Genomic DNA, 56,893 nt, shown 5'->3' with positions numbered 1-56,893 from the left:
CCACCTCGCGGCGTCCGGCTGGACATGCCTCGGTTGGCCCACGCGGTATGGGGGCCGTGGCGCGACACTCGAGCAGCGAATCATCTTCCATCAGGAGTATGCGCGCGCGAACGCGCCTGCGAGGGTGAATCACCTCGGTGAGGAACTGCTCGGCCCGACGCTGATCGAGTTCGGTACGGAAGAGCAGAAGCAGCGCTTCCTTCCCGGCATCGTCGACGTCACCGAGCTGTGGGCCCAGGGCTATTCCGAACCCGGGGCGGGCTCCGATCTCGCGGGCGTCTCCACGACGGCCCGACTTTCCGACGACGGCGCGCGCTGGCATGTCAACGGACAGAAGATCTGGACGTCGCTCGCGCACGTGGCGCAATGGGTGTTCGTGCTGGCGCGTACCGAAGTGGGCTCGTCGCGCCACAAGGGACTCGGCTTCCTGTTGGTCCCGATCGACCAGCCCGGCGTCACGGTGCGGCCGATCCAGCAACTGACCGGAACATCGGAATTCAACGAGGTCTTCTTCGACGACGCGACCACCGACGCCGGCCTCATCGTCGGAGAGTCCGGCGACGGTTGGCGGGTCGCGATGGGGCTGCTGCAGTTTGAGCGAGGTGTCTCGACGCTGGGGCAGCAGGTGGGATTCGCGCGGGAACTCGACGCGATCACCGAGATGGCAAGAGCCAACGGAGCTCTCGAGAATCCGGAGATAGCCGCACGCCTCGTTCGCGCCCGCATCCGGCTGAGCGCGATGCGTGCCAATGCGCAACGGACACTCGACGACGACGCGACAGTTTCCGGGGGGACCTGGGGTGCGGCCGCCGCTGCGGGGACAGCCTCGGTGGCAAAGCTGTTGTGGGCCAACTGGCATCGAGACCTCGGCGAGCTCGCAATGGCGGTGGCGGGCCCGGCGTCGTTGATCGGGCCCAGCGAGACCGTCGAGGGCCACCTCAACGACATTCACGACCCGGAGAATGTCGAACTCGACGAGTGGCAACGCCTGTTCCTCTTCACCCGCGCCGACACCATCTACGGCGGCTCGAACGAGGTGCAGCGCAACATCATTGCCGAGCGCGTACTCGGCCTACCCCGCGAGGCACGAGCTTGAAGAGGTACAGCGAGGCACGAGCATGACTCAAACAAAGCCAGGCACAACCGCGGAACCACTACGAGAGGTGTGGACACGATGACGCAAACGACGTCGAGTCAGGTCGATGGTGAGAGGTCGCCGTTGGCAACGCCTCCGGAGGAGACGCCGGGCCACGGATTGTTGTTGGGACGCAAGGTGGTCGTGACCGCGGCGGCAGGTACGGGTATCGGATTCGCGACGGCGCGGCGTGCGCTGCTAGAGGGCGCCGACGTCGTGCTCAGTGACTGGCATGAGCGACGACTGGGCGAGGCTGCCGACCAACTCGCTGCCGAGTTCGACGGTCAGACTGTCGGCAAGGTGGTGTGCAATGTGCAGTCCACTGCCGATGTGGATGCGCTGATCGCACGTGCCGCAGACTCACTTGGCCGCATCGACGTGTTGGTGAACAACGCCGGCCTCGGTGGCGAGACACCCGTCGCCGATATGTCGGACGAGGAGTGGGACCGCGTCGTCGACATCACGCTCACCGGGACGTTCCGGGCCACGCGGGCCGCGCTCCGCTACTTCCGTGCCGTCGAGCATGGTGGCGTAATCGTCAACAACGCATCGGTCCTCGGGTGGAGAGCTCAACGCGGACAGGCACATTACGCCGCCGCCAAGGCGGGAGTGATGGCACTGACGCGCTGTTCAGCCGTCGAGGCTGCCGATTTCGGGGTGCGTATCAACGCTGTTGCTCCGTCGATTGCCAAGCATCCCTTCCTTGCGAAGGTGACCAGCGACGAACTGCTCGACGACCTTGCGCTGCGCGAGGCCTATGGCCGCGCGGCCGAGGTATGGGAGGTCGCGGCCACCATCGCGATGCTCGCCAGCGACTACACCACCTATCTCACTGGCGAAGTGGTGTCCATCTCCAGTCAGCGCGCCTGAGCGTGAAGACCGTTATCTATCAGGAGTTCTCATGAGCACACCACAGGCGTACATCGTCGACGCCATTCGCACGCCCGTCGGTAAGCGCAACGGCTCGCTTGCCAAGACGCATCCGGCCGACATGGGTGCGCATGTCATCTCTGCACTCGTCAGTCGGACGGGGATCGACCCGGCGGTCGTCGACGACGTCGTTTTCGGGTGTGTCGACGCGATCGGTCCGCAGGCGGGCAATATTGCCCGAACCGCTTGGCTGGCTGCCGGAATGCCGCTGGAGGTACCCGGGACCACCGTCGACCGTCAATGCGGTTCGAGCCAACAGGCCATCCACTTTGCAGCGCAGGGTGTGATGAGTGGGACGCAGGACGTCGTGGTGGTCGGTGGTGTGCAGAACATGAGCGCAATCCCCATCTCGCAAGCCATGATTGCCGGCCAGGAGTTCGGATTCACCACGCCGACAGCCGAATCCGTCGGCTGGCGCGAACGATTCGGCGACGCCGAGATCTCGCAGTTCGTCGGCGCCGACCTGATGGCGCAAAAGTGGGACATCAGCCGCGAGGATATGGAGGCATGGGCGCTGCAGTCGCATCAGCGAGCCAAAGCCGCGATTGCACAGGGACGGTTCGACGGCGAGACCGTCGCACTGGCCGACTGCGTCGTCGACGAATGTCCGCGTGACACGTCGTTGGAGAAGATGGCAGGGCTGGCTCCCCTCGCCGACGGTTCGCGGCTGACGGCGGCGGTGGCGTCGCAGATCTCCGACGGGGCGTCGGCCGCGCTGGTGGTCAGCGAGAAGGCGCTCGCCGAGTACGGCCTGACCCCGCGTGCCCGCATCCATCACATCTCGGTCCGCGGCGACGACCCCGTGATGATGCTGTCCGCGCCCATCCCCGCGACGAAGTACGCGCTGGCCAAGTCGGGGCTGAGCATCGACGACATCGACGTCGTCGAGATCAACGAAGCGTTTGCCTCAGTAGTCCTCGCCTGGTTGAAGGAGACCGGCGCCGACCCGGCGCGCGTCAACCCGAACGGCGGGGCAATCGCGCTCGGGCATCCTCTCGGAGCCACGGGGTCCAAGCTCTTCGCGACGATGTTGGCCGAACTTGAGCGCACCGGCGGCCGCTACGGCCTACAGACCATGTGCGAGGGCGGCGGCACGGCCAACGTCACGATCATCGAGCGCCTCGGCTGACCCAGTCGATCGTCGAGAGCGCCCAGTCGGCGTTCTCGTGCGCCCAGTCGGCAGTACGGAGCGCCCAGTCGGCGTTCTCGGGCGCCCAGTCGGCAGCTTTAAGCGCCCAGTCGACGGTCTCGAGCGCCCAGTCGACGGCTCGCCCGGGTCGACTGTGCGCTTCCTCGCGCCGACTGTGCGTTGGCGGGGTGTGCGCCGTCGACCCGCGCTCGCATTCGTGTGATCTACGGCATAGCATGTGATACACAATCGGGGCGGCGTCTCACCGGACGGTGCCTCTGAGTACCCGCAAATCCTCAAGGAGCCACCATGACCAAGCCTGCGGACGTGACGACCGGAGCGGGTCGCCGCATCGAGAAGGGGGTCTCGTCGGAGGCTCACTCGATGGCCGAACTGCTCGAGATCCAGCAGGCCGCGTTCCTGCGTGACGGCATCCCGGATGCCAACACGCGCATCGACCGCATCACGCGGCTCGGGTCGCTCCTGCTCGACAACTCCGACGAGATCTGCGCGGCATTGACCGCCGACTTCGGCACGCGCCCAGCCGAATTGAGCATCACGGCCGACGTCGCCGGCTGCCTCATCGATATCACCCACCAGCGCCGTGGTGTCAAGGAATGGATGAAGGAGACCCCGTCGGCGCGCGTGCAGGGGTTGATCGGGTTCAAGCAGCGGGTGCGGCACGATCCGCTCGGCGTGGTCGGGATCATGGGGCCGTGGAACTTCCCGCTGCAGTTGACGTTCGTACCCGCGGCCTCGGCGTTCGCGGCCGGTAACCGGGTGCTGATGCGGCCGTCGTCGATCACCGCCCGCACCACCGAGGTCATCGCGCGGCACGCACCGGACTACTTCTCCGTCGAAGAACTCGCGGTCATCACGCCCAAGCACGGTTCGGGCTCCGACTTCGCGAAGCTCGCCGTTGATCATCTGTTCTTCACCGGTTCGCCCGAGGTGGGGTCGTCGGTGGCGCAGGAGGCGGCCAAGAACCTCGTGCCGGTGACGCTCGAGTTGGGTGGCAAGAACCCGGCCGTCGTCGACGTCTCCGCAGACATCGGCAAGGCCGCGAAGATGCTGGCCGAAGCCCGCATGGCCAACGGTGGCCAGGTGTGTCTGTGCCCCGACTACGTGTTCGTTCCCGAGGCAAAGCTCGGTGAGTTCACCGACAAGGTCATCGCCCACTGGACCAAGAGCTTCCCGACGATCTACGACAACTCCGACTACACGTCGACGATCAACCAGAAGAACTACGACCGCATCGTCGGACTGATCGACGACGCCGTCGAACTCGGTGCTACCAAGCGGCAGGTGATCCCCGGCGGCGAGCAGCTTCCGTCAGCCGAGCGCCGCAAGATCCCGCCGACGCTGCTCACCGGCGTCAAGGCGGGCATGAAGATCGCCGACGACGAGGTGTTCGGCCCGGTCCTGAGTGTCTACCCGTACCGCGATCTGACCGAGGCGATCACCCACATCGCAGCGAATCCCCATCCGCTGACCATGTACTGGTGCGGCGACGACAACGCCAATTTCAAGCGGCTTGCCGACAACACGCGCAGTGGATCGATCAACGGCAACGACTTCGCACTGCACATGTTCGGTGCGGAACTGCCCTTCGGCGGCATCGGCCGCAGCGGCATGGGCGCCTACCACGGCAAGACCGGCTTCGAGACGTTCAGCCATGCACGCGCAGTGGCATTTTCGACGATGCCGTTCACCGTCGCCGAGATGATCGCGCCGCCGTTCACCAAGCGCGACACGCGAATGGCCAACGGGCAGATCAAGTTCTGGAGCAAGCTCAACAAGCGCGCCGCGAAGAAGGCGCGTAAGCGCTGAGTCACTAAGGCTCAGCGACGTCACACCCCGTCATGGGTGGGTAGATCCTTCAGGGGCTTTACCCACCCATGAACCATCTGTGCCCCTCTTGTGACTGGTGTGGCCAGTGGCTCTGCTGTTAAGTGGACGGCGTGGACCGTCGCCATTTCCTCGCAGCACTGGCGGCAGGCACCGTCGTTGCGATATCCGGTTTGTCTGATTCGAAAGCAGCTGCGGCGCCGGGACTTCCACCGAACCTCCGCTTGCCGGGCTTGCCCGAGCAGTTGCTCACGCCGCCCCTCGTTGCACCCCCACCCGTTGTTCCCAGCAAGGCGCCGCTTCCCAAGGGGCCGATCACCGCGCTACCCGGGCACGGCAACTATCTCGCGCTGACCATCGACGACGGGGTGCGGTCGGACGTCGTCGGCGCGTACATCAAGTTCGCGCAGGACACCGGTGCGCGCTTCACGTTCTTTGTGACCGGCGTCTACAAGAGTTGGACCGACCATCGGAGTTCGCTTGCGCCGCTGGTGGAATCGGGTCAGATCCAGTTGGGCAACCACACCTGGACGCATCCCTCGTTGACCTCATTGTCGGAGAGTGCGATCGCCGACCAGCTCAACCGCAACAAGCGCTTCTTGCAGAACACCTTTGGAGTCGACGGCACCCCGTTTTATCGTCCGCCCTACGGACACCGCAATGCGGCGGTCGACCGCGTCGCCGCCGACCAGGGCTACACGGCGTCGACCATGTGGTACGGGACGTTGGGGGACGAGCGGGTACTGCGCGAGCAAGACATCATCGCCAACGCGCGCACCTACTTCCGCCAGCAGGCCGTGGTGATCGGGCACGCCAATCACCCTGCGGTGACGCACATTTACCCGCAACTGGCGGAGATCATCAGAGAACGAAAGCTGACCATGGTCACCCTCGACGACTACTTCGTCACCGGATGAGTCCGCGCTCGAACGCAACTCGCACGGCCGCGGCACGGTCGGCGACACCGAGCTTCGGGTAGAGCCGCAGGAGGTGCGTCTTCACCGTCGCCTCGCTGATCATCAGTTCGGCGGCGACCTGACGGTTGGTGCCGCCACCGGCGATGGCGTGCAACACTTCTCGCTCTCGTTCGGTGAGGGTGTCGGCTCGGTTGCGGCTCATCAGGCTTCCCGCCACGCTCGGGTCGAGAACGCTGTGGCCGGCTGCCGCACGGCGCACCGCTGAGATCAGATCCTCACGCGGGGTTGCCTTGAGAAGGTAGCCGTCGGCTCCCGCGTCGACGGCCGCGTGAATGTCGGTGTCGGTGTCGTACGTCGTCAGCACCAGGATGCGCGGCCAGTCGCGGTCGGCTGCGCGCAGAGCGCGAATCGCCCCGACACCATCGGATCCCGGCATGCGCAGATCCATCAACACGACGTCGGGTGTCAGCGCGGCCACCTGGGTGAGCGCCTCGTCGCCACTGGTCGCCTCGCCGACGACGGTGAGGTCTGCTTCGCGCTCGAGCATCCCGCGAATCCCGTCGCGCACCACCGGATGATCGTCGACGACGAGGATACTGATCTGGTCCGGCCGCGAGCTCATTGCGGTACTCCTTTCGGCACATCGCTTCGCTCGGTGGGAACCGACCGCTCGGTGGGAATCGACCGCTCGGTGGGAATCGACCGCTCGGTGGGAATCGACACGGAGACAACGCAACCCGCACCGGGATCGGATTCGACGACGACGGTGCCGCTGAGCAACTGCGCGCGCTCGGCCATGCCGGTCAGCCCGAAGCCGCTGTGAGCGGATCGTCGTACCGCGTCGACGTCGAAACCGTCTCCGTCATCACGGATGTCGAGCAGCAGTTCGTCGTCGAGGTAGGTCAGCGTCACCACGACCTGCTGCGCACCCGCGTGTTTGGCGATGTTCGCCAGTGATTCCTGCAGGATGCGCAGTACGGTGTCGTCGCTGCCGCCGAGGTCGTGGGCGTCGCCGTCGACCCGCAGTACCGCGGTGATGTGATTGCGCTTGGAAAAGGCGGTGAGCTGATCCTGTACAGCGGTGGGTAGCGGTTGTGCGTCCAGTGTGAGCGGTCGGAGTGCGTTCACCGCGCGTCGCGCTTCGCCGAGTCCTTCGCGCGCAAGCATTTTCGCGTTGTCCACACGGTCGCGGGTGGCGTCGGACAGTTCAGCCTCGTCGACGGATTCCAACTGCGTGACCACCGCGACGAATCCCTGTGCGACGGTGTCGTGCAATTCGCGGGCGAGGCGGGAACGCTCGTCGCGGATGCCTACGAGTCGTGCTTGCTCGAGGAGTTCGGACTGCAGTCGGGCGGTGCGGGAACGTTCTGCGAGGAGGTCTTCGGTGAGCTGGTTGCGCCGTATCACGGATGTCTCGCGTGCGTCGGTCACGACTACGACGGCGACGCCGATCACGAAGTTCAGAATCCACGCGAGTACCGACGCCCACCAGGGATTGGCGAGGTTCTCCCAGCCATAGCGTTGCGTCGCCGTCATCAGCACGCACGACACACTGATGGTCAGCACCATCGGGAGCCCGGTGAACAATGACGCGTAGAGCATGTAACCCGCCCACGACGCGATGCCTGCGATCGGTGTCGCGGCGATCGCGACGGCGATCAGCGTGGTGGTGACAGCGAAGATCCCCACACGCCGCCACATGGGCCCGATGTTGACGCGAGTCCAGATCTCGGTGAAGACCATCAGCGCGATCAACGCCGAGGCACTCACCAGATGCTGCGTCGACGACGCGGGCACGAGTTGGGCGACGACAAGCGCGACGAGATAGAGAACCCGAAGCGTCCACACCTCGGCACTGGGGGGCACGATGATGTCCGGCCAGGTCAGCTCGTGCCGACAGTCGCGCCAGCGTCCCTGCGGTTCACGCTCGAGGTTGCGTCGGAACAGGCCGTGCGCCAGCGCAGTGGTGGTGAATGGGCTGTTCACTCCCACTTGAAGGTCCGGACCGCGATCGCGGTGGTCACTGCGCCCCACACCAGTAGTGTGCCGAAGTACCCGATCGCTGGCCAGCCCGTCGTCGCGGTATCTACGAGCGTTTGTGTGCCCGCTCCCGACGGAGTGAGGTTCGACGTGACGTGCAACCACCCGGGCATCGTCGCCCGGGGTACCCACAATCCGGCGAAGAACATCAACACGAAGAACACCAGTGAGCCGAATCCCGCAGCGACCTTCGCGTTCCGGAAAAGCGACGCGATCACCATGCCCAGGCCGAGAAAAGCCCAACCCGTCAGCACATAACTGACGATGAACCCCACGGGATGTTGCGGCCACTGCCCCGAGATGATCCCCGGTACGACGACGATCAGCGCGAGACACATGATCGAGACGGCGGAGGTCAACACGAACTGCGCGATCAGCAGGAGACTCGGAGATGCCGGAGTAGTGCGTAATCGCTTGAGAATTCCCATCTCTCGGTATCTCGTGAGTACGTCCGGTAGCGCCTGGACGGCGAGCAACGCCACGACGAACAGCACCAGAATCGGCTGGTACACCTGAAACACGCTCAGGCCGCCGAATTCGTCGAGCGGTTGGCGCGCGGCGGGGATCGACGCGATGATGATCGACGCCGCGACGGGCAGGATCACCGTCCAGATCACAACCCCCGGGTTACGGGCCAACAGCTTCGCTTCGGAACCGATCATCGCGGTGGTGGCGCTCATCGTCGTACTCCTTCGGAATCGTTTTCGGTTGTGGCGGCAACATGAAGGTCTGGCGCGTGCGTCAGCGCGAGAAACGCGTCGTCGAGGCTCGGTTGGTCGACGCGGAGCTTGCCGCACGCGATGCCGTGCTCGTGCAGCGCGATGATGACGGCGGACGCCACGTTGTCGGTTCCGGTGACGAGAACCCGCTCTCCTGTGCGCTCGACGCGGTGAACGTCGGGAAGCGCTGCGAGCGCGTGGAGGTCGACGGCGGCCGTCGGGATGAACGACATCCGTTGGTCGGCCTGCACCGCGGTCGCGAGATCTGCCGGGGTGTCGAGGGCGACGACGCGCCCGTCGTCGATGACGGCGACGCGGTCGCACAGACGTTCAGCTTCCTCCATGAAGTGGCTGACCAGCAGGAGCGTGACGCCGGTGTCCTTGAGGTCTTCGAGCAGACCCCACACCTCGCGGCGCGCGCTCGGATCGAGTCCGGTGGTCAACTCATCGAGAATGGCCACCTTCGGATTGCCGATGAGTGCCAAAGCCACCGACAGACGCTGCTTCTGCCCGCCCGAGAGCTTGCCGAAGTAGGTCGCTTCGTGGCCGCTCATACCGAGTCGGTCGAGTAGTTCACGCCAGTCACGCGGTGCCGAGTAGAAGCTGGAGTACAGCCGCATCGCCTCGCCGACGGTCTGCTTCTCGGGCAGGCGTGACTCCTGCAGTTGGATGCCGAGGGCCTCGCGGAGTCCACGTCCCTCGTCGGCCGGATCGAACCCGGCGACACGCACACGGCCGCCGTCGCGTCGGCGAAGTCCACCGATGCACTCGACGGTCGTCGTCTTACCTGCCCCGTTGGGGCCGAGGATGCCGAAGATCTCGCCTTCGGCGATCTCGAGGTCGACGCCACGGACCACCTGCTTGTCGCCGTAGCTCTTGGTCAGTCCTGCCACTTCGATCATTGCCATGCGTACAACGATCCGCCGCGCGTGCCGCATGCGGATCCACCGCTCGACTACATTCGACTCAGCCGATCGGTGGACCCACGTCGACGCCCAAGCAGTTGCTAGGGTTGGCGAGTGGCGACGCGCAACGGGTCAACCAGGCGAGACGAACTGCTGGCGACGGCAGGTCGGATGTTCGCCGAGCAGGGACTACGGTCGACGACGGTGCGCGACATCGCCGATTCCGCCGGCATCCTTTCGGGAAGCCTGTACCACCATTTCGATTCCAAGGAGTCGATGGTCGACGAGATCCTGCGGAGCTTCCTCGACTCCCTCTTCGCGCGATACCAGGAGATCGCCGCCGCAGATCTCTCCGCGACGGAGACGCTGCGCGAGTTGGTCGTCGCCTCGTTCGAATCGATAGGCGCACAACGCCATGCGGTCGCCATCTACCAGGACGAAGCCAAACGCCTTGCGGGACAAGAGCGTTTCGCGTACATCAACGAGCGCAACGTCGAGTTCCGTGAACTGTGGCACTCGGTGCTCGCGCGTGGCGTCGCCGACGGTGAGTTCCGTGCCGACCTCGACATCGAGTTGGCGTACCGCTTCCTACGCGACACCGTCTGGGTCGCGGTCCGCTGGTACCGGCCGGGCGGCTCGCTGTCGGTCGACGACATCGCCAAGCAGTACCTGTCCATCGTGCTCGACGGGATACTGCCGCGCTGAATCCTCCCCGCTCAGTCCTCTGGCTGACCTCAAGCTGCCGATTCGCGTCCATATACTTGGATGACCTAGTAATTTGGGTGTCGTTCGGCAGGGACGAAGGAGCGCGCGGTGAGTACAGGTAACGGTGAGTCGACCTTGAAGGAATCGATCTCGAGGGAATCGGCCTTCACTGAATCAACACAGGCGGCGGTGGCGACGGCACGCGGCAACACGATCAGCGACATGTTGCACCGCACGGCTGCGCGCACGCCCGACAAAGTGGCGATCATCGACGGCGATGTGCGCCTCACCTACGCCGAGTTCGACGCCGCGGTCAACCGCTGCGCCAACGCGCTCACCGCGCGCGGACTCGATCGTGGCGACCGGTTGGCGCTGATCAGTCACAACTCGTGGCAATTCGCCGTGCTGAACTTCGCCTGCGCGCGGATCGGCGCAATCCTCGTACCGATCAACTTCGGACTCGGCGTCTCCGAGATCGCCTTCATCCTCGACCACAGCCAGGCGTCGGGCGTCGTCGTCGAAGATGCGCTCGGGCCGACAGTCATCGAGGCGATCGCGACCGCGGGTACGCCCATCGATATCCGCGGGTGGATTCCCTTGGCGGGAGTACAGGCACCGCAGGGGTTCGAGCCGGTTGCCGAATGGATGACGACCGGCGACGCGTCTGCCCCCGGCATTGTCATCGACGACGACGAGCCGGTCCGCATGATGTACACATCGGGCACCGAGTCACGGCCGAAAGGCGTTCTGCTGTCGAGCAAATCGCTGATGACGCAGTACGTCTCCTGCATCGTCGACGGTGGGATGGAGGGCTCCGACGTCGAGATCCATGCACTCCCGATGTACCACTGCGCCCAGTTGGACTGCTTCTTCTCGGTCGACGTCTACCTCGGTGCGACCAGCATCATCCTGCACGCGCCGGACGCCGCAACGATGTTGGCCACCATCGAGGCCGAGCGCGTTACCAAGCTGTTCTGCCCACCCACCGTGTGGATTTCGCTGCTGCGCCACCCCGACTTCGACACCCGCGACCTCTCGTCGTTGCGCAAGGGCTACTACGGCGCCGCGGCGATGCCCGTCGAGGTCCTACGTGAGCTGGCACGTCGGCTTCCCGACGTTCGCCTTTGGAACTTCTACGGACAGACCGAGATGTCGCCGCTGGCAACCATTCTGCAGCCGCACGAGCAACTCGACCGGGCGGGATCGGCGGGGCGCGCGGCACTCAACGTCGAGACCCGCGTCGTCGACGACGAGGACAATCCGGTGCCCGTCGGCGAGGTCGGGGAGATCGTGCACCGCAGTCCGCATGCGGCACTGGGCTATTACGCCGACGAGGACAAGACCGCCGAGGCTTTCCGCAACGGCTGGTTCCACTCTGGCGACCTGGGTGTAATCGACAAGGACGGGTACCTGTCGGTCGTCGACCGCAAGAAGGACATGATCAAGACCGGCGGTGAGAACGTCGCGTCCCGCGAGGTCGAGGAGGCGATCTACCTTCACGACGGCGTCGCGGAGGTGGCCGTCTTCGGTGTGCCGCACCCGAAGTGGATCGAGGCCGTCACGGCTGTCGTCGTGGCCAAGGACGGTGTGGTCCTGTCAGAAGACGAAGTGATGGAACATCTTTCGTCGATCCTCGCTCCGTACAAGCGGCCCAAGTTCGTCCTGTTCGCCGAGGCGTTGCCGAAGAACCCGTCGGGCAAGATCCTCAAGAAGAACCTGCGCGTCGAGCACGCCGAGATCGCGGGATCGAGCTAGTTCACTTCAGCACGAACGGATTCCCGGAGGGTGCGCCGGTGTTGATCCACACGCTCTTGGTCTCCAGGTAGTCGTCCACCGCCGAGATGCCGTTCTCGCGACCCAGGCCGGACTCCTTGACGCCGCCGAACGGCATCATGTAGCTCACGGCACGATAGGTGTTGACCCACACCGTGCCCGACTCGATCGCCGCAGTCATCCGGAATGCTCGCGCCATGTCGGAGGTCCAGACGCCTGCGCCGAGACCATATCGGGAGTCGTTGGCGATGGCGATCGCCTCGGCCTCGTCGTCGAATCGGATCACCGAGAGCACAGGACCGAAGACCTCCTCCTGCGCGATGCGCGAGGAGTTGTCGACGCCGGTGAAAATCGTGGGTTCGACGAACCAGCCGTCACCACACTCGGGTCGGGTTGCGGCCGATCCGCCCAGACTCAATTGTGCGCCTTCTGATCTCGCGATCTCGATGTAGGAGAGGACCTTCTCGTACTGGTCGCGTGTTGTCACCGGTCCCACCTGTGTGTCCGGATCGGCCGGATCTCCCATGCGCGCGGTCTTCGACAGTTCGACGACGCGTCTGACCACCTCGTCGTGGACAGACGACTGCACCAGCAGTCGTGATCCGGCGATACAGGTCTGACCGGTTGCGGCGAAGATCCCCGACACCGCCCCGTTGACCGCGGCATCGAGGTCGGCGTCGTCGAAGATGATGTTGGGCGATTTGCCACCCAGTTCGAGGCCGACATGTTTGATGCCGCCCGCGGCCTGCGCGCCGATCCTGCTGCCGGTCGCGTCCGAGCCGGTGAAACTGACCCTGCGCACCAGCGGGTGATCGACCAGGGGGCTGCCGACTTCCTGTCCGAACCCGGTGACCACATTGACCACGCCGGCCGGTAGGCCCGCTTCCTCGAGCAGCGCAACGAATTCCAGGGTCGAGGCGCTCGTATGCTCGGAAGGTTTGATGACGACGGTGCAGCCCGCAGCGAGAGCTGCCGCCAGCTTCCAGGTGAGCAGCAGCAGCGGTGAGTTCCACGGCGTGATGATGCCGACGACCCCGACCGGAGCCGACGTCGTGTAGGCGAAGTATCCCTTCTTGTCCAGTGGCACAACCGATCCCTCGATCTTGTCTGCCAGACCGCCGTAGTAGTAGAACCACTCCGGAATGTAGGCGGTCTGTGCAGACATCTCGGCGAACAGTTTTCCGTTGTCGCGCACCTCGGTTCGGGCGAGCTCGGCACTGTTGGCGGCGATTGCGTCGCCGAGTCGATGCAAGAGCTTGCCCCGTGCGCTCGCCGTCATCTCCGACCAGGCACTGTTGGTGAGAGCGTCGTGCGCCGCGTGGACGGCATCGTCGACGTCGGCGGCACTGCCGCGGGCCACGCTGGCCCACGGTTTCCCGGTGAAAGGGTCGAACGAGTCGAAGAACTCACCGGTGCTGCTGTCGCGACAGCGGCCGTCGATCCGGAGCTGATAGGTCTGCATGGTGCCGTCCTTCCTCAGAATGTGGTCAGGCCGAGTGCTGCGCGAAACTTGTTCTTCACCGCGACTCCGTCGCGTGGCGGAAGAGCGCGCGGCGGCTCGCCGGTGTCGATGTGCACCTGCACGAACGAGAGTCCGTTGCGCGCGTTGATGTTCGACGCGACGTCGGCTACCTGGCCGAGCGAATCGACCTCGCGGCAGTGACGGATCCCGAAGCCGTGCGCGACGTCGAGAAGGCGTGTGCAAAGCCCGGAGTGGCTGCGCTGCATCCCCGTTTCGCCGAAGTGTCCGTTGTCGAGCACGACGACCGTCAGATTGTCGGGCGCGCGCACCGCGGCGGAGCCGAGCGATCCGATGCCCATCAGCATCTCACCGTCGCCGGTCACGACGACGACGGATCTGTCGGGCTGCGCCAGTGCCAGCCCGAGGCCGACGGGAACAGCGCCGCCCATCGCGCCCCAGAGGTAGAAGTTCTCGTCGCGCTCACCGTGGGCGAAGACGTCGTACGACGCCGAGCCGAGCCCGGTGACTATGAGAGCGTCGGGAACACGATCGATCAATGCAGACACGAACTCGCGGCGGTCGATCGGAGTGGTCTCTTGTACGGCGGTGAAATCAGTTGCGGTCATGTCAGTTTCGCTCCCACTTCTTGCGGCCGATGAGGCTTTGTCCGAGTAGTACCGCGGTGCGCTCGCCCGCGAGGAAGGTCGATTCCAGGGCTGCCTGCGCGACCTCACGAACCTCGTCGGGTTTGTCGGCACGCAGCACGGTGATGCCGCCGAGTTCGAGTGCGCGCTGGGTGGTCGAACCCATCGGTATCTGCCATGGATTGAATTCCGCATACTCGCCGCGCATTGTCACGAGGGTCAGGAACGGAAATCGGCACATCTCCAGCAACGAAAACATATTCACGCAGTTGCCGACGCCGCTGCTCTGCATCAGCAACGCTGAGCGCACACCACCGAGCCAGGCTCCGGCCGTGACTCCGACGCCTTCCTCCTCCGTCGTCAGCACGACGTCGGTGATGTCGGGGTCGGCGATCGCTGCACGAATCGCGTAGGAGTGACCGGCGTCGGGGACGTAGGCGATCTGCGACACCCCGCCTTGCTTGAGCACCTCGAAGACATCGCGTTGCCAGCCGGGGCCGACAATCTCGACCGGTGCCCCGTCGGTTGATGCCCCGTCGTTGGTTAATTCGCCGTGGTTGGTCAATTCACCGTCGGTAAGCGCGCTGGTCATGGGCAGAACCTTTCGTTGTTGAGCTGCCAACGATTCTCTATCGTTATGGGAATGAGTGGGTAATAGAATTTCGGCATGGTTCCGCATTCCGTGCCGGAATGCCGGCGGACAGCGGACCGACAATCGACGACCTCGTGCAACGGCGGGGCGAGTGGAGATGACGTGGAGATCAGACAACTACGGGCGTTGCTGGCAGTGGCCGATACCGGAAGCGTGACCGCGGCCGCGAAGACACTGCACGTGGTGCAGCCGGCTGTCACGAAGCAGATCCACGCGTTGGAATCGGAACTGGGCGTCGAGTTGTTCGAACGAAGCCGGTCGGGGATGTCGTTGAACGCCAGCGGCAAACTGGTACTCGAACGTGCTCGACGGGCGCTGGAGGAACTCGACCGGGCACGGGCGGAAGTGCTCTCGGGTACCGGTGAGGACGTCCGCGGTCGGGTCAGCATCGGGCTGTTGCCCTCGACCGTCGGGCTACTCGCTGCCGAACTCATCTCGGTTGTGTCGCAACGGTATCCAGGCATCGCGTTGCGTGTCGACGTCGGATACGCGGGGCACCTGGCACAGTGGCTCGAACTCGGCGACGTCGACGTCGCGCTGCTCTTCGAGCAGCCGAGTACCTCGGCGTTTCGCATCCGTCCACTGCTGCGCGAAGACCTGTGGGCGGTGGCGCCGAGTTCGGCTGGTCTACACGCCGACGAACCTGTCGCGCTGGAGGAGTTGCTGCAGCATCCCCTCGTGCTGCCCGCCCCTCCGCACGGGTTGCGCAGCATCGTCGACGCCGCGTCCGCGGGTGTCGACATCTCCGTCGCGGTGGAGACCAACGATGCCGGCGTACAACGTCGGCTCGTCGCCGATGGTCACGGGTGGACGGTGCTTCCGGCCGCGATGGCGATCGACGCGGCGGAGGCGGTCAGCTGTGCGCCGATCGTCGGCGCGGCTCTGTCACGGACGATCGGCACTGCCGTAGCGCGCAACCGGGCGCAGTCGACGGCTTGTGACCTCGTCGTCGAGTTGCTCGGAGAGGTCGTCGCCACCTCTGTCGCGAGTGGACGGTGGCCGTCGGCCCGGCTGGTCTGACCGCGCTTTCGGTAGGGGGCATCGGCAAACGGCACGAGCTTTCCAAAGGGACTGTTAGGAAACGCCGCGAGGCATTGGCTGCGCTTGTGACCGCTGCCACAGTGATGGGGAAAGCAAGTCCCACCTCACAAAAGTCCCATTTCACAAAGGAGCGTGTGATGACTCAACAGTCCTCCACATCCAACCGGCGCGTCGTCGCCAACGTCTTCCGAGGGTGCATCGGCAACCTGATCGAGTGGTACGACTGGTTCGTCTACGCAGCGTTCAGCGTGTTCTTCGCCCCGGTGTTCTTCCCCAGCGAAAGCCAAACGGCCCAATTGCTCTCCGCGGCAGTCGTGTTCGCCGTCGGCTTCCTGATGCGACCGCTCGGCGGCTACGTCCTCGGTCGATTCGCCGACCGATACGGACGGCGTAACGCACTGACCCTATCGGTGTTGCTGATGGCGGCCGGATCGCTACTCATCGCGGTCACGCCGGGCTTCGCCACCATCGGAATTCTCGCTCCGGTGATCCTGGTGCTCGCCCGGCTCCTGCAGGGCCTTTCGGTTGGAGGTGAATTCGGTTCGAGCGCAACCTATCTCTCGGAGGTCGCGACGCCGGGCCGACGTGGCTTCTTCTCCAGCTTCCAGTACGTGTCGATCGTGCTCGGCCAACTCTGCGCACTCGGCATCCAGATCATCCTGCTGCAGATCCTCACACCGGCGCAGATGGATTCGTGGGGCTGGCGTGTGCCGTTCGTGATCGGTGCGGTCGCAGCGGTGACAGTGATGATCATCCGGCGCGGAATGGATGAGTCACCGCAGTACCTCGCGGAGAAGCAGCGGGTCGCCGCACTGGGTGCGGGTGCCGCCAAGCAGGAGGGAACACTCCGCACCCTCATGCAGTACCGCAAGTCGTTCGCGCTGGTCTTCGCACTGGCCATCGGTGGAACCGTTTGCTACTACACGTACACCACCTACCTGCAGAAATACATGATCAACACCGCGGGAATGGATAAGGAGACCGTCGCCTGGATCAGCTTCTGCGCGCTGTTCGTCTACATGTGCATGCAGCCGTTGGCCGGCGCTTTGTCGGACAAGATCGGACGCCGCAAGGTGATGCTCTTCTTCGGTGCGGGTGCCACGCTGCTCACGGTCCCGATCATGACAACCCTCGGCCACGTGTCCAACGCGTTCGTCGCCTTCTGCCTGATGATGGTGGGACTGACCATCGTCACCGCATACTCGGCATTGAGCCCCATCGTGAAGGCGGAGCTCTTCCCGACCAAGGTGCGCGCGCTCGGCGTCGGACTGCCTCACGCCCTGGTCACCGCCGTATTCGGTGGAACGGCTGAGCCGATTGCGTTGGGACTCAAGCAGGCCGGTCACGAGGGAGCCTTCTTCTACTACGTCTCCGCCTGCGCCCTGCTGACCTGGATCGCCGCGTACTTCATGAAGGAAACGCGGGGCGACTCGATGCTCGACCCCGCCGACGCCGGCGCGAAGGAGTCGACTTCCGCGCAGGCTGTCTCGCAGGACTCGCTGGTCGATTCGTCGAACCCATCGACCGTCGACTTTCCCTCGGCGACAGTGCAGTACGCCGAAACAGGAACGAAGTCGCTCATCGATGAGGGTCCCTCTTCATCTCGATGAATTGGACTGAATGCCACCATTATCCGCATTCCGCGACCGCGGGATGCGGATAATGGGCGTCGTGCGTATTGCGGTTGTGGAGGATGACGACGGCGTCGCAGGCGCGATCGTCTCGGGCCTGCGACGCTTCGGGCACGAACCGACCAGATACGCCGTCGGGGCCGATCTGTTGCTCCATCACGCAGGGTTCGATTTCGTGTTGCTCGATCTCGGCCTACCCGATCAGGATGGCCTCGAAGTACTTCGGCAACTGAGACAGGTGAGTTCGGTACCGGTCATTGTGCTCACCGCGCGAGGCGACGAGCGGTCGGTCGTGCGCGGTCTACGCCTCGGAGCCGACGACTATCTGGTGAAGCCGGCCCGATTCGTCGAGTTGGTTGCGCGCATCGACAGCGTGAGTCGACGAGCCGCCCGCCCGGAACCCGCTGGGGCGCAACACCTTGTGGTGTCCGGTGACCTGGCCATCGACCTCGACGCTCGTACAGCTACCGTCGACGGACGCGATATCGAGCTCACCGCAAAGGAATTCGACATCTTGGCGGTTCTGGTCAGGAACGCGGGGTTGGCAGTCAGTCGTGCTGCGCTGATGGATCAGGTGTGGGGCGATGCCTTTGTGGCCGTATCGCGCTCGCTCGACGTCCACATGACCGGATTGCGCGCCAAGCTCGGTCGTCGGGGACTCATCGCCACCATCCGCGGATTCGGCTACCGCTGGGACGGGGCCGTCGACGATGCGTAGGCGACTGCTGATTGTGCTCGCGATCATCGGGGCTGTCAGTATTGCCGGCTTTGCAGTGCCACTGATCGAGGTGTCGTCGCAGGCGCGCACGCGGCAGTTCGTGCAGCAGCGCGAGAGCGACGTGAACCGATTCGCTGCGATGTCGAATGAGTATGTGACGACAGGTAACTCGGCCCGTATCGCCGATGAGATCCGCGCCTATCACGACGTGTACGGCGACTCGGTGCTGATCGTCTCCACCCGGGGCGTCCCTGATCTGTCGGTGGGACCGACGGATCAGGAGATGCGGGCCGCCGTGACACGCGGACTACGCAATGAGAAGTCGTCGGAGCTTCGACATGTGGCGCCGTGGGGTCCCGACTCGGCGGTGTTCGTCGCCCCGGTCGGCAGCGGCGCCCAGGTGAACGGCACTGTGGTCATGCGATCCTCGACAGCGGCGACGAGGTCCGACGTCACCCGCTGGTGGCTGCTCATCGTCGGTGGCGCCGCTGCGGTGATCCTCGCATTCGCCGCGCTCGCAGTGGTGTTGAGCCGCTGGGTGCTGCGTCCGCTCGCAGACCTGTCGGACGCGATGACCGATCTCGCAGCAGAACTGCCGTCCATTCCGACATCGGCGACCGACGATCCGATACACGCGGCGTCGGACGCCAAAACCGGTGGGCCGCCTGAGGTGCGTCAACTCACCGACACTTTCGACGGCTTGGTGACGACTGTGTTGAGATCGGTCGAAATGCAGCGCCGCCTGGTCGCAGATGCCTCACACCAACTGCGTAACCCGTTGGCGGCGCTGCAGTTCCGGATCGACATCGTGGAGACGGAGGTTCCCGATGCGTTGTCAGAAGACTTCGCGATGATCGGTGCCGAGGCGCAACGCCTGCAGCTGATCCTGGACAAGCTCCTGACCCTCGCCAGTGCGGAGACGCCGAGGCTCGAGAGTGGCCGACGTGACGAATGGAGCACGGCCGCAACGGTCCTCGCCGACCGCGTCGAGTTCTGGTCGGTGCCGGTGCGTGAACGAGGTGCGCGGCTGACCTTCCGCGACGAACTCGACGATCCGGCGACGCAGGCACGGATCAGCGAGGATGCGCTCGCGCAGGTGATCGACGTCCTCGTCGACAACGCGTCACGGCACGCCGGGCCACATCCGGAGATCGCGCTGTCGATCGGGATACCCGAGGACTCGCCCGACTCGGTGGTGATCGAGGTCGCCGACGATGGGCCCGGCGTGGCAGACGAGGACGTGCCGAGGTTGACGGAGCGATTCTTCACGCGCGACAAGGCGCACGGGACGGGGCTCGGACTCGCGATCGTCGACATCCTCGTCCGCGCCGTCGGGGGAGACGTGCACTTCGGCAGATCGACGGAAGGTGGACTGAGCGTTCGTGTGCTGTTGGTGAGACGCACAGACACTACGACAGGCTTCGACACCGCAGCAGATGTCAGCGCCGGGGGAGATGCCGTATGAGGCGTCGGACACTGCTCAAGGGACTGGCGGTGATTCCGCTGCTTGCCACCGGCTGCGCGAGTGGTGACGTGCGCGAGTATCGGATCGCTACCGGTGAGCCGGGAGGGTTCCAGTCAGAGTTCGCCAAGCTACTGTCGTCGGCGATGGCCGACGGTTCCACCCGCCTCGTACCGATGAACACCACCGGCTCGGTGCGCAATATCGAACTTCTCGAACAGGGGCGCGTCGACTTCGGCCTCTCACTCGGCGATGTTGCCGCGGCGCGGGGCGGGCCGCTGCGCGCCGTGGGACGTGTCTATGAGAACTACGTCCAATTCGCGGTGCCCGCGACGAGCGACGTCCAGACGTTTGCCGATCTGCGCGGGAAGCGGATCAGTCTCGGTGCGCGTGGCTCGGGTACCGAATGGACGGGACGTCGTGTCCTCGCCGCGGCCTCGATGACGCCCGACGATGTCGAGATCACCCCGGTATCGCTGACCAACGTGCTCGAATCACTGGCTTCGGGCACGGTTGCCGCGGCGATGTGGGCGGGTGGCGTACCCACCCCGTCGGCCATCCCCCGACCGGGCTACGGTCCGGCCGGCGGGATCAGGTTGCTCGACCTGTCAGCCGAACTCGCCGTACTGCGCGAGAGGTACGGCCCGCTCTACGAGCCGGTTGCGGTGCCCGCGGGGATGTACGGCACGCGCACCGAGACGGCGACGATCGGCGTGCCAAGCGTGCTGCTCACCACTGCGAGCACACCGGACTCGGCGGTGACAGCGGTTGTCGACGCGTTGGTCGACAAGGCGTCGGAGCTGATCCCCAAAGGTACTGTCGGAGTGCAGTTCTTGGATACTCAGACCCTCATTCAGGTCTACGGACTGCAACTTCATCCGGCCGCGATCGCGGCGTACCGTCGCCACCACGGGTGACGGTCTCGCCGCACCGGCCGCAGGGTCACCCCAGCGCGCTCAGTGCTTTCAGCCGCTCGTGTGCCTGATCCATGATCGATTGGATGAGTGCATCGCAGCTGGGAAGGTCGTCGATCATCCCGACCACCTGGCCGGACGCGAGAACCCCTGCGCGCGTATCACCTTCGACGAGACCCGCACGCAACAGCATCGGGGTGTTGCCCGCCATGATGACCTGCTGCCAACTGCGCTCGCCCGACTTGCGCATCGCACGCCCGTCGCGCAGCATCGTCGTCCACTTCATGCCGGTCAACTGCTTGAACTCGTTGGCATTTCGTGCCGCCGCGAACAACGCGCGGATCGGGCTGCCACTTTCGAGCGCCTCGACGAGTGGGGTGCGCAGCACCCGATGCGGCATACCGTCGACCTTCACCGAGACGACGGTGTCGTTGAGAGTGCGCGTCAGATACTCCTGCTTCACCGCGTCGGGAACTGCGGAGTCGGCGGTGAGCAGGAACCTGGTACCCATCGCGACACCCTCGGCCCCGTATGCCAGCGCCGCAGCGAGCCCCCGGCCGTCGAAGAAGCCTCCCGCCGCGACGACCGGCATATCGGAACCGCTGTCGCGCAATGCATCCAGCACGGAGGGAAGCAGTAGTGTCGTCGCGACCGGTCCGGTGTGGCCGCCGCCCTCACCGCCCTGCACGATCACCGCATCCGCGCCCCACGACGCGACCTTCACGGCGTGCTTGGCCGCACCGATCGATGGGATCACGACGACGCCGTTGTCCTTGAGCTTCGCGATCAGGTCCTTCTTCGGTGCCAGCGCAAACGACGCGACCCGCACCCTCTCGCGAATCAGCAGGTCGATCCGCTCGGCGGCATCGGTGGCGTCGGCGCGGATGTTGACTCCGAAAGGCTTGTCGGTCAACGACTTCGTCTTCGCAATTGCCGCTTCCAACTCGGCATAGGTCATCGTCGCCGACGCCAGGATGCCGAGACCGCCCGCATTCGATGTCGCAGAGGTCAACGACGGGCCTGACACCCACCCCATCCCGGTCTGCACGATCGGATATTCGACACCGACCAACTCGGTGAACCGGGTCGGTAGCGCGGCCGCGCGTGCCGTCGAACTCATTTCACCTCCCGGTCGCGAACACCCTTGGGGTCCAGCATGTCTCGGATGATGGCGAGCTCGTTCTCCGATGGCAACCTGGTTGCCGGAGCCAGCTCGAGACCCGCGATCTCGAACGAGGTGTTCTCGACGACCTCGCCCGCCTCGACGCCGGGGTGTAGCGACAGCGCCCGCATCGTGTGCCCGGGTCCGCCGAAGTCGAAGACGCCGAGATTGGTGACGACCCGATGAATGTCGAGGTCGTCGAATGCGGGATTGTCGGGATCGACCTTGTCGTAACCGATTCCGCTGACGACGTCGACCTCATCGCCGAAGACACGCGCCGAATGTCGGGGGACCCAGTAGCTCGTCGGATGGTTGATGGTGTTGCCCGGCGCTCCGCGCACACCGAACATCTGACGCGTGGGGTGTTGGAGTGGACCGAACGCCGACAGGTTCTGGTTACCGTGTCGGTCGATCTGGTTGGCGCCCATGACCACGTGTCGCCTACCGGAAGCCACGACGTCGAAGACCTTGGAGAACGGCATCCATCCTTCGATGGGACCCGACTTCCCGATCGGCGGTGTGTCGGCGAGGATCAACGCCTCGCCGTCGGTGATGAGCAGGTCGGGTGAGAAGGTCAGGCGCGCCAACCGGGCACCGAGCAGCGGCACCGGCGCCATGGGCGACGCCATGATCTCGCCGGCATCGCGGAAGATCTCGGCGCACGCGACGACGCACACCTCTGCACGGGTGACATCGGTTTCCGTTGCCGCAGCTTCTGTTTCCGCAGTTGTCACTTCGACTCCTCCTGCTCACCGCGCCAGGCGTCGACCTCGCGCTGATATGTCGCCTCGTCGACGTCGAGAAAGCGACGACGGAACGTCGACCATTTGTCCGGTTCCTTGGCGCATTCGACGTAGAACCGTTGAAACGCCTCGTCGCGGCCGTACTCGCCCGCAAAAGTGAAGTGGGCGCCGTTGGGTGCGTGGACAACCTTGTCGACGTGCATCCGATTGAGCAGGAGCCGTTGCGTCGGAACGGACTTGGCGAGTACCTCGGTCGAGACGAGTTGGTCGGTCTCGAGGTAGCGACGCTGCGCCGCGGCGCAGAACAGATCGTCCATGTACGGGTCGACGCCGGTGTAGGCGGCGTTGCCGCGTGAGTCGGCGATGTCGAGGTGGACGAATGCGGCGTCGAGTTGCAGTGCAGGCATGGCGATCAGGGTCTGTTTTCTGCCGTCGGGATCGGGATACGGCGACGCGACGGTCTTCAGTTCGCCCTCCCAGAAATCGGGCACCGACGATCCGAGACCGGCGCGTGTCGGCAGGAACGGCAGGCGAGCGGCAGCGGCCTGCAGCCCGCTCTTGACCATGCCCTCGTCCATCTCGCGGGATTCGATGGCGCCACTGGTGCGCGCCGCCGAGAACCATGGGTCGTAGAAGGGTGCCGAGTCGAGCGAGACGAAACCGTAGTACGCTCGGCGGACTTTGCCTGCGGCGCAGAGCAATCCGAGGTCGGGCCCACCGTAGGTGACGACGGTCAGATCCTTGACGTCGGAGCGCGCGAGAGCCCGGACGAGTGCCATCGGCTTGCGACGCGAACCCCACCCGCCGATTCCGATGGTCATGCCGTCGCGGAGTTCTCCGATGACGTCGTCGAGCGTGCTGGTCTTGTCGGCTGGTGTCGAGGTCTGGGGTGTCGAGGCCTGCAGCGTCGCGGTCTGGGGTGTTGAGGTGTCGGCCATGTCAGCGGCTCCCCTGTGTGGTCTTCGGCTTTCCCGTCGCGACGAATGCGTCGCGGTGCTCGTCGGCAACGCCTGCCAGATTGAGTTCGAACGTGTACCCCTGCTCCAGGCGATAGCTGGCCTTCACGTCGACGGGGTCGATGTGGTTGATCGCCGATTTCGCAGCACGGATGACCCGCGTGTCCTTGGCGGCGATCTGCTCGGCGACGTCGAGCGTCGTCGCGTCGAGCTCGTCGGCCGGCACCACCTTGTAGACGGACCCGAAGTGCAGGAGCTGTTCTGCGGTGACGTTGCTCGCCGTGTAGTACAGCGTGCGCATCATGTGCTGCGGGACGAGACGGGCGAGGTGCGTTGCCGCGCCGAGCGCGCCGCGATCGACCTCCGGCAACCCGAAGACCGCGCCCTCCGACGCGACGATCACGTCGGCGTTGCCGACAAGACCGATTCCGCCCCCCACGCAGAACCCGTTGACCGCGACGATGACCGGCACCTTGCAGTCGTAGACCGCGGAGAACGCGGCGGCACAGCCGTGGTTGGCGGCGATCAGTGCGTCGAACCCCTCGGTTGCCTGCATCTCCTTGATGTCGACGCCCGCGTTGAATCCCCGACCTTCCGCCCGCAATACCACCGCGTGGGTGTCTAGATCGTCGCCCGCCGCGAGAATCGCGTCGGCCAACTCGAACCACGCTGCGGACGGCAGCGCGTTGACCGGCGGATAGTCGACGGTGATGGTCGTGACACCACTCGCCGAGCGCGTACTGGTGATCGGCACGCCATGCCCTCCTCCCGGGACGCATCCCGTGTGTGAACCCCGTGACCAAGGCAGTGAACTCGGATGACCACTGACTCTGAAAACATACCAAGCAAATGCTTGGTTGTTTGGTAGGGTAGCACCCATGGGTCCGCGGTCACAGGTCACACGTCTCGACCCGCCACGGGAGACGAATCTCGGTGTGGAGAAGGCGGTCGTCCTCGTCACCGGTGGTGCGCGCGGCGTCGGTCTGGGTATCGCCAACGTGTTGGCCGATCTTGGTGCGGTTCCGGTGATCTGCGCGCGCAACCCGACCGACGATGCGTTGGCGCTCGGTGAGTTCATCGCGTGCGACGTGCGCGACGAAGCTGCGGTGGCCGCGATGGTTGCGCAGATCGTCGAGACCTACGGCTCGCTCGACGGCGTGGTGAACAATGCCGGCGGATCGCCGTTCGCGCTTGCGGCCGACGCGTCGTCGTCGTTTGCGGGCAAGATCGTCGAGTTGAACCTTCTTGCACCGCTACTCGTCGCTCGCGCCGCGAATGCGGTGATGCAGCAACAGGAATCGGGTGGAGCGATCGTCAACGTGTCGAGTGTCAGCGGTCACCGACCGTCGCCGGGCACGTCCGCGTATGGCGCGGCAAAAGCCGGTCTCGACAATGCGGCGACGTCGCTGGCCGTCGAGTGGGCGCCGCGCGTTCGGGTCAACTCGGTGGTGGCCGGTCCGGTGGAAACCGAACTGGCACAGATGCATTACGGTGACGCAGACGGCATCGCGGCGGTGGGGCGCACCATCCCGATGGGGCGGATGGCAACGCCGCGCGACGTCGGCAATGCCGTCGCCTTCCTGCTCTCACCGCTGGCCGGCTACATCACCGGCTCGACACTCACCGTCCACGGCGGTGGCGAGAAGCCTGCATTCCTCGACGCCGCCAACGCGGGCAACGCCGTGTGAGTGACTCGGAATCAAGGACATTGCATGGGTCGATGCTAGTGAAGGGATTGTGTTGAGCGACAACGGACATGGGTCGAACGCGGATCGCGTGGCCATCGTGACGGGCGCGGGTCAGGGGATCGGACGTGCCCACGCGCTGGCGTTCGCGGCAGACGGTGCGTCCGTCGTGGTGAACGACTACGCCGAAGATGCTGCAGCAGCGGTCGTCGAGGAGATCACCGCGAGCGGCGGTCGGGCCGTCGCTTCGGTCGGCGACGTCGCCGACTGGGACGCCGGCGCTGCGATGGTGGCGACCGCACTCGAGGAGTTCGGGGGCCTCGACATCTTGGTCAACAACGCGGGATTCGTGCGCGACAGGATGCTCGTCGCGATGTCGGAGGACGAGTGGGATGCCGTCGTCCGCGTCCACCTCAAGGGGCACTTCGTCGGACTACGCCACGCTGCAGCGTATTGGCGGGCGGAATCCAAAGCGGGGTCGACGCGGCAGGCCCGGGTGATCAACACCTCGTCGGGCGCAGGGTTGTTCGGATCGGTTGGCCAGGGCAACTATTCGGCGGCGAAAGCAGGTATAGCCGAACTGACCATCCAGGCGGCGGCCGAGCTGGGTGCCTACGGCGTGACGGTCAACGCGATCGCACCGTCGGCGCGCACGCAGATGACGCTTGGCGCCGGTGAGGCGATGGCGGCGCAGATGGCTGCTCCCGATGACGGTTCGTTCGACGCCATGGACCCCGCGAACATCTCCGCGCTGGTCGTGTGGCTCGGATCGGTCGAATCGTCGAACGTCACCGGGAGGGTTTTCGAGGTCGAGGGCGGCAAGATCAGCGTCGTCGACGGCTGGCAGCGCGCAGCGTCGATCGACAAGGGCGCCCGCTGGGAACCGGGTGAACTCACGCCCGTCGTCGACGATCTGTTGGCCAAGACGCCCGCCCCGGTGCCCGTGTACGGAGCACGATGACCGACAGTGCTCCTGCCGACGGCGACGGCGATTCCGTTGGCGGACAACGGATCGCTGCCGCGCGGGCATACGTCGACGCGCTGGTGAGTCACGATCCCTCCGGCGTTCGCCTTCATCCGGACTGTACGCGGGTGGAGATGGGGATCAAGACCGGACGAAGCGGCGACCACATCGCCCGCAGCCTCGCGCGCGGCCCGCAATTCCGTCTGATTCATCGGGTCAGCGGGTTCGAGGCTGTGGTCGAAGGCCACACGGTATCGACCAAGTATCGAGTCCACGTGGCCCCCAAGGCATTCGGCCTGTGGGCGCCGGTGAGCGAATCGTTTCTGATCGACGACGAGGTCCGGATTCGCACCATCGTCGCGCGTTTCGGGTTTCCGCGTCGACGCTGAGTGGGCCACTCAGCGCCGACGCGGTGATGTCAGACCCGGTGATATCAGATCCGGGGATGCCAGACCCGGTGATGTCAGACGAGCTGTCCGTCAGACGCCCGGTGCGCGCACGACCATGGGAACTCCGGGGAAGTAGCCCGCCATCTCCGACCGTGCCTTACGCATCGCGGCGGTGGCGTAACCCTGCTTGCGGAAGTCGGGGTGGACCCAGACGCGGACGTCGACCTCGCCGTCGGTGAGTTCGCCGAATACGAAACCCACCTTGTCGGTGCCGTCGGTGACGACCAGCCAGGCCGCCTCTTCTTCGTCGACGCGTCCGGCGGCCTGTGCGATCTCCTGGTCGATCTCGCGCGCGGGCTGGCCCGAGCCGTCGCCGGCGACCCCGAGTTCGCGGGTGCGCTCGGCAAACAGTTCGGCGTCGTCACTGGGGGAGAAGGCGCGCAGCACGACGGTGTCTCCGCTGCTCGCGGGACGCTCGGCGAGCGTGAAGGTCAGTTGGTGGTTGAGGTCGTCGAGCTCGCTCTGGTTTCTGCGGCGCTCATCCTTGGTCAACTGGTCGAGCTTCATGTCGAGGATTGCCGATGCGCCGAGCTGTGATTTGCCGAGGAGCTCCGCGATCGCGGAGACGGCTTGGGTGTGATCGTCGGCGTCGACGATGGCGTCGAGCACCTCGTGTCGTCGGTCGAGGGCGGTGAGGAGAGCGTCGGCGATGTCGCGACGTTCGGTTGCCAGATCCACATCAGTCATGCTGTCGATCCTAATGAGCTACTGGCCGGTAGGACATGGAACATGTTCTAGTTACCAATCTCGGTCCTAGAAGATTGATTGTCGCACTTAGAGACAGCAATCAGCTGGGTGACCTTCCCTGAATCTAGAACACGTCCTACTCTGTGACGCATGGCATCTGAGATCTCTGAGTCCGAAATCGACCACTTGCGCGGATCGACCCATATGGGCGACCTTCTTGTTGCGGCACTGGCGAAGAACGCGTCGGGTAACGTGCTCGAGCTCGGCGACACCACGCTCACCGGCGCCCAGATGGCCGACGAGATCAGCCGCTACGTGCAGGCTTTCGAGGGACTTGGTTCGGGTACGGGATCGTCGGTAGGGCTCCTCGCGCTCAATCGCCCCGAGGTGCTGTTCGTCATCGGTGCCGGCCAGACTCAAGGTTGGCGACGCACGGCGCTGCATCCCCTGGGCTCGCTCGACGATCACGCGTACGTGCTGTCCGACGCGGGGGTGACAACGCTCGTCATCGATCCGGTGCCGATGTTCGTCGAGCGCGCTGTCGCGCTCATGGAGCGAGTCGACGGACTCAAGCAGATCTTCACGCTCGGCCCCGTGCCCGAGGCGTTGTCGGCGGTGGGTCGCGACGTCGTCGCCGAGGCGGCGGGTTACGACGCTACGACGCTCACCGCGGCAGAGCTCTCGCCGGACCACATCATGTCGATCACCTACACCGGTGGCACCACGGGCAAACCCAAGGGCGTCATCGGCACGGTTCGCGCGATGACGACGATGACGCAGATCCAGTTGTCGGAGTGGGAATGGCCAACGCGGCCGCGCTTTCTGATGTGCACGCCGCTGTCGCACGCAGGCGCGGCGTTCTTCCTCCCGACGCTGATGAAGAACGGGTCGATGGTGGTGCTGAGCAAGTTCGATCCCGCGGAGGTGCTGCGGACCATCGAGGAGGAGAGAATAAGCGCGACCATGCTCGTGCCGTCGATGCTCTACGCCCTGATGGATCATCCGGACTCACGCACCCGCGATCTTTCGTCGCTGGAAACGGTGTATTACGGTGCCTCGCCGATCAATCCGGTGCGGCTGGCCGAGGCCATCGAGCGATTCGGGCCGATCTTCGCACAGTATTACGGGCAGTCGGAGGCGCCGATGGTCATCAGCTACCTCGCAAAGGACGAGCATCCCAAGCCGGGAGAAGACACGCGCAGGCTGTCGAGTTGTGGGCGACCGTCGTCGTTTCTGCGTACTGCGCTCCTCGGGCCAGACGACAAGCCGGTGGCGCCGGGCGAGCCGGGCGAAATCTGTGTTGCCGGACCACTTCTCGCCGCTGGTTACTGGGGGTTGCCGGAGCAGACAGCGGAGACGTTCCGCGACGGATGGCTGCGCACCGGCGACGTCGCGCGTGAAGACGCCGACGGATACTGGTACATCGTCGATCGCACAAAGGACATGATCGTCACAGGTGGCTTCAATGTGTTTCCGCGAGAGGTGGAAGACGTTGTCGCAGAACATCCGTCGGTCGGTCAGGTCGGTGTGATCGGTGTGCCGCACGAGAAGTGGGGTGAGGCGGTGACCGCCGTCGTCGTATTACGTGGCGACGTCGAGGCCGATGACGATGACCGGCAGCGGATCACGGCAGAGATCCAGGATGCGGTGAAGCAGCGGAAGGGGGCCGTGCAATCGCCGAAGGACGTGATCTTCGCGGAGTCGCTGCCACTCACCGGTCTCGGTAAGCCCGACAAGAAGGCGTTGCGCGCTAAGTTCTGGGCGTCGTCGGAGCGTGGCGTCGGCTAGGTCCGTTTCTGCAGCACAGCACGTCTATCGGGACGGGCCTGCTGCAGTTGCCTGCAGAATTTCGTCGCATGCGGCGTCGACTGCCTCTGCGGGATCGACGATGTGACTCGCCAACGCCTCGGCTGCGCGATAAGGCTCACTGGCAGTGAGCAACCTGAGGTCGGTGTCCGAGAGCCGTGACAGCGGCGCGCCTGTCCCGGCTCCGTGGTCGCGAAGGGCTGCCGCCCAGAGTGGTTGGTCGGCGCTGAGCCAACCGATCACTGATGGGATCCCAGCTCGCAGAGCGGCGGCGGTGGTGCCTGCCCCGCCGTGGTGGACGGCTGCTCGGCAAGCGGGGAAGAGGACCTCGTGGTCGACGGGGTCGGTAATGTGCAGCAGGCCATCGCGTTCTGGCAGTGCGTGTCGGGTATGCGCGATCACCCGGAGGCGGAGCGACAGGAGTCCATCAACGACCGAAGAGATCCGCTCGGGTGGGATCTGCATACTCCCGAAGCCGACATAGACGGGGGATGGCCCCGATCCAATCCAGTCGAGGATGTCGGTGATCTGACTATTGTCGTTGTGTCCGTTGAGTTTTGCGCGTGTCTGTTCGTCGGGGAGCAGGAAGCCCGTGAACGGGCGCTGTTCTCCCCACTCGCGCTCGAGGAGCGGGAACAACTCGGCGTCGTACGCCTGGATCTCCGGTGTTCCCTGCCGCCGAAGCCTCGCGCCGATGGTTCCCGATACCGACGGGAGACCCAGACGGCGGCGCAGGGCGCGGTCGTTTGGGCGCTGGGTGAGTGAGAAGAGGTAGTCGGCTGCGCGCCATGTGGCGGCGCTGATCGCAGTTGGCAATGGCCGGTACAGCGGCGACAGATTGTGGTTGGGACGTATCGGGCAGTAGTGCAGCGGGACGAAAGAGATGCTCCGACTTTCTGCGACCGTCGCAGCCCGCTCCTGTGCCAGTGGTCCGCTGACGAGGACATCCGCCGTATCGGCGAGTTCGCCCATGACTCTCTCCGACATCGCCGATCCGTGCGATCCGACCTTGCGTAGTGCGGTCAACCTCTTATACGGATTCCACGACTTGAGGTCTCGCTTCACCAGCGGACTCGAGAGCAATTCCGCAGTCGATGGACACAGGCTGCGCGTCGGCAACCCAGAACGTGAGACAGCAGTGACCAGGTCGTCGGGAACAGCCAACTCGACGCTGTGTCCGCGTCGGCGAAGTTCGGCTCCGAGCGCGACCGCAGGTTGAACATCGCCTCTACTGCCGTGCATGACGAATGCTATTTGCATATGCCCCACTCTGTTTCGGTCAGTCTCCAGGAAGCGAACTCGGTGGCGACCAGTGCGCGGAGCGAATCCCGATCGTTGATCCGAGAGGGGTTCAGCGAGCTCACCGCAAGCGTCAGCACTTCATCTCCGGTACACAACCAGCCGCTGATACCGCCCGCATGGCCCGCCAAGCCGGCGGTATCCGTGGTGACGGCGCGCATGGCGGTAACTCCGGTATGTCCGGTATGAAGTGACGCAAACAAAGGATTTACCCGTCCGACATTGGACGCCACACATAAGGGCGTCGACATCCCACCAGCGAGTCGACGCACGGCCCTGTCGCCCAAAGCCTGTGCAACAGTGGACATCGCGGCCATCGAGCCGGGCCGCGCATCGAGCGTGCGGTATGCCGCCTTGCACGCGTCGCGAATCTCGCTGAGGTCGGTGTAGCGGTTGGAGTCGAGACGTATGTGGGCGGTGACGCCTGTCGTGGCGTTGGCGCGCCGATCGTCCTCACGATGCTGTGACACCGGAATCGACACCGGGACGACGTCTCCGGACGATGCCAGTCCGGCTTTGTCGACGATTCCGACCATCAGCCCGACGAACAGTGAGTTCAGCGTGCCGTTGCGTTCTGCGGCAACCCGAAGTGCTTCCTCGCGATCAACGGTCACGATCACCGAGGGGGGTATGCCTGCTTCGGTTCCGGCAGCCCGCCCTGCGCTTGTCGTCGCTATCGCACCAGTAGGCGCCGGGCTCGGGGAAGGTGCGCGTGACGGTTGGGGGCGCGCAGATCCTCGTGGTGATGCGTCACGAAGTGTCGCGACGACACTGGAAGCCGCCGCGCGAGCTGCCCGCGCCGCAGTGCCTGCTCCATCGGAAAGGTCGGATACGAGGTCGGGCATGGCTACGTCTGTGTTGTAGGCGGTCCCCGACAATGCTTCGACGATCGCCGTTATCAGCGTGGCGCCGTCGCCGATCGCGTGGGCCGCCGTGAATGAGACGTACGTACCAATGCCGTCGGAGTGGGCGGCGCTCAGTCGCCAGGAGGGGCCCGACACGCTGTTCAGAGCGAACTGTGCCTGGGCGTCGACCCATGCGGCAATATTCTCGGCACGCACCGTCTCAGTGAAGAATTCGACCGACCCGGCGGTCGGCGTGTACCGCCACGCATCGCGAGCCGGTGGTGGCCGTCGCGCGACGAGTCTCGATGCGCGACCCGCGCAGAGTCGCTCTCCGAGTCGGGAGAATGCGTCCTCGTCGAGGCGAGTGGGTAGCTGCCATACGCATTGATTCACAACCCCGAGCCCCAGCGCGTGTTCCATCCGTACGAACAGATCGTCGTCGGTGGTCAGACGCTCAACCGGCAGGGCCGAGTGTATCGACCCGGTCGTGCGCGTCGAAGTGGTCGTCATGACCGCGAGAGGTAGGCGCGCAACGTAAGTGGGACAAAGACAATCAAGATCGCGGTGGTTCCCACCAGCGTCCATCCGACGTCGCTTGTGATCTGTCCCTCGTTTGCCAGCCCGCGAAACGCGGAGATGAGGTGTGAGACCGGATTGACGTCAGCGATCGCCTGCATCCAACCGGGCATTGTCGTGGTCGGCACAAACGCATTGGACGTGAACGTCATCGGCATCAGCACGAGCATCGAGATGCCTTGTATCGCTGATACTTTGCGGAGCAGGACACCCAGCAACGCGAAGATCCAGCTCAGCGAGAACGCTGCGTAGACGACAAGTGTGACGCCTGCGATGACCCCGATCACGCTTGCCGGCCGGTAGCCCATGCAGAGGCCGACGACGAGAGACATCACGCTCGCGATGACGTATCGCAGGGTATCCGCAGTCAGCAAGCCTGCGAGTGGCGCGATGCGCGCTATGGGCATGGAGATCAGCCGGTCGAACACACCGCTGTCGATGTCTTCACGTAACTGCGTTCCGGTGACCACCGACGTGGTCACCGCCACCGAGACCAGGACGCCGGGGACAAGCAGGACGAGGTAGTTGTCGACGCCTCCCGCGACGGCTCCGCCGAAGATGTTGGCAAACATCACTGTGAAGACGATGGGCACGATGATCACGTCGAACAGTTGCTGTGGGGAGTGCTTCATCCGGAGAAGCCCGCGACGAGCTAGTGCGAACGTCTGGCGCAGCCCCTGGCTGAAGGGAATCCTGTCGACAGGAGTGATCGGCCATTCGATTCCGCTACTGGTGGCGTCGGCCGTCGCCGCTGCTCCCGAATCGGCGACGCCGGACTTCGTCTGATCGATGGTGCTGCTCATGTCCGGGCCGACTCTCGGGTTGTCATGGCGAAGAAGACATCGTCCAGCGTGGGGCGCTGGAACGAGAAGTCGGCGACCTCGATGCCCGCGGACTCCAGTTGGGACACCGCGTATGCGGCCCGCCCCGGCTCCGAGGTGATCGCCGAGAGCGCGCCCTCGGCAGGAATCTGAACGACATCCGCGGACAACGTTGCCCCCATGATCTCTGCGGCCTCCCGCATTCTGGATCTGTCTTCGAGTTGAACGTGCAGTGTGCGCGTTCCGATGCGCTCCTTGAGCGACCTGGCCGTACCTTCGGCCACCACCCGCCCGCCGTCGATCAAGACGATTGAGTCGGAGAGTTTGTCTGCCTCGTCGAGGTATTGGGTGGTGAGTAGCACCGTCGTACCGTTATCGACGAGGTCGCGGACGACGGCCCACATCTGAGTCCGTGTGGTGGGATCGAGACCTGTCGTCGGTTCGTCGAGGAAGAGCAGCGGCGGAGCGGAGATCAGTGAGGTGGCGATGTCGAGTCGTCGTCGCATGCCGCCGGAGAAACCCGACACGGGGCGCGAGGCGGCGTGACTGAGTCCGAACTGTTCGATCAACTCGTGCGCACGAGAACGAGCCGCACGTCGGCCGAATCCGCGCAGGGTGGCGAACAGCTCGAGGTTTTGTTCTGCCGTCAGATCCTCGTCGAGTGAGGCGTACTGACCGGTCACCGCGATCATCGAACGCACGGCGGTCGCCTGTCTCACGACGTCACGGCCGAAGATCCGTGCCGAGCCGGAGTCCGGCCGGATGAGCGTCGCGAGCATACGTACCGTCGTGGTCTTGCCTGCGCCGTTCGCGCCCAACAACCCACACACCGATCCCGTCGGTATCGATAAGGAAATGTCTGAAACTGCATTGACATTTCCGAATTTCTTACCGAGCGAGTCGGCCTCGATTGCAATCGTCGGCAACATCACCATCGAGTGCCCTCCGTCCTCGTCGGATCATCCGTCAGATCTTCAACAGGCTATTTGCTCGTCGAGAAAGTGTCGAGGCGAGTTGAACCCTGCGAGATTCCTGACAATCCGCATCGAGTGGTATATGTCTCTATCCCCTTAAATTGCCGATCAGCGCACGCTACGGTCACACGGTCCGTGTGCGAGGGTATCGCTTAGTCGCTATTCTTTGGCGACTCCCCGTCGCGATCTGGAGGTAATCGTCATAGCTCAAAACCGCAGACCGCGCTTTGCGTGGCAATGTGCCGTATCAGTTCTGATCACTGTGATTGCAGCGGCGTCGCTGGGAGTTGGGGTTGCACGAGCAGAACCCCTACGTCCGACGATACAGCGAACAGTCGCAGAGGGGCAGGGTGTAACGGCGGTCTACGTCTACTCGGTTGCCATGCGCAAGACGATCAAGGTGCAGGTGATCACGCCCCGTAACCCTTCGGGAACCAGGCCATCGCTGTACCTGCTGAGTGGTCTCGGTGAAGAGGACCCGACCAACAGCATGTGGCTACGCAAGACCGACGCCCGAAACTTCTACGCGAACAAGAATGTGAACGTTGTCATGCCGTTGGCGGGCAACGGAAGCTTCTACACCGATTGGCAGCGCGACGACCCGAAACTAGGCCGCTACCAGTGGGAAACCTTCCTTGTGAAGGAGCTGCCGCCCCTTATCGACGCCGCGTTCGACGGCAACGGACGACGAGGGATCGCGGGGATCTCGATGGGCGCGGGAGCGGGGTTGGTGCTCGCGGCGAGGAACCCGGGTTTCTACAGGGCGGTTGGTGCCTACAGCGGTTGCTACAGCACCACAGGCGTCGCAGGCGAGGCTTATCCACGGGCGATCGTCGCAGCCTTCGGGGGTGACGCAAATAACATGTGGGGGCCTCCCGGTAGTCCGGGCTGGGCGGCCCACGACGTACTGTCGCTCTCGCACAACCTCCGTGGCACCACGCTCTATATATCCACTGGAACAGGGCGGGCGGGCACGTATGACCAACCCGGATATCCGGACAATTCCGACCCCATTGATCGGCAGGTCATTGGCGGAGCAATCGAAACGGGTTCCCTCTGGTGCACCCAACAATTGGAGTCCCGATTGACGGCGCAGCATATTGGGGCGACAATTCGTTACGTTGATCCTGGAACTCACGCATGGCCTTACTGGCGAGACCAGCAGCGTGAGAGCTGGCCCATTCTTGAGCATGGGATGAACAGCTGAATTCCATTCTGTTAACAATGGCTGCAAACCCTCCTCGATACCCGGGGTATTCACGTGTACCCGTGCACGGGTGACTGAAAAGGATGCCGATGGAATACACAGAGCTCGCTGACTATCAGGTTCCCACTGGCGCGATCACCGCGTGGGAAGCTACTGCCGACCCGGATTCATGGTGTGCCGATTCTCGTCGGCTCTCATACATGCACCTCGAGCACGCTCGACGCGCTGCCGAACTCGGTGACGAATGGCACGGACACTGGATCGGAACGGCCTTCACCATCGAGGAGCGGTTCGACCGCGATGCGTTCGCCGCGACTATCAGGCAGTGGTTCGCCCGCCACGAGGCGCTCCGTTCCGCAGTCCAGCTCGGCGGGACTCCTGAGGACGATCTGGTGCGGATGACCATCGAGCCGGAGGCCGTCGGAGTTTCCGGGCTTTCGATGGGTGTGGCGGCGTCGCCCGACGCGGCCCGCCAGAGGATTCAGGACTTCTTCGATACCACGGTCAACCCGTTGACCTGGCCGCACTGCGTCGTCGTGACTCTGGAACCCGATGACCGTGACGACAGATTCCTCGTCGTCTTCGGTGCTGACCACACCGTGATGGACGCCTACACACAGGTTTTCGCGATCAATGAGCTCAGCGCCCTCTATCGCGCGGAGATCAACGATGAGCACCATGGGCTCGCCGAGTACGGCAGCTACCTGGACTTCAGCGATGCGGAGCGGCATCTGGGTGAACAGATCGATGCGAACAACTCTGCCGTCGTCGCCTGGCGGCAGTTCTTCAACGAGTCGCCCACGTCCGTCCAGCCACATGCGATGCCCCGCTTCCCTCGATGTGTCACCGGTGGCCTCGACGCCGTAGTGCCTCCCCGCGAGCCGGATTCCGGTATGCAAGTGAGTCTTTCGCAGGACCTTCTCGACAGCGCGCAGGCCGCTCGATTCAACGACATCTGCAAGGCAGCAGGTGGCTCGGTGACCACGGGTATCTACACTGCGATGTCGATCGCGAGTGCGGCGCTCGCCGGAACCGGCGAAGTGCGATTCGTCAGCCCTGTACACACGCGCACGGGACCCGAGTGGGGCGAGGCTGTCGGGTGGTTCGTCGGTCTCGTTCCCGTGCACCTCGATCCATCTGATGCGCAGACCTTCTCTCAGGCTCTGCCGCGTGTCGCCGAGTCGGTGTCGCGGTACAAGAACGTGGGTACCGCACCGTTCGCCCCGATCGCTGATCTGATCGGGGGCGACGTGACGCCTCCGGGATTCGTCGTGTCCTATATCGATCTGCGGCGGGCGCAGGGAGCTGCGGAATGGGATCGTCGAAACGCGCGAGTGTTGCGCAGTGCCACCCGGGAAGTCGACGAGGTGTACCTGTGGATCAACCGGATTCCCGACGGGATCAACATCTCGACGCGCTATCCGTCGGGGGAGCGTAGGCGCGAGGTCGAAGCTTTCCTCTCGGTGTTCGCGGAGGTTCTGCGTACGATCGTCGACGCTGGTGACCACGACTACATGTTTGCGCGCGAGATGACGTCGCAAGCGTCGGCGGACATCACGGCATGACGGTGGTATTCGGCGCGGCTGCGACGCCAGAACCGCTGCTGCGTAGGCAGTTTCCTGGTGGCACGCCCATCGAGTGGGCGCTGTGTTCAACTGATGCGGCGTTGCAGGCCGCACGTGTGACCGGGGGTGCAACGTTTCTGCAGACCGAGCACGTGGTCACTTCGACCGCGGCGCGTGCCCGCGGCGACGAGCACCGTTCCGTCGTGGGCGCTGTTGCCAGATTCGATACCCCGCTGGACCCGGCTGCGATGGCCGCAGCGCTGACGGCCTTCGTACGACGGCACGACGAACTGCGGAGCTACTACACGCTGGGCGAGGTGGGCGTCGAACGGTACGTCATACCGCAGACCCACATCGAGATGGTGGCGCAGTGGCCGCTGGGCCGGAGTCGGAGAGTCGACGCGGCGGATGCGGGTGACCACCTCGCGAATCGCATCTCCGTTGCGACCGCGTTCGATTCCCCGCAGTCGATGCACTTCGGAGCGTTCGACGGCGATGGTGGATTCACGTTCTACCTCGGCGCCGATCACGTGCACGGGGACGGCTATTCGTTATGGCTGGCGATGGACGAGATCAACGCACTGTATCGGGCGGAGATCTCGGGAACGCCGGTCAAGCTGACCGATGTGGCATCATTCGACAGCTACGTCGCCGATGAGCATCGTCGCGCTGCGCGTGTGCGTGCCGATGACATCGGCGTCAAGGCGTGGCGAGAAGCGCTGGCCATCAAGGGATCTCTTCCCGATTCGCCGGTTCCACTCGGACTCGACGACGACGCTCCCGCGCCTGCGGTGCGCTGCCGTCGGGATCTGCTCACAGCAGACGAAGCGGATGCGCTCGACATCGTCAGTGCTTCGTCGAGCTGGGTCACCATTGCTGGATGCCTGTTCTCCGCGTTGGCATCTGCGCAGTACCTGTGCACAGGGGAGAAGCGCTTCTTCACGACGACTGCGCTGGCAACTCGCGGGCCTGAGTTCGAGTTCACTCAGGGCTGGGCATGCAACTTCGCACCGGTGTACTTCGACGTCGAACCCGGAGCTGACCCGATTGAGTTGGCGCGCACGGCATCCGTCGCGGTGAAGCGGGCCAAGAACGCTGCGGCCGCCCCCATCGGAGCGGTTCTGCAGGTCCTTGCGCGGTCCGGCGAGCTTCCACAGATGGCCGGTTCTCCTCAGATGGTGACCTACATCGATCACCGTCGGCTGCCGGGAATCGACGACCCCACTGTCGGAACCACTGTGGGGTTCCCTGGTATCGGCAAAACCAAGAACTCCAACTTGTGGCTGAGTCGGATGGTTGACGGATTGGTCGTCGAATCTCAAATTCCCGACAACGATGTCGCACGCGCGAACATCAATCGTTATCTCGACACAGTTGCGGCACAGCTCAGAGCGCTCCTGGAATCTGCAGACTCCGCGGTCACCGCGATCGCGGGTACCCGGGTGAGGCAATGAAACTAACTGGTACACAGGATTATTCACTGAGCTCAGGTCAACTCTCCGTCTTTCATGCCGATCTCATCGGAGACGATCTGCCTTCTGATACCGGACTGTCGGAGAACGAACGATTTCACGTTGATTCTCATCGAGCGGGGCATCCGGGTTCGCTGACACTGGTTCTCGACTTTCCCTATCCGGTTGAGCGCGGGCTGCTGGCACGGCTTCCCGAGGTGTTGCTGTCGCGGCATGATGTCCTGCGAACCTATGTTGCAGCGGATGGCCATGACCTCAGTCGGCGCGAAGTCCCCTTGTCGTCGATCGGCGTCAGTGTTGACTCCCAGGCTCCGACCGACTCTTCAGACGCGGGCATGACGAAGCTGGTGCTCGATCGAATCGCCTTGGCATGCAACCCAACCGAGCCGCTTTCGCACTTTTTCGGGGCGGTGCTCCGCCCTGATACCACCACGGTGATCTGCGCGTTCGATCACTTCTACGTCGACGCGCGATCATTGACGGTGCTAGCAGCCGATATCTCTGACGTGGTTGCCGGCCGTGCATTGTCGAGTGCCGGCTCGGGGTTGGCCGCCGTGCGCGCGCACACGTTCAGCGGCGACGTGGCTCCCGACGATCCACGACTTGCCGGTTGGTTCCGATTCCTCGACGAATCGGACTGGGAGATACCAGCTTTCCCTCTCGACCTGGGGCTGGAACCCGGACTTCGAGCGCCGATGAGAACACGGGTGAGCACCCTCCTCGGTAGGTCTGAGGCGCAGCACTTCAGCTCGGCTGTACACACGCGTGGCGCGAGAACGTTCTCGGCGCTGTTGACGTGCATCGGGCGCGCAATCCGTCTGGCTGGTGGTCCGGCCGATACCGCGCTGATCGTGCCGTCGGGGCTCCAGACATCCGAGTCGATCGTTGCCTGGGTGGTTGCCAACATCCCGCTGCGTGTCCGCGGCGAGGGGGACCTCGTCGAACTGTTGCCGCTCAACGCAGATCGACTCGCCGAAGCTCTACCTCTCGCGAGCGTCGGACTGACGGCGGTCTATCAGACATTCGGCAGCAGGCTGCGCAGCACACGCGGCGATGTCTTCATGGTTTCGTACGTCGATTACACCCGTCAACGTCGGCCGTCGAAAGATATTGCAGTGCAGCAGTTATCGGGCGACCACGCGACCGACAACGTGCAGTGGTGGCTGTGGCGCGACGACGATGGCATCCATGTCAGGGTTCGGTACCCCGCTACAGCGGCGGCGGAGTCCGTGGTCGGCGGTGTACTGGAGCTCACCGGTGCTGCGGTCAGGGAGATCAGCGACCGCCTCGTTGATCAGCGAACATCTGTGGGCACGTCGCCGTCGCCCGCGTTCTTGGATTGATACCAATCGAGGTAACCCCGAGTGCCGTAGGCCTGCAGTCGGCGAAGAGATGTGTAGACAACGGCATGCGGTGCGAGCGCTACGGAATCGGCTCCCGCCTGTGCGGTGACGCGCTGCTGTAGGACCGCGTCCTCATCGACATCGTCGATCTTCGTCCGCGGGAATCCACCTGCCGCACAGTAGGTATCAGCGGTGACCGCCAGATTGTTGCCGACAACCAGGAAACTCTTTCGTAGGTGCGCCGGCTGAGATCGTGTGCGCAACCAGGTGATGAGGTGTCCGAGGCGCCACGTCGTGCCGATCAGGTTGAACGCGATGGCACGCGCTCCGTCGGAACTGCGGGCACGCACTCGACCTCCCGCGAGGCTCTTGCCATCGAGCAGTGGGGCGACGATCTGTGTCAGCCAGTCCGGCGCGGGGAGCGTGTCGGCGTCGGTGCGAGCGATGAACTCGGCTCCGGCGTCGATGGCGTAACGAAAGCCCGAGTCTGCGGCACTACCCGTGCCCTTCTCGACTTCGGTGAGCACATCGATGGGGACAGCCGAGTGGGACGCGAGCTCGCGAACGAGATCACCGGTCCCGTCGGTACTGTTGTTGTCCACCACGATGATGCGGAATGGCGCGCGCGCATCGTGGGCGGCTGTATCGCGAAAAGTTTGCTGTTGCAGCGCGCGGATCGTGTCTTCGATGTAGTCGACCTCGTTGTAGGCGGGGACCACGACAGCGACTCGCGGGGCCGCCAACTCAGTGCTTTCGTTCGCCATGCTGCCATTCAACCGGGATGGTGACTGTCTTGCACGTGAATGTGATGTGAGTAAAGCGACGTCGGGGTAGTGGGCAATCCAGAGACGCAGAGACTGCTCAGTGCGCGACCGGGCAGCCCCCAGTTGCGCCGTAGCGAACGGGCAGGTCTTTGACGCCGTTGAGCCAGCCTGATCGCACACGACGCAGCTCGCCGATCCGCTCGATGTCGGGAAGTACGTCTGCGACAGCGTTGAGGATCAGGGAGAGTTCGAGGCGCGCGAGGTTGGCGCCGATGCAGAAGTGGGCGCCGTTGCCGCCGAACGCGAGATGCGGGTTGGGATCTCGGAGGATATTGAACGTGAACGGGTCGTCGAAGACGTCCTCGTCGTAATTTGCCGAACCGTAGAAGATGCCGACCCGTTGTCCCGCGGCGATGTCGACGCCCTCGATGCTGGTGTCCACCTTGGCCGTCCGCTGGAAGGCGTTGACCGGAGTCGACCAGCGCAGCACCTCGTCGATCGTGGTTTTCGGGCGCTGCGACTTGAACAACTCCCACTGCGCTGGATGGGACATGAAGGCATTCATGCCGTGGCTGGTCGCGTTGCGCGTCGTCTCGTTTCCCGCGGTGATCAGCAGGATGACGAAGAACCCGAACTCGATGTCGGACAACGACTCTCCGTCGATGTCTGCTTCTATCAGCGTGGTGACGATGTCGTCGGTGGGGTTGCGCCGACGCTCCTCGGCCATCGAATAGGCGTAGCCGAGCAGCTCGGCGTTGGCCATCGCGGGGTCGATCGTGTTGTCGGGATCGTCGCTGTTGATGATCGCGTCGACGAGCTCGTGAATACGCGGACGGTCGGCTGTCGGGACACCGATGAGATCCAGAATCGCCTGTAGGGGAAGGTGGATGGCCACGTCGTCGACGAAGTTTCCCGACTCCTTGGCTGCGGCCGATTCGACGATCCGGCGCGCCGAAGTTGCGAGATTCTCCTCCAGTGACCCAACAGCCTTCGGTGTGAACAGTCGCGACACGATCTTGCGCAGACGAGTGTGCTCCGGCGGATCGTGGTTGACGAGTAGCGCCTTGGTGAACTCGATCTGGTCGGGGGTGACGTAGTCGGGGAGTCGGATGATGGCGCCGTTGGCATTCGTCGACCACACCTGGTTGTTCTTCGAGATCTCGCGCACGTCTCTGTGTCGTGAGATCACCCAGTAGCCGCCGTCCGTGAAACCCGAGGTGCCGAGTGGCTGTTCGTTCCACCAGACAGGCGCGGTCTGGCGCAGGTGAGCGAATTCGGTTTTCGGTAGCCCGGATTCGAGCACATCGGGATCGGTGAAATCGAAGCCCTTGCCGAATGGGCAGGCCGCATCGGTGGTGATGGCTGTCATGGCTTCACCATACAGTCAGACCGCATGTGTATGGTCGTTTTCCCGTGATACGGTCTGCGCTGGTAGAGGTCGGTACTGGGAAGTGGGTGCCGGGACATAGGTACTGGGAAATCGGTGCCGGGAGGTGGTCGCGAAGGATGCGTACGCACGGCTGGGCCGGAAGTGTTCCGGTCGACGACGCCGAAGCGACGGCGCGCATCCTTGCGGCCGCACGGTCGGCGATCGACGAACACGGTGTAGCGACGACGATCAGCGACGTCGCGCGCACTCTCGGGGTCACTCGCCAGACGGTGTATCGATACTTCCCCAGTACCGAGGCGCTGCTCCGGGCAACCGCTCTCGACGCCGTCGGTGCATTTCTCGAGCGAATCGCGCTACGTGTCAGCGGTATTCGTGAGCCCGACGTCGCGGTCGTCGAGGGAATCGACGTGGTCCTCCAGGAACTGCCAGACGACCGCTACGTCGGCCTTCTGTTCGCGGCGGACAATGTGAGTCTGTTCGCGGTGGAGGGGGTGACGTCGGAGGCCGGTCAGGCATTCGCACGTTCGATGGTCGAGCGCATGGATGTCGACTGGGCTGCACGCGGATACGGCCCGGCCGAGATGGACATCATCGTCGAAATCGTCTTGCGCACACTGCAGTCCATGATGATCGACCACAGTACGGCACGTTCGGGTGCGCAGCGTCGTGCATTCCTCGATGCGTGGGCGGGTGCGGCGATCCGCGCGTTGCCGACGGGCGCAGCCGTGCCGGGTGATCGCATCTGACTCAGCGTGGTGTGCAGATCACCGCCGGGATGGTGCGCTCGGTCCACGCCTTATAGGTGTCGAAGTCGGCGTACAGCTCCACCAGGCGAGGCCAGAGTCGTTCGCGCTCCCGTTCGTTCGCCGTATGTGCCGTGTATTCGCCTGTCTGCGAACCGATCTGGATCGACACGTCGGGGTTGCTGCGCAGGTTGAGGTACCATGCCGGGTTCGACGGTAATCCGCCCTGCGAGGCGACGACGACGATCGTGTCGCCGTCGCTCAGATAGAGGAGCGGCACGGTGCGCGGTTGGCCGGACTTGCGGCCGATCGTGGTCAGCAGACATACGTCGACGGGGTTGCGCATCGCCGCGCCGACCCGCCATGTGCGGCCGAGCCGACCTCCGCTGCGTTTGTACAGTGCGGTGTTGAGGCGTGAGCCGAGCTTGATCGCTTTCGACACGATCGGTGAATCGAGTTGTGTGGGACGGTTTTCGGCCTTCATGCGCTCTCCCGTGACTCTCAGATGCGCTCGAGGATGGTGCCGGTTGCCAGTGCGCCGCCCGCGCACATGGTGACCAGAGCAGTCTGTGCGTCACGCCGTTCGAGTTCGTGGAGTGCGGTGGTGAGCAACCGCGAACCCGTGCTGCCGACCGGATGTCCGAGGGCGATAGCGCCGCCGTTGACGTTCACCTTGTCCATGTCGGCGCCGTGCACGCGAGCCCAACTGAGTACCACCGACGCGAATGCCTCGTTGATCTCGACGATGTCGATGTCGGACAACGACATTCCCGCCTTGGCCAACACCCGTTCGGTGGCTTGGACCGGGCCGTCGAGGTGGTAGTACGGTTCGGACCCGACGAGGGCGGCGGCCCGCAGTCGTGCTCGTGGGCGGAGTCCGAGCTCGCGCGCTCTGGTCTCGTCCATCAGCAGGACGGCCGCAGCGCCGTCGGAGATCTGCGACGACGTGCCCGCGGTGTGGATGCCGCCGTCGATGACCGGCTTGAGTGCCGCGAGCGATTCGGGTGTGGTGTCGCGAAGGCCCTGATCGCGTGTGACGTCGATGATGTTGCCGGTCACCACGCCCTCTTTGGTGCGCTCAGGGGCCTTGAGGCTCAACACTTCACGGTCGAACCGGTGCTCGTCCCACGCCTGATGTGCGCGTTGCTGGCTGCGCACCCCGAGTTCGTCGACGTCGGCGCGGGTGATCCCGCGGCGTGCTGCGATTCGCTCTGCGGCTTCGAATTGATTGGGCATCTCGACGTTCCAGGAGTCCGCGTGGTACGGGCCGGCGTCGACGCCAACGTTGGCTCCCAGCGGGGTGTGCGTCATCAGCTCGACGCCGCACGCGATGCCGACGTCGATCACGTCCGAGGCGATCAGCCCGGCGATCAGGTTGTTTGCCTGCTGCGCCGAGCCGCACTGGCAGTCGATGGTCGTCGCGCCGGTTTGCTCGGGAAGTCCGGCCGACAGCCACGCCTTGCGCGTGATGTTGCCGGCCTGCGCTCCTGCCTGGGTGACACATCCGCCGATGGCCTGCTCGACCAGCGATGCGTCGATACCCGCCTTCTCGATCAAGCCGCGCTGAGTGAGGCCGAGTAGCTCCTCAGCGTGTAGACCGGAGAGCCAGCCCGCCCGCTTGCCGATGGGGGTTCGCACTGCTTCGACGATTACCGGCACACCCATGTCCGTCACCTTTCGGGCTTCTACTTTTCTACTACTTCTCCGCGCAGCCCTCTTGCTTGCGGACTGCACTGGCACAGATCTACTGCTCTGGCATGAAAGTAGAACATGTTCCTGTTTCTGTCCATGGCGGCGGCAGAAAAGTAGAACGAGTTCCTGTTTTGGTGCGATACTGTGTGTACAGTGAGCGTCAGTGAGACGTGAACACGTTCGCGTCTCGGTTGTAAACATTGAGAACAGGGTGGTATTTCACGTGATTCAGACCGACGGCGTGGGGGCCGACCAGACGTCATCCTCACCGGCAGCATCATGCCCGTTCATGCATCAGGAGGGGTGGGATTTCACCAGTCCGGACCTGCTCGAGAAGGGCATCCCGGTCGCCGAGTTCGCGGCCCTGCGCAAGACCGCTCCCGTCTGGTGGAATGCCCAGCTCCCGGGTAAGGGTGGCGGTTTCCACGACGGTGGGTACTGGGTCGTCTCGAAGCACGCACACGTTCGCGAGATCTCGAAGAACAACGAGGATTGGGCAACGTCGACCAACGGCGTCATCATGCGGTTCGACGACGAGATGCCTCAAGATCAGCTCGACGTCACTAAGGCGCTGTTGATCAATCACGACCCGCCGGAGCACACCCGCCTGCGCAAGGTGATCTCGAAGGCGTTTACGCCGCGGGCCGTGCAGGCGCTCGAGGAGAAGCTCGACGACGCGGCGCGCACCATCGTGCGCCAGGCGGCCGACCGGGGAACCGGCGACTTCGTCCACGACGTGGCCGTCGACCTCCCGCTGCTGGCGATCGCCGATCTGCTCGGTGTCCCGGAGTCGGATCGCAAGAAGCTGTTCGACTGGTCGAACGGCATGATGAACTACGACGATCCCGAGTTCGCAGGCGTCGATCCGCAGATGGCGTCGGCAGAGATCCTCGGCTATGGCTACAACATGGCGGAGGAGCGTCGAAAGTGTCCTGTCGACGACATCGTCAGCACGCTGGTCAACGCCGACATCGACGGTCAGCACCTCGATGAGGCCGAGTTCGGATTCTTCTTCATCCTGCTCACCGTCGCTGGCAACGAGACCACGCGCAACGCGATCAGCCACGGCATGAATGCCTTCCTGGAGCATCCCGACCAGTGGGAGTTGTTCAAGAAGGAACGCCCCGCGACGGCGGTCGACGAGATCGTGCGCTGGGCGACGCCGGTGAACTGCTTCCAGCGCACCGCCAAGCGCGACACGCAGGTCGGCGGCGTCGACATCAAGCAGGGGCAGCGCGTCGGATTGTTCTACGGCTCAGCCAATTACGACGAGGACGTGTTCGACGATCCGTTCTCCTTCAACATCCTGCGCGACCCCAACCCGCACGTCGGATTCGGCGGCAACGGAGCGCACTTCTGCGTCGGTGCGAACCTCGCACGCATGGAGATCAACCTGATGTTCAATGCAATCGCCGACCTCGTGCCCGACATCTCGCGGCTGGACGAGCCGCGTCGACTCCGGCACGGTTGGATCAACGGCGTGAAGGAACTCCAGGTCGACTACGGGACTCGGTGACCGATGACCAGTGCAGCCCAACAGGATTCGAGTCAACCCGCATATCTGGGCATCGATAGGGAGAACAATCCCGCAGTGGTGGCAGGTCGGCGATCGCGGGAGGCGGTCGCGGCTCGTGACAAGGAGGCCTGGCTCGACAACTTCGCGGCCGACGCGAAGGTCGAGGACCCGGTCGGGCCGTCGATGTTCGATGAACGAGGGGTCGGATTCCAAGGGCGAGAGCGTATCTCGCAGTTCTGGGATCTGTCGATCGCGACAACCGAGAGCATTGACTTCGTCTTCGACGATGAGATCATCTGCGGCAACGAGGTCGCGTACGTCGGGAAGATCGTGACCCACATCGCGGGCCACGTGTCGGAGGCGCACGGCGTGTTCACCTATCGCGCCGACGAAGAGGGCAAGCTGTCGGCGCTGCGCGCGTTCTGGGAGGTCGAGAAGACGATCAACTCGGTCCGGCCAGCCTGACGTCTGGGACTTTTTGGCCTGACGTCGAAATCCGCACCTCGTCTGTGGCACTTTACCTTCGGCACTGCCGAAGGTAAGGCGTGACAGATGAGGTGCGGATTTTTGTTGGAACCGATCCGACGCTGCGTGCGTCACAACGTGCATGGTCCACTTCCATGGCGTCACGGGCGCGGTCAATCGCGCTGAGCTCCTCGCGGCGGGTTACGTCGACCGTGAGATACGGCTGGCGCTCGACGTCGGAACCCTCGTGTCGCTGGCGCCGGGAGTGGTGATTCCGCGCGATCTGCTGGCAGAAGACACTCCTGAGGAGCGGCACCGGCAGCGAGCGCTTGCCGTGATACGACGCGACGCCCGCACGCCGGAGGTTCGGGCTGCCAAACACACTCGCGCGCTGGCACTTTCGTCGGCCGCCGCGGTGCTTGGCTTACCTGTCTGGGGGTTGGATACCTCGCGGGTGTCGATCGCAGACAGTGGACGCACGCCGGGCACGCGCACCACATCGCGTACGAGGTTGATCACCGACACCCGACCACCAGCCCTCGTCGAGGTCGACGGTGTGCTGGTGGTGTCGCCTGCTCGTACGGTGGTCGACATCGCGCGCACCGGCGCACGGATACCAGCGATCGCGGTGGGCGACGCCGCGCTGCACGCCGGACTGTGCACCGTCGACGATCTGCAGAATGAGCTGGACCTGCTCGTGGGGATGCGGGGGCGTGCCGCGGCGATCCGCGCGGTCGGCCGGTGCGACAGTAGGACGGAGTCGGTGCTCGAGACGCGCAGCCGCGTCGAACTGGTCGACGCAGGCGTCCCGGAGCCGGAGCTGCAGGTGAACATCTATGACGCGCACGGGAACTTCCTCGCGCGCGTCGATCTGTACTGGCGCGATGCGCGGCTGTGCGGAGAGGCCGACGGCAACAAGAAGTACGGCGACGATGCCGACGAGACCCGACGTGCGCTACTCGCCGAGAAGTCGCGCGGCGACGGGATCGTCGAGACCGGACACGCCTTGTTGCGGTGGGGCTGGCGCGACGTCGACGAGCCTGCGGTCCTGGCGCGTCGGGTGCTGGGCATGCTCGGGCGGCGCGCGGCGTAAGGGCGGCTGGTTGTGCAGGGCTCGGTGCAGCTACCTGATCTACGTGCAGCCACCTTGGGCGGTGCAGAAGGTAGCTGTACGCAGATGAGGTAGCTGCGCGCCAGGCTGGTGCGGCCCAGCTAGTTCGACGGCTTGTCGGCCAGTGGTCGGGTGTTGGGCATGCTCGGGCGGCGCGCGGCGTGAGGGGCGGCTCTGAGCCAACGTCTGTGCAGCTCTCGGTACAGCTACCTGATCTACGTGCAGCTACCTTCGGCAGTGCAGAAGGTAGCTGTGCGCAGATGAGGTAGCTGTGGGCCGGGTCGCTGGCTCTTAGATCAGTTGGTGCGCGGCCCGGCTAGTTCGACGGCTTGTCGGCGCCGACGAGCCACATCGAGTAGTACTGCGCTCCGCCGCCGTAGGCGTGGCCGAGGGCTTTGCGGGCGTCGGCAACCTGGTGGTCGCCCGCCTTGCCCATCACCTGGATCGCGGCTTCGGCGAAGCGGATCATGCCCGACGCCCCGATCGGGTTCGACGACAGCACGCCGCCCGACGGGTTGAACGGGATGCGGCCGCCGATCTCGGTCTCGCCGGCTTCGGTGAGCTTCCAGCCCTCGCCCTCGGGGGCGAAGCCGAGGCTCTCGAGCCACATGGGCTCGAACCACGAGAACGGGACGTAGACCTCGGCGACGTCGACCTCGTCGATCGGATTGTCGATGCCCGCGGACTTCCACAGTGCTGCTGCGGCGTCGCGGCTGGCCTGCGGGTTGACGGTGTTGCGGTGCGCGAAGAACAGCGGTTCGGTGCGCATCGCGGTGGCGTGGACCCAGGCGACGGGGCGGCCGTCGGCGACTGCGGCGTCGGCGACCTGCTCGTCGCCGATGACCACCGCGCATGCGCCGTCGGAGGACGGGCATGTCTCGTCGTAGCGGATCGGGTCCCAGAGCATCTGCGATGCCATCACACTTTCGACCGTGATGTCGGGTTGGTGTAGGTGGGCCAACGGGTTTCGCGCGCCGTTGCGTCGATCCTTGGTGGCGACCATCGCGCCGATGTGCTCGGGCGCGCCCGACTGCCGGATGTAGGAGCGCACGTGCGGGGCGAAGAATCCGCCCGCTCCCGCGCCGACCGGCTTGGTGAAGGGAACCGGAAGCGACAACGCCCACATGGCATTTGACTCCGACTGCTTCTCCCACGCGATCGCGAGCACACGCTTGTGCACGCCCGCGAACACCAACGACGCCGCGACGTTGGCCGTCGAGCCGCCGACGGAGCCTGCGGTGTGCACACGGATCAGTCGTTTGCCAACGGCGCCAAGGGCATCGGCCATGGCCAGCTCGGGCATCATCGAACCCTCGAAGAGATCCGGCGCCTTGCCGATGACGATCGCGTCGATCTCGTCGATGCTCACCCCGGCGTCGGCGAGGGCCGCGTCCATCGCCTCGCGGCACATGCCTGCCATCGTGACGTCGTGCCGCTTGGCGACGTACTTGGTCTGCCCGGTGCCCAGGACCGCCGCACGGTTGTTGTGTGCCATCAGTTGTCTTCTCCCACAATCGAGTCGCCGCTCTTCGAATCACCGCTGTTCGAGTCACCCTGCAGCGTGACCACCATGTTCTGTTGCAGCAGAGGGCCGCTCGTCGCGTGTGCCACCGCGGTCCGCGCATCACCGGTCAGGATGGAGTGCGCCGCGTAGCCGATGCGCTGCAGTCCGCCGCTGAACAACGAATTACCCGTGAGCAGGCCGCCGGACGGATTGATCCGCACGGAGTCGGGCAGGCCGAGCGCGTTGCGGACGATGATCTCCTGGTGTGTGTAAGGGGCGGCGATCTCGGCGACGTCGACGGCGCGGGTGCGATCGCCGAATGCGGTGTCGGCGGCCAGTGTCGTCGACGGCGAGACCGTGAGATCTCGTGCACCGAAGTTGGCGCTGTCGATCCGGTGGTCCCAGCCGGTGACGAATGCGGGATTGGCGACGAGCTCGCGGGCGCGGCGTTCACTGGCGATGATCACGGCCGCGGCGGCATCGGTGAACGGTGCGATGTCATGTGCTCGAAGAGGATTGGCGACGTAATCGGTCGCGAGCAGGTCGTCGGTCGACGCCCCGGTCGTGCGGGCGGCGACTGCGGCCATGTCGGTTTCGGTCCACGTACCGGCGTCGAGGCCTGCGCGGGCCTGCAATCCGGCGAGAGCGCGGTCGCCCGGCCAGAGTGGAGCGACGGTGTAGGGGTCGGTCTGCATCGACAGCGTGCGATTGCTATCTCCCGCAGAGGATTTGCCGAAGCCGTAGGCAAGGGCGAGGTCGACCTCGCCGCTCGCGATCTTCACCCACGCCTCGTACAGCGCCCACGCGCCGTCCATCTCGACGTGGGATTCGTTGATCGGCGGCATCGCGCCGATCGAGTCGATGGCCGAGATGAACGAGAAGGCCCGTCCGGCAAGATAATCCGACGATCCGCTGCACCAGAACTCGATGTCGGTGCGGGAGATGCCGAGCTCGGCGTAGAGCTTGTCAAAGCAGGGGATCAACATTTCGACACCGTTGGTGGTGCCGTGTGTGCCGACGATGTTGGGACTGTGGGCGAACCCGACGATCGCGATGCGGGGGAGGGTCACGTGCTTCTCCTAGAGATGGGGATCGCGGGTCAGAGGAACTCGCGGTAGGTGTCGTACTCGGCGTCGGGTTCGCCGGTGGGGCGGAAGTGGCTGATCGATCCCATCGACAGCTCGCGCTCGTCGTCGGGAACCCAGACCGCCTGCACCCGCATGCCCATGCGAACCTCGTCGGCGGGAGCGTCGAGGATGAGGTGCAGGAACGGGATGTCGGAGCCGTCGAGCAGCACGTACGCCGCGACGTAGGGTGGCTTGATCCGCTGCCCCTGGAACGGCACGTTGACGATGCAGAACGTCGTGACGGTTCCGGTGTCGGGGAGTTCGACGTGTTCGACGGCAGGCGCACCGTCGGCGGGACTCACCGAGCGTGGCGGGAAGTAGACGCGCCCGGCGTCGACGCCTGAGCCGATACGCGTCCCGATCAGCTTGCCCGCCTTGAGGCCTTCGAGATAGCGCGACTCCTCTTCGGTCGCGGAGTGAATGATGCTCGTCGTGATCGGGGTGGTGATGATGACGTTCTCGTCGTCGGGATTCTCGGCGGTGTTCGGTTCGGCCTGCTCAGCGGAGTCGCCGGATGCGAAGTAGGCGATGTCGTCGATGCGTCCGCTGCGTGCCGCACGCCAGACCGCGTGTACCCGCATACCCGTTTCCATGTCTGCCTGCCCGTCGACCTTGACCGCGTGCAGCAACGCGGTGTCGGCGCCGTCGAGTCGGATCAGCGCCCATGCGAACGGTGCGTCGAACGGCTGGCCGTCGATGTGGTCGGGATTCCACGACCACGTGACGACCGTGCCGACGGAGGCGACGTCGACGATGTCGGTGATCGGTGCGCCCGACGCGGCGTCGTATTCGATCGGCGGTACCGACACGGTTCCGTCGGCCGACCGTGATCCGACGATGTGGCCGTCGCGTAGCCCGAATGCGAACCGGCTCAACACCGGTCCGAGCGAACGCGTGTAGCTGAACGTGTTGCTCAGCTCAGCGGTCAGGATGGCGGTCTCGGGATCGGGCACCACGGCGACGGGGCTGGCGGTCGTCGCGGCCGGAGATGTGTCGATGCTGCTCACACTTCGAGTAGAACACGTTCTAGTATTGGGGCACAAGGCCGTGATGACGGTTGTCTTCGTGGTGCCGACGTGGAGAGGTCGAGGTCGTGAAACTTGCGCTGCAACTGGGATATTGGGGAGCGGATCCCATCGTCGACGCCCCGGAGCTCATTGCCGCGGCCGAGGAGTCGGGATTCGACGCCGTGTTCACCGCGGAGTCGTGGGGGTCGGACGCCTACACCCCGCTGGCCTGGTGGGGCGCGGCGACGTCGCGGATACGGTTGGGGACCGCGGTTGCGCAGTTGTCTGCGCGACCGCCCACATCGCTCGCGATGCATGCGCTGACCCTCGACCATCTCTCGGGCGGCAGACACATCATCGGGCTGGGGGTGTCGGGACCTCAGGTCGTCGAAGGGTGGTACGGGCAGCCGTTCGGCAAACCACTCGCTCGCACAAGGGAATACGTACAGATCGTGCGCGACGTTCTGTCGCGCGCCGACCGAGTGCGCAGCGCGGGACCGCACTATCCGCTGCCGTATCCGGCCGACGCACCAGGTGCGACGGGACTGGGCAAATCGCTCAAGCCGATCACGCATCCGCTCCGCGCCGACATACCGATCTGGCTGGGCGCGGAGGGGCCGAAGAACGTCGCACAGACCGCGGAGATCGCCGACGGCTGGCTTGCGATCTTCTACAGCCTCTCGCTCGCCGATCAGTACGAGTCGTGGCTCGCGGAGGGATTCGCGCGCCCGGGTGCGCGTCGGACGCGCGACGACTTCGAGGTCGCGGCAACCGTGCAGGTGGTGATCACCGACGACGTCGCCGCCGCTGTCGACGCGTATCGACCCGCCACCGCGCTGTACGTGGGCGGGATGGGCGCCAAGGAGAAGAACTTTCACGCCGAGCTGTACCGCAGGATGGGCTATGGCGAGGTGGTCGATGAGATCGGCAGGCTGTTCCTCGCGGGTCGTAAGGAGGAGGCACTCGCAGCGGTGCCCGACGAGATGGTGCGCGAGACGATGATCGTCGGTACCGCCGACGAGGTGCGCGAGCAGATCAAGCAGTGGGAGTCGGCGGGTGTCTCGATGCTGATGGTGACCACGCGCGACGCCGCCGCGATCCGCGAGCTCGCGACGCTGGTGTGAGCGGCCGTCAGCCGACGGGCTGTTCCGACAACCGGGCGGGCACTCTGCGCGGTGTCAGCGAGACGTAGAAGTCTTTGGGCACCATGGTGAGTCGCTCGTCGACGCGAAGTTCATAGTCGGGATCGGGTGCGACGTCGTATCGATGGAGCAGGCTCGCGAGGACGAGTACCGACTCGTGGAGCGCGAATTGTCTTCCGATGCAGGCGCGTACGCCGTTGCCGAACGGTTTGTAGGTGTGCGCCGGACGCTTCTTGATGTTCTCGGGGAGGAAGCGGTCCGGATCATAGGAATCGGGATCGTCCCAGACCGCGGGATCGCGGTGGACCTGGGCGAGGATGATGACCGCCCAATCGTCCGGTGTCATGCGGTAACGCCCGCCGAGCATCGTCGTCGATCGTGGGCTGCGTGCGAATGCGGGCACCGTCGGCCAGATTCGTAATGCCTCGTCGAGTGCGCGCCGGATGTAGCGCAGGCGTGGCACCTGCTCGAAAGTCGGCATCGCCGTCGGATCGTCGCCGAGCGCGTCGTCGGCCTCGCGTTGTGCCTGTTCAAGGCATTCGGGGTGCTGTGACAGGTAGTACAGCGCGAACGACAAAGCGCCCGAGGTGGTTTCGTGTCCCGCGACGAGGAAGGTGAGGATCTGGTGTCGGATGTTCAACGGTGACAGGCGTTCTCCGGTCTCGGGATGTGCGACGTTGAGCATGATCCCGAGCAGGTCGTACTGGTCGGTGGTGTGCTCGCGTTCTGCGATGAGGTCGTCGAGCAGGTCGTCGACGTAGTTCTGCGCCTGCGCGTTGCGGCGGTCGAGCAGGGCGGTGAGGTAGCGTCCGCCGGGCGCGGTGCGCAGTGCTCCCTTGCGTCGACCGGTTTCGAGCGCGCGGATCATGGCACTGACGAACGGGTGCTGCTCTGCGGAGGTGAAGGACCCGAAGTCGTGGCTGAATGCGGTGCGGCTCAATGTTTCCATGGTCAGCTTCGTCATGTCACGCGTGACGTCGACGGTGGTGGTGTCGGCGGGGTCGGTCGGTAGTGCGTCCCAGTAGTCGAACAGTTCGTTGGCCGTCTGCAGCATGATCGGGTGATAGGAGCGCATGGCCGACTTGGTGAACGCGGGCATCAGAAGGTCATGTGCCAGTTGCCAATTGGACTCGTCATTGCGGGCGGTGAACAGGCCGTCGCCCGCGTAGTCGCGTAGCGCCTCGATCGCGGGCGGAAGCGCCTTGCAGAACTGCGATTCGTCGCAGAGTTCGGCGGTGAGTTCGGCCGAGGCGATGAAGACGAACTTCTGGCGGAAGACCTGCATCTCGTAGATCGGGCCGAGGTTGGCGCCGAGGGTCAGCATGCTCAGCAACGGATGGCGGGGATCGGCGACGCCGAGATCGCCGATCAGTGGCTTTCGACGCCCGGGACTCGGAAATCGTTGACCTGACCAGTCGTTGTCGATGTGCAGCCGCGCCATGCTCCGACCCTGCCGCCTTCCGGTTGGCCTGTCAACGAGTGGTCACTCGGCGGTGTTCACCAGTGGTCACTCGCCGGTGAAGACGGGCTTCTCCTTGTTGGCGAATGCCCGTGGGCCGACTTTGGCGTCTTTGCTCATGAAGACACGCATCCCGAGGTCGGCGTCGATCTTGAACGCGTCCTCCTCGTGCATCCCCTCGGTGTCGCGGATGGTCTTGAGGATCGCCTGGACGGCGAGCGGGCCGTTGGCGGCGATGACGTCGGCGATGTCGAGGGCCTTGTCGAGCGCCGAACCGTCGGGTACGACGTGGCCGATCAGGCCGTACTCCTTGGCTTCGGCTGCGGTGATGTGGCGTCCGGTGAGCAGGATGTCGGCGGCGATCGTGTAGGGGATCTGACGAACGAGCCGTACGGCGCTGCCGCCGAGGGGGAACAGGCCCCATTTGGCCTCGGAGACACCGAACTTCGCGCTCTCGCCCGCGACTCGGATGTCGGTGCCCTGCAGGATCTCGGTGCCCCCGGCGATGGCGGGTCCCTCGACGGCTGCGATGAGCGGTTTGGTGAGTCGACGGCCCTTGAGGAGTGCGGGCATCCGGGTGAGGTCCCACCCGCCGTCGGCGAACTTGTCGCCCGCGGGCTTGGCGTTCATCGACTTGAGGTCGGCGCCCGCGCAGAAGTATCCGCCTGCACCGGTCAGGATGGCTACACGGATGTCGGGATCGGCGTCGACCTGATCCCAGGCCTCTTCCATGATCGCCATCATCTCCGTCGACAACGCGTTGCGCGCTTCCGGGCGATTCATGGTGACGATGAGAACGTGGCCGCGCTTCTCGACGAGGCACTCCGGCATCTGTACTCCTCGGTGGCTGGTGATCGGTAGCCGAACAGGCCTTGCCGAAAACAGTAACACGTTCTAATTTTGTCGTCATGGCCTTCCATATCGCTGACCTGATCGAGCACGCCGTCGACCTGATGCCCGACCGGACCGCGCTGGAAACAGACGACCGGTCGATGACGTATGCCGAGCTGGAGCGAGAGGCGAATGCGCTCGCGCACGAACTGATCGAACACGGCGTCCGGCCGACCGACTCGGTGGGTCTGTACAGCAGGAACACCCTCGAGTGCGTCGTCGCGATGCTGGCGATCTTTAAGGTCCGTGCGGTGATGGTAAACGTCAACTACCGGTACGTCGCGGCAGAACTCGAGCACATCGTCACCGACTCGGACATGAAGGTGTTGATCTACGAGCGCCAATACGGTGACCGCGTGCGGAACGTGTTACCGAATGCGCCGAAACTGGCGCACGTGATCGTCGTCGAGGACGGCAGCGACGAGCCTGCGCCCGACGGCGCGATTCCCTACAAGGATGCCATCGCGAGGGGGAGCGTCGACCGTGACTTCGAGCCGCGGAGCGACGACGACCTGTACATGCTCTACACCGGCGGCACGACGGGGTTCCCGAAGGGCGTCGTCTGGCGCCAGGAGGACATCTGGCGGGTGTTGGGCGGCGGAATCAGCTTCTACACCGGTGAGCGCGTGTCCGACGAGTGGCAGCAGGCTCGTGACGGTGCGGCGGGGGGACAACTGGTGCGCTTTCCGATCCCGCCGTTCATCCACGGCGGGTCGCAGTGGGCCGTGTTCCAAGAACTCTTCGTCGGCGGCAAGGCCGTGATCTACCCGGAGTTCGGCGCGCACCTCACCTGGCAGATCATCGAGCGGCACAAGGTCAACGTCGTGATGATCACCGGAGATGCGATGGCGCGACCGATGGTCGACGCGTTGCGTGCGGGGCATCCCGATGGGCGTACGTACGACACCAGTTCCGTGGTCTCACTGGCATCGTCGGCTGCACTCTTCTCTGCGAGTGTCAAGGACGAGTACCTCGACCTGTTGCCGAACCTGCTCGTCATCGACGCGATCGGGTCGTCGGAAACGGGTTTCAGCGGGATGTCGGCGGCGCAGAAGGGGCAGTCGCACACGGGTGCTCCGCGGGTGACCGCGGACAAGGCTGCTGTGGTGCTGCGTGAGGACGGAACGCGTGTCGAACCCGGCTCGGGCGAGGTGGGAATCCTGGCGCGTTCCGGCAACATTCCGCTGCGCTACTACAACGACCCGGCAAAGACCGAACGAACCTTCAAGGAGTTCAACGGGATTCGCTACTCGATTCCTGGTGATCTGGCGACCGTCGAAGCCGACGGGTCGATCACGATGATGGGTCGTGGATCGCAGTCGATCAACACCGGTGGCGAGAAGGTCTTTCCCGAAGAGGTCGAAGCGGCGCTCAAGGCGCATCCGGACGTGTTCGACACGGTCGTCGTCGGGGTTCCAGACGAACGATACGGTCAACGTGTCGCAGCGGTCATCGCTACTCGTGACGACGCCAGGCCGGCACTGGACGATCTGAACAGGGTTGTGCGCGAACAGGTTGCGGGATACAAGTGTCCGCGCAGCGTGTGGTACGTCGACGAGATCAAGCGGTCGCCTGCGGGCAAGCCGAATTACCGATGGGGCAGGGAAATCACCGAGACACGACCGGCCGACGCGTCGGTCCAGGCCGTCAGTGGAAGGGCATAAAGATATGGGCGAGAGAGTGATTCGCACGGAACTGACCGAAAGTTTTGGTATCGACTATCCGATCTTCGGCTTCACGCCGAGTCAGGAGGTCGCGGCCGCGATCAGTCGCGCCGGCGGAATGGGTGTTCTCGGATGCGTTCGCTTCAACGAGGCGTCGGAGCTCGACGAGGTGCTCGAGTGGATGCACGAGAACACCGACGGCAAGCCGTTCGGTGTCGACGTCGTGATGCCTGCCAAGATCCCCACGGAGGGAAGCAAGGTCGACCTGGAGTCGATGATTCCGCCCGAGCATCGGGCATTTGTCGAACGTACCCTCGACGACCTCGGGGTGCCGCCGCTGCCGGACGGCAACCGGGTGGATGCCGGAGTGCTCGGCTGGTTGCATTCGGTGGCGCGTTCGCACGTCGACGTCGCGATGGCGCACGCCCGAAAGTACGGACAGATCAAGCTGATCGCGAACGCGCTGGGTTCACCGCCGCCGGATGTGATCGGCGTCGCGCACGAGAATGGTGTGCAGGTCGCGGCGCTCGCGGGCGCGAAAGATCATGCGCTGCATCATGTCGAGGCGGGCGTCGACATCGTGATCGCGCAGGGCTATGAGGGTGGCGGGCACACCGGCGAGGTGACGTCGATGGTGCTCTGGCCCGAACTCGTCGACGCCGTCGGCGATCGCGCGCCCGTGCTGGCAGCGGGCGGCGTCGGCAGTGGTCGGCAGATGGCGGCGGCGATAGCCCTTGGCGCACAGGGTGTGTGGATGGGCACGTACTGGCTGACCGCGGCCGAGTACCGACTCGGCGCCACCGGCGACGGACCGTCGACGGTGCAGAAGGCGCTGCTCGCGGCGTCGTCGAGAGACACGGTGCGTCGTCGGATCTACTCCGGCAAACCCGCCCGACTGTTGAAGACGAAGTGGACCGACGCGTGGGATGCTCCCGGCGCTCCGGAGCCGCTACCGATGCCGCTGCAGAATCTGCTCGTGGGGGAGGCGCACGCGCGGATCTCGCAGGCGGACGACGCCGGCGTCGTCGCGATGCCCGCGGGCCAGATCGTCGGCCGGCTGAACTCGATCACCCCCGTCGCGGAACTGATCGCCGACCTGGTCAGCGAGTACCAGGAGTCCGCCGCTCGGCTCGGGAAGACGCTGGAGTAGGTGGGTCGGGGTCTGGTGTCGGGCTCTTATACACATCTCCGAGCCCACGAGACCGATCAGTATCTCGTATGCCGTGGTATGCTTGGAAA

Annotated in this window: 53 protein-coding genes (1 of these 53 cut by a window edge); 27 read left to right on the top strand and 26 right to left on the bottom strand. The window is 64.6% G+C overall.

Annotated features, from left to right (window positions below):
* The 3 genes from A5788_RS05905 to A5788_RS05895 form a co-directional block, all read left to right on the top strand.
* Positions 1-1,096: the 3' portion of an acyl-CoA dehydrogenase family protein gene (locus tag A5788_RS05905; protein WP_064864225.1), read on the top strand. It extends 200 nt beyond the left edge of the window; 1,096 of the gene's 1,296 nt are visible here — the last part of the coding sequence; the start codon falls outside the window, past its left edge; the stop codon is at positions 1,094-1,096.
* A 78-nt stretch (positions 1,097-1,174) separates the two neighbouring features.
* Entirely contained in the window at positions 1,175-2,005 is an 831-nt protein-coding gene (locus A5788_RS05900; RefSeq protein ID WP_064864305.1) for an SDR family oxidoreductase, read from the top strand.
* A 31-nt stretch (positions 2,006-2,036) separates the two neighbouring features.
* Positions 2,037-3,194: an acetyl-CoA C-acetyltransferase gene (locus A5788_RS05895; protein WP_064864227.1), complete on the top strand. Its 1,158-nt coding sequence runs from the start codon at positions 2,037-2,039 to the stop codon at positions 3,192-3,194.
* Here the strand turns inward: A5788_RS05895 and A5788_RS05890 are convergent.
* A complete protein-coding gene (locus tag A5788_RS05890) occupies positions 3,175-3,432 on the bottom strand; it encodes a hypothetical protein (RefSeq protein ID WP_064864229.1) in 258 nt (85 codons plus the stop codon). The two genes, A5788_RS05895 and A5788_RS05890, sit on opposite strands and share 20 nt — an antisense overlap.
* Before the next feature lie 71 nt (positions 3,433-3,503).
* Here A5788_RS05890 and A5788_RS05885 point away from each other — a divergent pair, with 71 nt between their 5' ends.
* Both A5788_RS05885 and A5788_RS05880 read left to right on the top strand, forming a co-directional pair.
* Positions 3,504-5,024 carry an aldehyde dehydrogenase family protein gene (locus tag A5788_RS05885; RefSeq protein WP_064864231.1) on the top strand — a complete coding sequence of 507 codons (1,521 nt, stop codon included), beginning with the start codon at positions 3,504-3,506 and terminating at the stop codon, positions 5,022-5,024.
* 131 nt (positions 5,025-5,155) lie between these two features.
* Entirely contained in the window at positions 5,156-5,959 is an 804-nt protein-coding gene (locus A5788_RS05880; RefSeq protein ID WP_064864308.1) for a polysaccharide deacetylase family protein, read from the top strand.
* On the opposite strand, the gene A5788_RS05875 is transcribed toward A5788_RS05880, so the two are convergent.
* From A5788_RS05875 to A5788_RS05860, 4 genes are read right to left on the bottom strand one after another with little or no spacing between them, the layout of a single operon-like run.
* Positions 5,949-6,581 carry a response regulator gene (locus A5788_RS05875; protein ID WP_064864233.1) on the bottom strand — a complete coding sequence of 211 codons (633 nt, stop codon included), beginning with the start codon at positions 6,579-6,581 and terminating at the stop codon, positions 5,949-5,951. The genes A5788_RS05880 and A5788_RS05875 overlap by 11 nt on opposite strands.
* Positions 6,578-7,945 carry a sensor histidine kinase gene (locus tag A5788_RS05870; protein ID WP_231894088.1) on the bottom strand — a complete coding sequence of 456 codons (1,368 nt, stop codon included), beginning with the start codon at positions 7,943-7,945 and terminating at the stop codon, positions 6,578-6,580. Before A5788_RS05870 ends, A5788_RS05875 begins: the two co-directional genes overlap by 4 nt.
* Complete coding sequence (locus tag A5788_RS05865; protein WP_064868515.1) at positions 7,942-8,679, bottom strand: ABC transporter permease; 738 nt, start codon at positions 8,677-8,679, stop codon at positions 7,942-7,944. Before A5788_RS05865 ends, A5788_RS05870 begins: the two co-directional genes overlap by 4 nt.
* Complete coding sequence (locus tag A5788_RS05860) at positions 8,676-9,626, bottom strand: ABC transporter ATP-binding protein (RefSeq protein ID WP_064864307.1); 951 nt, start codon at positions 9,624-9,626, stop codon at positions 8,676-8,678. The genes A5788_RS05865 and A5788_RS05860 overlap by 4 nt, the downstream gene beginning before the upstream one ends.
* A gap of 111 nt (positions 9,627-9,737) precedes the next feature.
* On the opposite strand from A5788_RS05860, the gene A5788_RS05855 reads away from it, so the two are divergent.
* Positions 9,738-10,328: a TetR/AcrR family transcriptional regulator gene (locus A5788_RS05855; protein ID WP_039856320.1), complete on the top strand. Its 591-nt coding sequence runs from the start codon at positions 9,738-9,740 to the stop codon at positions 10,326-10,328.
* A gap of 108 nt (positions 10,329-10,436) precedes the next feature.
* Positions 10,437-12,083 (top strand): acyl-CoA synthetase, encoded by a 1,647-nt coding sequence (locus A5788_RS05850; RefSeq protein ID WP_231894087.1) that lies wholly within the window; start codon positions 10,437-10,439, stop codon positions 12,081-12,083.
* A 1-nt stretch (position 12,084) separates the two neighbouring features.
* On the opposite strand, the gene A5788_RS05845 is transcribed toward A5788_RS05850, so the two are convergent.
* The 3 genes from A5788_RS05845 to A5788_RS05835 are packed head-to-tail and all read right to left on the bottom strand — an operon-like array spanning position 12,085 to position 14,799.
* On the bottom strand, positions 12,085-13,563 hold the full coding sequence (locus tag A5788_RS05845; RefSeq protein ID WP_064864239.1) for an aldehyde dehydrogenase: 1,479 nt from the start codon (positions 13,561-13,563) through the stop codon (positions 12,085-12,087).
* A gap of 14 nt (positions 13,564-13,577) precedes the next feature.
* A complete protein-coding gene (locus A5788_RS05840) occupies positions 13,578-14,189 on the bottom strand; it encodes a thiamine pyrophosphate-dependent enzyme (RefSeq protein ID WP_064864240.1) in 612 nt (203 codons plus the stop codon).
* A 1-nt stretch (position 14,190) separates the two neighbouring features.
* Complete coding sequence (locus tag A5788_RS05835; protein WP_231894086.1) at positions 14,191-14,799, bottom strand: phosphonopyruvate decarboxylase; 609 nt, start codon at positions 14,797-14,799, stop codon at positions 14,191-14,193.
* Positions 14,800-14,961: 162 nt separating this feature from the next.
* On the opposite strand from A5788_RS05835, the gene A5788_RS05830 reads away from it, so the two are divergent.
* From A5788_RS05830 to A5788_RS05810, 5 genes are all read left to right on the top strand, one after another.
* Positions 14,962-15,879, top strand: coding sequence for a LysR substrate-binding domain-containing protein (locus A5788_RS05830; protein ID WP_064864242.1), 918 nt, complete (start codon positions 14,962-14,964; stop codon positions 15,877-15,879).
* Between the two features lie 158 nt (positions 15,880-16,037).
* Complete coding sequence (locus tag A5788_RS05825) at positions 16,038-17,510, top strand: MFS transporter (RefSeq protein WP_231894085.1); 1,473 nt, start codon at positions 16,038-16,040, stop codon at positions 17,508-17,510.
* Positions 17,511-17,571: 61 nt separating this feature from the next.
* Positions 17,572-18,249 carry a response regulator transcription factor gene (locus A5788_RS05820; RefSeq protein WP_049700093.1) on the top strand — a complete coding sequence of 226 codons (678 nt, stop codon included), beginning with the start codon at positions 17,572-17,574 and terminating at the stop codon, positions 18,247-18,249.
* Complete coding sequence (locus tag A5788_RS05815; protein ID WP_064864244.1) at positions 18,242-19,714, top strand: sensor histidine kinase; 1,473 nt, start codon at positions 18,242-18,244, stop codon at positions 19,712-19,714. Before A5788_RS05820 ends, A5788_RS05815 begins: the two co-directional genes overlap by 8 nt.
* Complete coding sequence (locus A5788_RS05810; protein WP_064864246.1) at positions 19,711-20,628, top strand: TAXI family TRAP transporter solute-binding subunit; 918 nt, start codon at positions 19,711-19,713, stop codon at positions 20,626-20,628. Before A5788_RS05815 ends, A5788_RS05810 begins: the two co-directional genes overlap by 4 nt.
* A gap of 25 nt (positions 20,629-20,653) precedes the next feature.
* Here the strand turns inward: A5788_RS05810 and A5788_RS05805 are convergent, their stop codons facing one another.
* The 4 genes from A5788_RS05805 to A5788_RS05790 are packed head-to-tail and all read right to left on the bottom strand — an operon-like array spanning position 20,654 to position 24,240.
* Positions 20,654-21,745 (bottom strand): NAD(P)H-dependent flavin oxidoreductase, encoded by a 1,092-nt coding sequence (locus A5788_RS05805; protein WP_064864248.1) that lies wholly within the window; start codon positions 21,743-21,745, stop codon positions 20,654-20,656.
* On the bottom strand, positions 21,742-22,521 hold the full coding sequence (locus A5788_RS05800) for a CoA-transferase subunit beta (protein ID WP_064864250.1): 780 nt from the start codon (positions 22,519-22,521) through the stop codon (positions 21,742-21,744). The genes A5788_RS05805 and A5788_RS05800 overlap by 4 nt, the downstream gene beginning before the upstream one ends.
* Complete coding sequence (locus A5788_RS05795) at positions 22,518-23,468, bottom strand: CoA transferase subunit A (RefSeq protein WP_064864252.1); 951 nt, start codon at positions 23,466-23,468, stop codon at positions 22,518-22,520. The genes A5788_RS05800 and A5788_RS05795 overlap by 4 nt, the downstream gene beginning before the upstream one ends.
* Position 23,469: 1 nt before the next feature.
* Positions 23,470-24,240 carry an enoyl-CoA hydratase family protein gene (locus tag A5788_RS05790; RefSeq protein ID WP_064864254.1) on the bottom strand — a complete coding sequence of 257 codons (771 nt, stop codon included), beginning with the start codon at positions 24,238-24,240 and terminating at the stop codon, positions 23,470-23,472.
* Between the two features lie 124 nt (positions 24,241-24,364).
* Here A5788_RS05790 and A5788_RS05785 point away from each other — a divergent pair, with 124 nt between their 5' ends.
* From A5788_RS05785 to A5788_RS05775, 3 genes are read left to right on the top strand one after another with little or no spacing between them, the layout of a single operon-like run.
* A complete protein-coding gene (locus A5788_RS05785; RefSeq protein WP_064864255.1) occupies positions 24,365-25,174 on the top strand; it encodes an SDR family oxidoreductase in 810 nt (269 codons plus the stop codon).
* Between the two features lie 49 nt (positions 25,175-25,223).
* The gene (locus A5788_RS05780; protein ID WP_197494454.1) at positions 25,224-26,132 is read left to right on the top strand and encodes an SDR family oxidoreductase; all 909 of its coding nucleotides are present in this window, start codon (positions 25,224-25,226) and stop codon (positions 26,130-26,132) included.
* Complete coding sequence (locus A5788_RS05775; protein ID WP_064864257.1) at positions 26,129-26,524, top strand: hypothetical protein; 396 nt, start codon at positions 26,129-26,131, stop codon at positions 26,522-26,524. The genes A5788_RS05780 and A5788_RS05775 overlap by 4 nt, the downstream gene beginning before the upstream one ends.
* 90 nt (positions 26,525-26,614) lie before the next feature.
* Here A5788_RS05775 and A5788_RS05770 read toward each other — a convergent pair whose 3' ends face one another.
* Entirely contained in the window at positions 26,615-27,271 is a 657-nt protein-coding gene (locus A5788_RS05770) for a GNAT family N-acetyltransferase (RefSeq protein ID WP_064864258.1), read from the bottom strand.
* A 150-nt stretch (positions 27,272-27,421) separates the two neighbouring features.
* Between A5788_RS05770 and fadD8 the strand changes: the two genes are divergently transcribed.
* Positions 27,422-29,059: a fatty-acid--CoA ligase FadD8 gene (gene fadD8, locus A5788_RS05765; protein ID WP_064864260.1), complete on the top strand. Its 1,638-nt coding sequence runs from the start codon at positions 27,422-27,424 to the stop codon at positions 29,057-29,059.
* A gap of 24 nt (positions 29,060-29,083) precedes the next feature.
* On the opposite strand, the gene A5788_RS05760 is transcribed toward fadD8, so the two are convergent.
* From A5788_RS05760 to A5788_RS05745, 4 genes are read right to left on the bottom strand one after another with little or no spacing between them, the layout of a single operon-like run.
* Positions 29,084-30,337 carry a glycosyltransferase gene (locus tag A5788_RS05760; protein ID WP_064864262.1) on the bottom strand — a complete coding sequence of 418 codons (1,254 nt, stop codon included), beginning with the start codon at positions 30,335-30,337 and terminating at the stop codon, positions 29,084-29,086.
* The gene (locus A5788_RS05755) at positions 30,328-31,731 is read right to left on the bottom strand and encodes a hypothetical protein (protein WP_064864264.1); all 1,404 of its coding nucleotides are present in this window, start codon (positions 31,729-31,731) and stop codon (positions 30,328-30,330) included. The genes A5788_RS05760 and A5788_RS05755 overlap by 10 nt, the downstream gene beginning before the upstream one ends.
* The gene (locus A5788_RS05750) at positions 31,728-32,600 is read right to left on the bottom strand and encodes an ABC transporter permease (protein WP_082937839.1); all 873 of its coding nucleotides are present in this window, start codon (positions 32,598-32,600) and stop codon (positions 31,728-31,730) included. The genes A5788_RS05755 and A5788_RS05750 overlap by 4 nt, the downstream gene beginning before the upstream one ends.
* Entirely contained in the window at positions 32,597-33,553 is a 957-nt protein-coding gene (locus tag A5788_RS05745; RefSeq protein ID WP_082937838.1) for an ATP-binding cassette domain-containing protein, read from the bottom strand. The genes A5788_RS05750 and A5788_RS05745 overlap by 4 nt, the downstream gene beginning before the upstream one ends.
* 421 nt (positions 33,554-33,974) lie before the next feature.
* Between A5788_RS05745 and A5788_RS05740 the strand changes: the two genes are divergently transcribed.
* The 4 genes from A5788_RS05740 (at position 33,975) to A5788_RS05725 (ending at position 39,179) form a co-directional block, all read left to right on the top strand.
* Positions 33,975-34,799, top strand: coding sequence for an alpha/beta hydrolase (locus A5788_RS05740; protein WP_414652019.1), 825 nt, complete (start codon positions 33,975-33,977; stop codon positions 34,797-34,799).
* A gap of 89 nt (positions 34,800-34,888) precedes the next feature.
* Positions 34,889-36,364: a condensation domain-containing protein gene (locus tag A5788_RS05735; protein ID WP_064864266.1), complete on the top strand. Its 1,476-nt coding sequence runs from the start codon at positions 34,889-34,891 to the stop codon at positions 36,362-36,364.
* A complete protein-coding gene (locus A5788_RS05730; RefSeq protein WP_064864268.1) occupies positions 36,361-37,818 on the top strand; it encodes a condensation domain-containing protein in 1,458 nt (485 codons plus the stop codon). Before A5788_RS05735 ends, A5788_RS05730 begins: the two co-directional genes overlap by 4 nt.
* A complete protein-coding gene (locus tag A5788_RS05725) occupies positions 37,815-39,179 on the top strand; it encodes a hypothetical protein (protein WP_064864270.1) in 1,365 nt (454 codons plus the stop codon). Before A5788_RS05730 ends, A5788_RS05725 begins: the two co-directional genes overlap by 4 nt.
* Here A5788_RS05725 and A5788_RS05720 read toward each other — a convergent pair.
* Both A5788_RS05720 and A5788_RS05715 read right to left on the bottom strand, forming a co-directional pair.
* Entirely contained in the window at positions 39,131-39,943 is an 813-nt protein-coding gene (locus tag A5788_RS05720) for a glycosyltransferase (protein ID WP_064864271.1), read from the bottom strand. The two genes, A5788_RS05725 and A5788_RS05720, sit on opposite strands and share 49 nt — an antisense overlap.
* Positions 39,944-40,040: 97 nt before the next feature.
* On the bottom strand, positions 40,041-41,312 hold the full coding sequence (locus A5788_RS05715; protein WP_064864273.1) for a cytochrome P450: 1,272 nt from the start codon (positions 41,310-41,312) through the stop codon (positions 40,041-40,043).
* 137 nt (positions 41,313-41,449) lie between these two features.
* Between A5788_RS05715 and A5788_RS05710 the strand changes: the two genes are divergently transcribed.
* The gene (locus tag A5788_RS05710; protein WP_064864275.1) at positions 41,450-42,079 is read left to right on the top strand and encodes a TetR/AcrR family transcriptional regulator; all 630 of its coding nucleotides are present in this window, start codon (positions 41,450-41,452) and stop codon (positions 42,077-42,079) included.
* A gap of 1 nt (position 42,080) precedes the next feature.
* On the opposite strand, the gene A5788_RS05705 is transcribed toward A5788_RS05710, so the two are convergent.
* Both A5788_RS05705 and A5788_RS05700 read right to left on the bottom strand, forming a co-directional pair.
* Positions 42,081-42,560, bottom strand: coding sequence for a nitroreductase family deazaflavin-dependent oxidoreductase (locus tag A5788_RS05705; RefSeq protein ID WP_049699904.1), 480 nt, complete (start codon positions 42,558-42,560; stop codon positions 42,081-42,083).
* 17 nt (positions 42,561-42,577) lie between these two features.
* Entirely contained in the window at positions 42,578-43,741 is a 1,164-nt protein-coding gene (locus A5788_RS05700) for a steroid 3-ketoacyl-CoA thiolase (RefSeq protein WP_049699903.1), read from the bottom strand.
* 250 nt (positions 43,742-43,991) lie between these two features.
* Here A5788_RS05700 and A5788_RS05695 point away from each other — a divergent pair, with 250 nt between their 5' ends.
* From A5788_RS05695 to A5788_RS05685, 3 genes are all read left to right on the top strand, one after another.
* Positions 43,992-45,284, top strand: a complete 1,293-nt coding sequence (locus tag A5788_RS05695) for a cytochrome P450 (RefSeq protein WP_049699902.1) — start codon at positions 43,992-43,994, stop codon at positions 45,282-45,284.
* A 3-nt stretch (positions 45,285-45,287) separates the two neighbouring features.
* Positions 45,288-45,749, top strand: a complete 462-nt coding sequence (locus A5788_RS05690) for a nuclear transport factor 2 family protein (protein ID WP_064864277.1) — start codon at positions 45,288-45,290, stop codon at positions 45,747-45,749.
* A gap of 142 nt (positions 45,750-45,891) precedes the next feature.
* On the top strand, positions 45,892-46,842 hold the full coding sequence (locus tag A5788_RS05685) for a hypothetical protein (protein ID WP_064864279.1): 951 nt from the start codon (positions 45,892-45,894) through the stop codon (positions 46,840-46,842).
* Positions 46,843-47,176: 334 nt separating this feature from the next.
* Here A5788_RS05685 and A5788_RS05680 read toward each other — a convergent pair whose 3' ends face one another.
* Genes A5788_RS05680 through A5788_RS05670 form a run of 3 tightly spaced genes read right to left on the bottom strand, consistent with a single transcriptional unit; the run spans position 47,177 to position 50,444 of the window.
* On the bottom strand, positions 47,177-48,355 hold the full coding sequence (locus A5788_RS05680; protein ID WP_064864281.1) for a thiolase domain-containing protein: 1,179 nt from the start codon (positions 48,353-48,355) through the stop codon (positions 47,177-47,179).
* Positions 48,355-49,434 (bottom strand): thiolase domain-containing protein, encoded by a 1,080-nt coding sequence (locus A5788_RS05675; protein ID WP_064864283.1) that lies wholly within the window; start codon positions 49,432-49,434, stop codon positions 48,355-48,357. Before A5788_RS05675 ends, A5788_RS05680 begins: the two co-directional genes overlap by 1 nt.
* 29 nt (positions 49,435-49,463) lie before the next feature.
* Complete coding sequence (locus tag A5788_RS05670; protein WP_064864312.1) at positions 49,464-50,444, bottom strand: Zn-ribbon domain-containing OB-fold protein; 981 nt, start codon at positions 50,442-50,444, stop codon at positions 49,464-49,466.
* A 140-nt stretch (positions 50,445-50,584) separates the two neighbouring features.
* On the opposite strand from A5788_RS05670, the gene A5788_RS05665 reads away from it, so the two are divergent.
* Positions 50,585-51,622 (top strand): LLM class F420-dependent oxidoreductase, encoded by a 1,038-nt coding sequence (locus tag A5788_RS05665; RefSeq protein ID WP_064864285.1) that lies wholly within the window; start codon positions 50,585-50,587, stop codon positions 51,620-51,622.
* A 7-nt stretch (positions 51,623-51,629) separates the two neighbouring features.
* On the opposite strand, the gene A5788_RS05660 is transcribed toward A5788_RS05665, so the two are convergent.
* Both A5788_RS05660 and A5788_RS05655 read right to left on the bottom strand, forming a co-directional pair.
* Positions 51,630-53,081, bottom strand: coding sequence for a cytochrome P450 (locus A5788_RS05660; RefSeq protein ID WP_064864287.1), 1,452 nt, complete (start codon positions 53,079-53,081; stop codon positions 51,630-51,632).
* A 66-nt stretch (positions 53,082-53,147) separates the two neighbouring features.
* The gene (locus tag A5788_RS05655; RefSeq protein ID WP_064864293.1) at positions 53,148-53,930 is read right to left on the bottom strand and encodes a crotonase/enoyl-CoA hydratase family protein; all 783 of its coding nucleotides are present in this window, start codon (positions 53,928-53,930) and stop codon (positions 53,148-53,150) included.
* Between the two features lie 77 nt (positions 53,931-54,007).
* Between A5788_RS05655 and A5788_RS05650 the strand changes: the two genes are divergently transcribed.
* Together A5788_RS05650 and A5788_RS05645 are read left to right on the top strand one after the other, a co-directional pair.
* Positions 54,008-55,654: an acyl-CoA synthetase gene (locus tag A5788_RS05650; RefSeq protein WP_064864295.1), complete on the top strand. Its 1,647-nt coding sequence runs from the start codon at positions 54,008-54,010 to the stop codon at positions 55,652-55,654.
* Between the two features lie 19 nt (positions 55,655-55,673).
* Complete coding sequence (locus tag A5788_RS05645) at positions 55,674-56,804, top strand: NAD(P)H-dependent flavin oxidoreductase (RefSeq protein ID WP_064864314.1); 1,131 nt, start codon at positions 55,674-55,676, stop codon at positions 56,802-56,804.
* The last annotated feature ends 89 nt before the right edge of the window (positions 56,805-56,893 follow it).

The organism is Gordonia sp. 852002-50816_SCH5313054-c, assembly GCF_001665925.1.
GTDB lineage: Bacteria > Actinomycetota > Actinomycetes > Mycobacteriales > Mycobacteriaceae > Gordonia > Gordonia jacobaea.
This window is presented reverse-complemented; position numbering and strand designations above follow the sequence as displayed.

What these genes read in the sequence shown, in the direction of transcription:
- A5788_RS05900 (WP_064864305.1), top strand. Translation starts at nt 1,175, where the DNA reads ATGACGCAAACGACGTCGAGTCAGGTCGATGGTGAGAGGTCGCCGTTG.
- A5788_RS05895 (WP_064864227.1), top strand. Translation starts at nt 2,037, where the DNA reads ATGAGCACACCACAGGCGTACATCGTCGACGCCATTCGCACGCCCGTC.
- A5788_RS05890 (WP_064864229.1), bottom strand. Translation starts at nt 3,432, where the DNA reads ATGCTATGCCGTAGATCACACGAATGCGAGCGCGGGTCGACGGCGCAC.
- A5788_RS05885 (WP_064864231.1), top strand. Translation starts at nt 3,504, where the DNA reads ATGACCAAGCCTGCGGACGTGACGACCGGAGCGGGTCGCCGCATCGAG.
- A5788_RS05875 (WP_064864233.1), bottom strand. Translation starts at nt 6,581, where the DNA reads ATGAGCTCGCGGCCGGACCAGATCAGTATCCTCGTCGTCGACGATCAT.
- A5788_RS05865 (WP_064868515.1), bottom strand. Translation starts at nt 8,679, where the DNA reads ATGAGCGCCACCACCGCGATGATCGGTTCCGAAGCGAAGCTGTTGGCC.
- A5788_RS05860 (WP_064864307.1), bottom strand. Translation starts at nt 9,626, where the DNA reads ATGGCAATGATCGAAGTGGCAGGACTGACCAAGAGCTACGGCGACAAG.
- A5788_RS05845 (WP_064864239.1), bottom strand. Translation starts at nt 13,563, where the DNA reads ATGCAGACCTATCAGCTCCGGATCGACGGCCGCTGTCGCGACAGCAGC.
- A5788_RS05840 (WP_064864240.1), bottom strand. Translation starts at nt 14,189, where the DNA reads ATGACCGCAACTGATTTCACCGCCGTACAAGAGACCACTCCGATCGAC.
- A5788_RS05835 (WP_231894086.1), bottom strand. Translation starts at nt 14,799, where the DNA reads ATGACCAGCGCGCTTACCGACGGTGAATTGACCAACCACGGCGAATTA.
- A5788_RS05825 (WP_231894085.1), top strand. Translation starts at nt 16,038, where the DNA reads ATGACTCAACAGTCCTCCACATCCAACCGGCGCGTCGTCGCCAACGTC.
- A5788_RS05815 (WP_064864244.1), top strand. Translation starts at nt 18,242, where the DNA reads ATGCGTAGGCGACTGCTGATTGTGCTCGCGATCATCGGGGCTGTCAGT.
- A5788_RS05810 (WP_064864246.1), top strand. Translation starts at nt 19,711, where the DNA reads ATGAGGCGTCGGACACTGCTCAAGGGACTGGCGGTGATTCCGCTGCTT.
- A5788_RS05805 (WP_064864248.1), bottom strand. Translation starts at nt 21,745, where the DNA reads ATGAGTTCGACGGCACGCGCGGCCGCGCTACCGACCCGGTTCACCGAG.
- A5788_RS05795 (WP_064864252.1), bottom strand. Translation starts at nt 23,468, where the DNA reads ATGGCCGACACCTCAACACCCCAGACCGCGACGCTGCAGGCCTCGACA.
- A5788_RS05785 (WP_064864255.1), top strand. Translation starts at nt 24,365, where the DNA reads ATGGGTCCGCGGTCACAGGTCACACGTCTCGACCCGCCACGGGAGACG.
- A5788_RS05775 (WP_064864257.1), top strand. Translation starts at nt 26,129, where the DNA reads ATGACCGACAGTGCTCCTGCCGACGGCGACGGCGATTCCGTTGGCGGA.
- A5788_RS05770 (WP_064864258.1), bottom strand. Translation starts at nt 27,271, where the DNA reads ATGACTGATGTGGATCTGGCAACCGAACGTCGCGACATCGCCGACGCT.
- fadD8 (WP_064864260.1), top strand. Translation starts at nt 27,422, where the DNA reads ATGGCATCTGAGATCTCTGAGTCCGAAATCGACCACTTGCGCGGATCG.
- A5788_RS05760 (WP_064864262.1), bottom strand. Translation starts at nt 30,337, where the DNA reads ATGCAAATAGCATTCGTCATGCACGGCAGTAGAGGCGATGTTCAACCT.
- A5788_RS05755 (WP_064864264.1), bottom strand. Translation starts at nt 31,731, where the DNA reads ATGACGACCACTTCGACGCGCACGACCGGGTCGATACACTCGGCCCTG.
- A5788_RS05750 (WP_082937839.1), bottom strand. Translation starts at nt 32,600, where the DNA reads ATGAGCAGCACCATCGATCAGACGAAGTCCGGCGTCGCCGATTCGGGA.
- A5788_RS05745 (WP_082937838.1), bottom strand. Translation starts at nt 33,553, where the DNA reads ATGGTGATGTTGCCGACGATTGCAATCGAGGCCGACTCGCTCGGTAAG.
- A5788_RS05740 (WP_414652019.1), top strand. Translation starts at nt 33,975, where the DNA reads ATGCGCAAGACGATCAAGGTGCAGGTGATCACGCCCCGTAACCCTTCG.
- A5788_RS05735 (WP_064864266.1), top strand. Translation starts at nt 34,889, where the DNA reads ATGGAATACACAGAGCTCGCTGACTATCAGGTTCCCACTGGCGCGATC.
- A5788_RS05730 (WP_064864268.1), top strand. Translation starts at nt 36,361, where the DNA reads ATGACGGTGGTATTCGGCGCGGCTGCGACGCCAGAACCGCTGCTGCGT.
- A5788_RS05725 (WP_064864270.1), top strand. Translation starts at nt 37,815, where the DNA reads ATGAAACTAACTGGTACACAGGATTATTCACTGAGCTCAGGTCAACTC.
- A5788_RS05720 (WP_064864271.1), bottom strand. Translation starts at nt 39,943, where the DNA reads ATGGCGAACGAAAGCACTGAGTTGGCGGCCCCGCGAGTCGCTGTCGTG.
- A5788_RS05715 (WP_064864273.1), bottom strand. Translation starts at nt 41,312, where the DNA reads ATGACAGCCATCACCACCGATGCGGCCTGCCCATTCGGCAAGGGCTTC.
- A5788_RS05710 (WP_064864275.1), top strand. Translation starts at nt 41,450, where the DNA reads ATGCGTACGCACGGCTGGGCCGGAAGTGTTCCGGTCGACGACGCCGAA.
- A5788_RS05705 (WP_049699904.1), bottom strand. Translation starts at nt 42,560, where the DNA reads ATGAAGGCCGAAAACCGTCCCACACAACTCGATTCACCGATCGTGTCG.
- A5788_RS05700 (WP_049699903.1), bottom strand. Translation starts at nt 43,741, where the DNA reads ATGGGTGTGCCGGTAATCGTCGAAGCAGTGCGAACCCCCATCGGCAAG.
- A5788_RS05690 (WP_064864277.1), top strand. Translation starts at nt 45,288, where the DNA reads ATGACCAGTGCAGCCCAACAGGATTCGAGTCAACCCGCATATCTGGGC.
- A5788_RS05685 (WP_064864279.1), top strand. Translation starts at nt 45,892, where the DNA reads ATGGTCCACTTCCATGGCGTCACGGGCGCGGTCAATCGCGCTGAGCTC.
- A5788_RS05680 (WP_064864281.1), bottom strand. Translation starts at nt 48,355, where the DNA reads ATGGCACACAACAACCGTGCGGCGGTCCTGGGCACCGGGCAGACCAAG.
- A5788_RS05660 (WP_064864287.1), bottom strand. Translation starts at nt 53,081, where the DNA reads ATGGCGCGGCTGCACATCGACAACGACTGGTCAGGTCAACGATTTCCG.
- A5788_RS05655 (WP_064864293.1), bottom strand. Translation starts at nt 53,930, where the DNA reads ATGCCGGAGTGCCTCGTCGAGAAGCGCGGCCACGTTCTCATCGTCACC.
- A5788_RS05650 (WP_064864295.1), top strand. Translation starts at nt 54,008, where the DNA reads ATGGCCTTCCATATCGCTGACCTGATCGAGCACGCCGTCGACCTGATG.